This is a genomic window from Streptomyces sp. NPDC043867 (assembly GCF_056435845.1).
The window spans coordinates 133,166-189,454 of sequence record NZ_JBWKDS010000013.1; the positions used below are offsets into that span (position 1 = coordinate 133,166).

A 56,289-nucleotide genomic window follows, 5' to 3' on the forward strand; every position below is an offset into this window, starting at 1 on the left:
CGCCGCCAGGTCCGGCGCCGCGCCGTCAGGTGCCGCCAGGTCCGGCGCCGCGCCGTCAGGTGCCGCCAGGTCCGGCGCCGCGCCGTCAGGTGCCGCGAAGCCGGGCGCCCCGAAGTCAGGTGCCGCAAAGCCGCCGCGTACCGGCGACACCCCCGCGGCCTCCCCCGGCCGGCCGGCCCGCACCGACCCGGAAGCCACCATGGCGCTCCGGGTGTCGGACCTGCCGAAGCCCGTGGAGCCGCGCAGCGGGCCCCGCCGCAAACCCGGTCCGTCGAAGGCCTCGGGCGTCGTGGCGGCCGCCGTCTCCGCACGCCTCGCCCCCGTCATCGAGGGCGCCGCGCCCTACGCCCGGCGCCTGCGCCCGAAGTACCCGCGGCCGGGCCGCACCGACTGGCGGCGCTGGATACCGTCCTGGCGCCAGTGGCTGGGCGCCTTCCTGACGCTCTTCGCCGCCACCGCCTCCCTCCTGGGCGTCGCCTACGCCACCACGGAGATCCCGGACAACCTCAACACGTACGCCACCCAGCAGGACAACGTCTACTTCTGGTCGGACGGGACGCCCATGGCCCGTACCGGCTGGGTGCGACGCCAGGAGATGCCGCTCAAGGACATCCCCGAGCAGGTGCGCTGGGCCGTGCTGGCCGCGGAGAACCAGAGTTTCTACTCCGACCCCGGCATCTCCGCCAGCGGCATCACCCGCGCGCTGTGGCGCACCGTCGGCGAGGGCGACACGCAGGGCGGCTCCACCATCACCCAGCAGTACGTCAAGAACGTGTACCTCTCCCAGGACCGCTCGGTGGGCCGCAAGCTCACCGAGGCCATGATGGCCATCAAGCTCGACCAGAAGATGAGCAAGGACCAGATCCTGGAGGGCTACCTCAACACCAGCTGGTTCGGCCGGGGCACCTACGGCATCCAGCGGGCCGCGCAGGCGTACTACGGCAAGGAGGTCAGCGAACTCAACGTCAGCGAGGCCGCGTTCCTCGCCTCGCTGCTGAAGGGCGCCGGCCTCTACGACCCCTCGCTCAGCGGGGGCAACCACGCCCGGGCCGTGGAACGCTGGTCCTGGATCCTCGACGGCATGGTGAAGATCGGCAAGCTGTCGGCGTCCCAGCGGGCGAAGTACACCGAGTTCCCCGAGCCCCTCAAGCAGTCCCAGGTCTACGACACCGGCCACCAGAGCGACTACCTCGTCGAGCTGGCGACCCAGTACGCCAAGAAGTCCGCGCACATCTCCGACCAGGAGTTCGACCTGGGCGGCTACCAGATCTACACCACCTTCGACCGCAAGCGGGAGAACGCCCTGACCGCCGCCGTCGCCCGCGCGCGCAAGGCAGCCGGGAAGGACGACCCCGACAAGGCGAAGACCGCGCACTACGGGGCCGCCTCGGTCGCCGACGACGGCCGGATCCTCGCCGTCTACGGCGGCCCCGACCACCGCAAGCAGGGCTTCAACGAGTCCAACGCGACGACCGTCCCGGCCGGCTCCGCGTTCCTGCCGTTCGTCTACGCGGCCGGACTGGAACACGGTGTCCGCAAGGAGCGGGACACGACGACCACCACCGTCGTCGGTCCCGACTCCGTCTACAACGGAGACGACGACGTGCCCGTCACCACGCCCGAGGGCCCCTACTGGGACCGCAGCGGCAAGAAGGTGACCGCCCGCAACGACGACGGCAAGTCCTGGGGACAGATCCCCCTGCACAAGGCGCTCGCCTCGTCCGTCAACGCGCCGTTCATGCAGCTCGGCCTGGACACCGGCCTCGACAAGGTGCGCCTGACCGCTCAGGCCGCCGGACTGCTGTCGTCCAGCATGGGCCCGCAGGTCCCCGAGCTGTCGCTGGGCAGCTCGACCCCCAGCGCGATCCGCATGGCCAGCGCGTACGCCACGTTCGCCGCCGCGGGCACCCACACCGAGCCCTACTCGGTGCGCCGCATCACCCGCAACGGCAGTGTCGTCGCGCTGAGCACACCGAAACCGCGCCGCGCGATCAGAGCCGAGGTCGCCGGCCAGGTCACCGACGCGCTCAGGGAGTCCTTCCGCACCCAGCACCCGGACGCGGCGCCGGCCTCGGTGACGGTCGCGGGCAAGGGCGGCACCAACCAGAAGGACACGGCCGGCTGGTACGTGGGCACGCACCGCTCGGTGTCCACGGCGGTCGTCACCTACCGCATGGACCTGTCCGAAAGCCTGGAACCCCTCCCGCTGAAAGGCGTGGCCGGTACGCCCGCCACCTCCGTCCCCTACGACATCTGGTCGCGTGCCATGAGCCCGCTCAGCTGACGCGAGCGGCGACGGCACCATGCCGCTCCGCTCTCCCTCCTCGCAGAATGCGCCACCGATGAACTCCAACGCCCACCGCCGGCGCCGCCGGCGCAGCGCCGCCGACGTCCTCGGCCAACTGACGGCCCGCCCCAGGATCCTGATGGCGGCCGTCGCCCTGGTCGTCTCCTGCATCACCGTGCCTCTGGTCGTGTGGGGCATGAAGGACGAACCGGCGTCCAGCGGGTCGGCGGTCGGCAAGTCGCCCGGCGACGGAACCGCCAAGGGGAAGGAACCCCGGTGGGACGGCAGGACGAAGGTGATCGGGGACGGCTCCACCTCCTACACCGGGCCGCAGCGCGGCGGGCTCAAGGCGGAGCCGCTCAAGCCCGGTGAGAAGCCGCCCCAGTTCGTGGTCTTCTCCTGGGACGGCGCGCTGCAGGGCGACGACCAGCTCTTCTCGCACTACCGGGAGATGGCCGAGGAGTACAACGCCCACATGACGTTCTTCCTGACCGGCATCTACCTGCTGCCGAAGGACAAGAAGGCGCTCTACCACCCCCCGATGCACGACCCGGGCGACTCGGCGATCAGCTACCCGACCGACGAGCACATCCGCACCACGCTGACGGAGCTCGGCAAGGCGTGGAAGGACGGGAACGAGATCGGTTCCCACTTCAACGGCCACTTCTGCGGCGCCAAGGGCGGCGGCGACTGGAGCGTCGCGGAGTGGAAGAGCGAGATAAGCCAGTTCTACTCGTTCGTGGAGAAGTGGAAGACCAACACCGGCTACAGCGACCTGCCGGCCCTGCCCTTCGACGCGGAGAAGGAGATCGTGGGCGGTCGCGCGCCGTGCCTGGAGGGCCAGAAGAACCTGCTCAAGGCGATCAAGAGCTTCGACTGGCGCTACGACGCCAGCTCGGCGGGCGACTTCCAGATCTGGCCGGCGAAGAAGGACGGCGTCTGGGACTTCCCGCTGCAGATGCTTCCTTACGAGGGCGGCAAGTACCAGGGCCTGTCCATGGACTTCAACTTCCTCTACAACCAGTCCGACGGTGAGACCGACGGCGAACCGGCCCAGTACGACAAGTGGCGCGAGGAGACCACGCAGACCTATCTCAACGGCTTCAACCGCGTGTACTACGGCAGCCGGGCCCCGCTGTTCATCGGCAACCACTTCGAGAACTGGAACGGCGGCATCTACATGAAGTCCGTCGACGACGTGATCAAGAAGGTGTGCGTCCGCAAGGAGGTCCGCTGCGTGTCCTTCCGCGAGCTGGCCGACTGGATGGACGCGCAGAAGCCCGCCGTGCTGGAACGCCTGCGCAGCCTGGACCCGGCGCAGTCGCCCGACTGGTCGACCGTCGTCAAGTAGCGCCGGGGCGCCCCCGCCCGGACGGGGGCGCCGCTCACCGCCGCCGGGTCAGGCCCGGCCGGGCCCCGCCGCGTGGTCCGGGTGGCCCGTGGTGCGCCGGTCCTCCTTCATCTCCGCCTCGTACAGGTGGTCGCGTCCTTCGACGAGGTCGTCCCGCGCCTGCTTCTCCAGGTCCTTGAAGGGCTCGTAGTAGGTGGCGTTGTAGGCCTCCACGATCTGGAACGTCCAGTGCCCGGGGATCACGTTGCGGCCCAGGATGTCCCGCTCCACCCGGTCGCCGTACTCGCCGTGCCCCGCCTTGCGCAGCAGCGCCACCGCCCGGTCGAGCTCCAGGTCGGCCGTGCCGGTCAGCTGGTGGAACGCGTACAGGTGACCGCGGGCCCGTTCCGTCGTCTCCAGCGCCTTCGAGAGGGCGCCGAGGGCTTCCACGGTGGTGTCGTCGACCCCGTCCGGCCGCCGGTGGGCGCGGTCGGGTCCTTCTTGGTGCTGAGGATCGTTCATGGATCTCCAGATCCCCGCGCTCCGGCAGCTCATACCAGGGAACGCCCGAGATGATCCGCTTGGCGGGACCGCACGCGGTGAGCCTTCCGCCCGTGGCCCGCGGCACATCCGTGCGAAAGGGGCGCCGGAGGCATGATCGTGGTGCGCGGGGAACCCGTGAGCCGATCCCTGTCCGCCGAGAGAGAAGGTGGCCGATGAGCTTCCCGCCGACCGACCCCACCCCGCCCAACCCGACTCCGCCGCCCGGACCGACGGATCCGCAGCCCGGCCCCGCGCCCGTGCCCGCGCCCGTGCCCGCGCCGGACCCGGTTCCGCCGGCCCCTCCGCAGCCGGCCGGCCCGGACCCCGTGCCGCCGGCCCCCCACCCGGGGCCCCTCACCTAGGGCCGCCCGCGGACGGTCGCGTCGGACGCGTCCGTCCGTGCTGACGACCGGTCCGGCCCGCGTCACCCCGGCCGCTGTGCGCCGCCCCCGCGCCTGCCGGCGGGGTCGTCGCGGGCCCCCGCTCCCAGCAGGCCTGTCGCCTCGAATTCGGCCGCGGCCGCCAGCCGGGGAAGCTCGGTCCGGGAGATCCGGGTGACCAGGGGCGGCAGGACCGCCCGGGTGATCTGGGCGAACCGCAGCCAGCCGGGTACGTAGACGGCACGGGAGCGGCGTTCGACGGCCCTCACCATGCGCTCGGCGACCTGCTCGACCGGGTAGACCTTCCGGGCCGGAGCCGGCATGTGCGCCCGCAGTTCCCGCAGTACGGCGTGCCGGTCCGCGTCCCGGGTCATGTCCGTGTCGGTCCAGTTGAGGTAGGCGATCCCCACGGCGACGCGCTGGTGGGCCACCTCGGCCTGCAGGGCGTGCGCGAAGGACTCCACGCCGGCCTTCGAGGCGCAGTAGGCGCTCATCATCGGAGAGGCCCCGATGGAGGCGAGGGACGCGATCTGCAGGTAGTGGCCGCGCGTCGCGACGAGGTCAGGGAGGAACGCCCTGGCGGTGATCGCGCTGCCCGTCAGGTTCACGTCGATCACGCGCCGCCAGGTCGCCGGGTCGGACTCGGCGAACGGCCCGCCCTCGGCGACGCCGGCGTTGGCGATGACCGCGGACGGGGTGCCCAGGCGTACGCGGATCCGGGCGGCGGCGTGCTCCATGGCGGCGTCGTCGGTGACGTCGGCCTCCCACCACCCCGCCCGGCCGGGCAGCGTCTCCGCGACCGCCGAGATCGTCTCCGGCTGCCGCCCCAGCAGGGCCACGACGGCGCCCCGCTCGGACAGGACGCGTGCCATGGCGGCCCCGAGGCCGCGGGAGGCTCCGGTGACCACGACCACGCGGCCCGCCAGCGGGCCGGTACGACGCGAATCGGCATCAGGCATGGTCACCACGCTAACCGCGGGCCGCGAGGACGGCCTGCGGACTCCCGTCCCCTCCCCGGGGGTGAACGGGAGCGCGAGGGCCCGTGCCGCCGGTCCCGGCAGAAAAGGCGTAACTCCGCCGAAGATGGAAACCTGAGTGCAGCCATCTCGGACGGACAGCGCCGAGCTGCGAACACCGGTTTCCCCAGGAGGGTTGCATGGCTGTGCGGCACCAGCTCATCAAGAGGCCTCCCCACGTGGTGTGGGCCGTCCTGGCCGACCCCGACTGCTACAGCGAATGGGTGGTCGGCACGTCCGACACCCGGCCCGCCGAGGGACAGTGGCCCGAGGTCGGCGCGGCCCTGACCTTCGACGTGCGGATGGGCCCCTGGACGGTGAGCAACCAGACCGTCGTACGCCGCTGCGAACCCCCGCGGCAGCTCGAACTCGAGGCCAACTCCGGCCCCCTGGGCACGGCCAGGATCGCCCTGGACGTCCGGGAATGGGGCGACGACACCCTGCTGATCGTCGACGAGCACCCGCTGCGCGGTGCCGGAGGCACGCTGCACAACGCCGCCTTCGAGGTACTGGTCCAGCTGCGCCATCGCGCGATGCTCAACCGGCTGGCGGACCTGTGCGAGAACCGTTCCATCACCGGGCTCGCGAGCCGGTAGGACCCGGCGGGCACCACCGCGCGGCCTTCCGCCCGCGGCCGGGCCCGCCCCGGCGACACAGGAGGCAGAACATGCCGGACGCGGTGGTGATCGGCGCCGGGCCCAACGGTCTGGTGGCGGCCAACCTGCTGGCGGACGCGGGCTGGAGCGTGGAGGTCCTGGAGGAGCAGAGCGAACCGGGCGGCGCGGTCCGGCACGACCACGGGGTGCACCCGGACTACGTCAGCGACCTGTTCAGCTCCTTCTATCCGCTGGCCGCCGCGTCCCCGGTCCTGGCCGGCCTGCACCTCGAACGCGAGGGACTGCGCTGGAGCCACGCCCCGTACGTGCTGGCCCACCCCCTGACCGACGGCAGCTGCGCCCTGCTGGGCCGCAACCTCGACGACACCGCCGCCGCCCTGAGCGAGTTCAGCCCCGCGGACGGCGAGGCCTGGCGGGAGCTGCACCGGATCTGGGCACGGCTGGGGCCCGACATCGTCGAGGCCCTGTTCACCCCCTTCCCGCCCGTGCGCGCCGGAGCACGGCTGGCCGTGCGGCTGCGCGGGGCGGGCGGCCTGCGGCTGGCCCGGTCCCTGGTGCTGCCCGTACGGCGGCTGGGCGAGGAGGAGTTCGAGGGTCAGGGCGGCAGGCTCCTGCTCGCGGGAAACGCCCTGCACGCCGACCTCGCGCCCGAGGCCGCGGGCAGCGGCGGCTTCGGCTGGCTGATGTCCATGCTGGGCCAGACGTACGGCTTCCCGGTGCCGGCCGGCGGAGCGGGCGCCCTCACCCGGGCCCTGGTGCGCCGGCTGGAGAAGCGCGGCGGCGTGGTCCGCTGCGGTGAGCGCGTCAGCCAGGTGGTGGTGCGGGGCGGCAGGGCCGTCGGCGTGCGCACGGCCGCCGGGGAGGCCGTCTCCGCGAACCGCGCCGTCCTGGCCGACGTCTCCGTGCCCATGCTCTACGGCGCCCTCGTCGACGAGGCGCACCTGCCCGCGCAACTCCTCGCCGACCTGCGTCGTTTCCAGTGGGACTTCGCCACCTTCAAGGTGGACTGGGCCCTCGGCGGGCCCGTGCCGTGGACCGCGGAGCGGGCGGCGTCGGCGGGCACGGTCCATCTCGCCGACGGGGTGGACGAGTTGACCAGGTTCGCGGCGCAGATCGCCATGCATCAGGTCCCCGACCGGCCGTTCGCCATCTTCGGTCAGATGACCACGGCGGACCCGACCCGCTCGCCCCTCGGCACCGAATCCGCGTGGGCCTACACCCACGTGCCGCAGCGGATCACCGGTGACGCGGGCGACGACGGACTGACCGGCGCCTGGGACCGGCGCGAGCAGGAGGCGATGGCCGACCGGGTGGAGGCCCAGGTCGAGCGGTTCGCCCCCGGTTTCCGCGCCCTCGTGCGGGCCCGCCGCATCCTGGCGCCGCCCACGATGGAGAGCATGAACGCGAATCTGCACGGTGGCGCGATCAACGGCGGCACCACGGCGATGCACCAGCAGCTGGTCTTCCGTCCCGTGCCGGGCAGCGGGCGTCCCGAGACCCCGGTCAAGGGGCTCTTCCTCGCCTCCGCCGGCGCGCATCCCGGCGGCGGTGTCCACGGCGCCCCGGGCGCGAACGCCGCACGGGCCGCCCTGCACGGACGCCTCCCCACCGGTCTCACCCGGATCCAGCGCGTCCTCACGCGCCGCGACCGCAAGGGCGAGCGGACCGCGACCTGACCCGCGTGATGCGGCGTCAGCCCCCTTGAGGTGCGCTGGCCCGCACCCGCCCGCACGACGGCCCGCCGCCCCGGGGACCCGCCTGCCCGGGGCGCCGTGACATGCTGGAGCTTGCGGATCATGACGGCGAGCGAGGACGTACGGCAGGGTGAGGAAAGCGACACGGCCGACCTGGACAGGTACCTGGGACCGATTCGCGGCGTCCGACCCGGGGCTGCTGCGGCTCATGGCCGGCCTGCGGACCGTGGGCGCCATCGCGCTCGCACTCGCCGTGCTGGCCCTCATGGACGCCGACGTGACGCACATGGTGGCCGGGGCCATGGCGGCCATGGTCGCCACCTTCGCCATCCGGGAGAAGCAGCGGCGCGAACAGGCGATCACTCTCGCGCTGGGCCTGCCCGTGTCCCTCGCGGCGATGTCGCTGGGCGCCCTGCTGAACACCCACGTCATCGCGGGTGACCTCTTCTTCCTCGCCCTGATCTTCGGCGCGGTCTACAGCCGCCGGTTCGGCGACCGCGGGACGGCCCTGGGACTCATCGGTTTCCAGGTCTACTTCGTCTCACTGTTCGTACAGGCCGGCTCCGGCACGCTGCCCGGGCTGTGCCTCACCCTGGTGCTCGCCTTCGCGTGCAGCGCGGCCGCGCGTTTCGGCCTGGTGGCGGAGACACCCGAACGCATCCTGAAGCGGCTGCGGGAGGCCTTCCGGGCGCGCCTGGCCCAGCTGGTGTCCGCGCAGACCGAGCTGCTGGACGCGGGGCCGGACCGGATGGAGAAGGCCCTGGAGGAGGTACGGCGGCACACCGCCCGCCTCCACGAGACGGCCATGATGATCCAGGGCCGGCTGGAGGAGGGGACCAGCGACAGCGCCGCCGCCTCGCACGTGCAGCGCCGTATCGCCGACGCGGAGATCGCCGCCGAGCGGCTGGGCGTCCTGCTGCTCACCGCGCGCAGCGCCGAGCGCGCCGACACCCTCACCCTGCACCTGCCCAACGCCCCGGTGCCCGCCGCCGGGAACCGGCTGCGCGCCCAGGACGACATCACGGCCACACTGCGCCGCGACCTCGACGCGCTGCGCATGCTCGTCGCCCGGCCCGTCGCCGGCGGCCGCGGCACCGCGCTCGCGCACGTGCGCAACCGGCTGCTCGCCTACCGCGACGAGGAGAACCTGCCGCACGCCCCGGCCGCCGTCCAGGACGTCTTCCGCGGCATCGGCGAGGCGGCGCGCTCGGTGCTGGGCCTGCGGCTCGCCTTCGACGGGCCGCAGGACGAGTCCGACGACTCACCGGCCACGACCCGCTCGCGGGAGGAGCTGGACGCCGAGGACGTCGCCATCGCGGGGGCCGAGGACAACCAGCGGGAGGACGAGGACCGTACGGGGCTGCGGCGCCCCACGACCCGGGCCGCCGTCCAGGTGTCGGTGGGGTCGGCGCTGGCCATCGTCGGCGGCGAGTTCCTGTCCAGCCAGCGCTGGTACTGGGCGGTGCTGACCTGCTGGGTGGTCTTCCTGAACACGGCCTCCACCGGCGAGATCCTCGTCAAGGGCTACCGCAGGCTGCTGGGCACCGTCTTCGGTGTCGTCGCCGGTGTCCTGCTCGCGGGCGTGGTCGGCAACCACACGTGGACCGCGTTCGGGCTGGTCCTGCTGTTCATCTTCGCGATGTTCTTCACCGCGCCGCTGTCGTACGCCCTGATGTCGTTCTTCGTGACGGCGATGCTGGGCCTGCTGTACACGCTCCTCAACACCTACAGTCCCGAGGTGCTCGTCCTGCGGATCGAGGAGACCGCCCTCGGTGCCGTCTGCGGTGTCGTCGCAGCCGCGCTGGTGCTGCCGGTGCACACCGACCACCGGACCGACGAGCTGCTCGCCACGGTGCTGGAACGCCTCGGGGACGTGACGGGCGCCGCGGTAGAGCAGCTGAGCGGCGGACCCGCGCTCGACCTGCTGGACATGGCACGCGATCTGGACACGGCGCTGGAGGACCTGCGGGCCTCCACGCAGCCGCTCACGCACCCGATCACTCCGCTGCGCTCCCGGCGGCAGACCGCCCGTTACCTGGTGGCGCTGCTGGAGACGTGCGCGTACCACGCGCGGTCGCTGGCGGCGACGGCGGAGCTCCTCCCGCACAGCAGAACGGTCGCCGCCGATCCGCGGCTGAAGCGGGCCGGCCGGCGCATCGCGCAGAACATCGACGCACTGGTGGCCCATGTCGAGGACCGGCACGACGCGGGCGCGGTGGAGACCGGCGCCAGTCTCGCGTCCATGCTGGAGACCGACCGGTCGGGTGTTCCGCGGCACGACCGGGTCACCGGCCGCGTGCTGCGGCATCTGCAGCGGCTGGACGAGGGGGTGGTGGGCCTCGCCCGCCCGCTCGGGGTGCCCGTCTCCACCCCCGACCAGGCCGCGTCCCGGCGCTCCGCCGCGCTGTGAGGGCGGCCCCTCGGGAGGTGCCTCAGAGGCCCGCCCTGTTCCGCGCGTGCTCGAAGGCGGCCAGCGGATCGCCGGTGCTGTTCCAGGGCCAGGCGGTGACGGCGGTGCCGATGGCCTCGAAGACGGGGGCGGCCTGCTGCCTGCGGTCGGCGGCCATCAGCGCGTAGGCGAGGAGATTCAGGTCGGCGAGCTTCTTCGCGTGATGGAAGAACGCGGGCTGCGGCCAGGTGTGGTGGGCCCGTTGCAGCGACTCGACGGCCTGCGGGTTCGTCCAGTGGTTGCGGGCCACCAGGGCGTCCACTCCCCCACGGGCGAGGGCGGCGTTGTACTGCATGACCTGGGCGGTGAGTTCGACCGCGGCGCACGGTGCGTTCGCCGGCATCCGGGGGCGTATGGAGTCGATGAAGTCGAGCACCTGGACCCGCGAGCCCGCCTCCTCGGGGGAGAGGTGGGCCAGCATGCTCAGGTATGCCTCCCGGTGCCAGCGGTCGCGGGCGAGGATCTCGTTCCAGGCGCCGAAGACGTCCGACTGCACGTAGCGCTCCAGGCGGGCGATGCCGAGCAGCACCACCCACGGCGCGGGATCCCGGGGGTCGATCTCCGACGCCCGGAGGCACTGCTTGGCCGTGCCCGACGCGTCCGCCAGTCCTCCCGCCGCACGGCTGCGGACGAGTTCGGCCCAGGCGCCCAGGACCAGCGCGCTCGCGTTGCCCGGTTCACGCGTCGCCCACGCGGACGGCAGGTGCGAGTCGGACAGGTAGTCCGCGAGGACGGACATCCGGTGCGCCCGCCGGTCCCAGTCGTCCGGGTCCTGCTCGAAGAGGCGGGACAGCTGGGCCACGCACAGGTCCGTCGTGCCGAACGTGCCGGACCTGGTCGTCGCGCGCAGAGACTTCAGCAGCCTGCCGAGGTCCCCGTCGTCGAGTTCGGGGGCAAGGCGCGGCTTTCTGCGGCGACTTGAGAGAAAAGACATGATCGCATGCTATGAGCGGCGAGACGTGTCACAAGGTGCGCGGCACGATCGTTACCGGATACTGGCCGCAACCCCGGGTTACCGGCCCGTAGCACGAGACGGGCGGGTCCTTCGGGTGTCCCGTACGGCGGCCCGACGGGTCCGCAACCGGTCGCGCGGGGGCGGCGGCGGCTCTCGTCAGCCCGCCTGTGGCCCTCTCGCCTCCTGGCGCCCGGCAGTGTAGACATGGGCACATGGTCCGACTAAGGGGTCGATCCCGGGCTCGGTCGACCCGCCGGCTCGACGCTCCGCGCCCCGGGCGCGGGCGTGCTCGCGACACGCACACGGGATGGTCAGGGCAGGACGCGCACGGCTCGTCCGGGCCGCGCGGCCCGCACGGGCCCGGCGGACGCGGGCCCGGCGCCCGGCTGTGGTCGGCGCTGAGCGGACGCAGCGTCGCGGGCCAGGTGTTCGTGTTCCAGGTGGTCATCGTGCTGATGCTGGTCCTCTCCGCGGTGCTGGCGCTGGTGCTCCAGGTGCGGCACGACAGCACGCAGGAGGCCCGCAACCGTTCGCTGGCCGTCGCCGAGACGTTCGCCAACGCGCCGGGCACGCTTGAGGCCCTGCGCAGCCCGGACCCGACCGCGGTGCTCCAGCCGCGGGCCGAGGCGGCCCGCAAGCAGTCCAAGGTGGACTTCGTCGTCGTGCTGAACACCGACGGGATCCGCTACACACACCCCAAACCGGACCGGATCGGCAAGAAGTTCGTCGGAACTCTCGCGCCCGCGCTGGCCGGCCGGTCCTTCACCGAGGAGATCACGGGCACGATCGGTCCGCTCGTGCAGGCCGTGGTGCCGGTCAGGGCTGCCGACGGCTCGGTCGCGGGCCTGGTGTCGGCGGGCATCACCACCGCCAACGTGGGCGGCGCCGCCGACCGGCAGCTGCCGATCCTCATCGCCGCCGCGGGCGCGGCGCTCGTCCTGGCGACGGCGGGCACGGCGCTCGTGAGCAGACGGCTGCTGCGCCAGACCCACGGCCTCGGCCCGTACGAGATGACCCGGATGTACGAACACCACGACGCGGTGCTGCACGCCGTCCGGGAGGGCGTGATCATCGCCGGGGGCGAGGGGCGGCTGCTGCTCGCCAACGACGAGGCGCACCGGCTGCTCGGCCTGCCCGAGGACGCCGAGGGGCGGCACGTCTCGGAGCTCGGCCTCGACCCCGGCACCGCGGACCTGCTGGCCTCGGGGCGCGTCGCCACGGACGAGGTGCGTCTGGTCGGGGACCGGCTGCTGGCGATCAACCAGCGTCCCACCGACCTCAGGGGCGGCCCGCCCGGCAGTGTCGCGACGCTGCGCGACTCCACCGAGCTGCGTGCCCTGTCCGGCCGGGCCGACGTGGCACGGGAGCGCCTGAAGCTCCTGTACGACGCCGGGGTCGGCGTCGGCTCCAGCCTGGACGTGGCCCGCACCTGCGAGGAACTGGCCGAGGTGGCCGTGCCGCGGTTCGCGGACTTCGTCACCGTGGACCTGGCCGACGCGGTACTGAACGGCGAGGAACCGGACGTCATCGCCGAACTGCACCGCACGGCGTCCGGTGGGATCCGCAAGGACGCGCCCCTGTACCCGGTGGGCGAGCGCATCGCCTTCGTGGACACCTCGCCGCAGGCGCGCAGCCTGCGCACCGGCCAGGCCCTCGTGGAGCCCGACCTGAAGCGGGCGCCGGGCTGGCTCGCCCAGGACCTGGAGCGTTCCGCGCAGGTGGTGGAGTACGGGATCCACTCGCTGATCACCGTGCCGGTGCGGGTGGGACCGCTGGTGATGGGAGTGGTCAACTTCTGGCGGTCGGAAAAGCCGGAGGCCTTCGACGCGGAGGAGGTGGCCCTGGCGGAGGAACTGGTCGCGCGGGCCGCGGTCTCCATCGACAACGCGCGCCGCTACACCCGCGAGCACACGATGGCGGTGACGCTCCAGCGCAGCCTGCTCCCACGCAACCTGCCCGAGCAGAGCGCCCTGGAGATCGCCTACCGCTACCTTCCCGCGCAGGCGGGTGTGGGCGGGGACTGGTTCGACGTGCTGCCGCTGTCCGGCGCGCGGGTGGCGCTCGTGGTGGGGGACGTCGTCGGTCACGGGCTGCACGCCGCGGCCACCATGGGGCGGCTGCGCACCGCCGTCCACAACTTCTCCGCCCTGGACCTGCCGCCCGACGAACTCCTCGCGCTCCTCGACGAACTGGTCGGCCGCATCGACCAGGACGAGGCCGCGGAGGACAGCGCCGCGGCGATCACCGGCGCCACGTGCCTGTACGCCATCTACGACCCGGTCACGCTGCGGTGCACCGTCGCCCGGGCGGGCCATCCCCCGCCGGCGCTGGTGGGTCCCGACGGCACGGTCACGTTCCCCGAGGTGCCGGCCGGTCCCCCGCTGGGTGTGGGCGGCCTGCCGTTCGAGACGGCCGAGCTCGAACTGGAGGCGGGCAGCCGGCTGGTGCTCTACACGGACGGGCTCGTCGAGGACCGCGACCGGGACATCGACGCCGGGCTCACCCTGCTCGGCACCGCGCTGGCCCGGGCGGACCGGTCGCCGGAGGACACCTGCCGGGCCGTCCTCGACGCCCTGCTCCCGGCCCGTCCCAGCGACGACATCGCCCTGATCGTGGCCGGCACCCGGGCGCTGGGGGCCGACCGCGTCGCCGAGTGGCAGGTGCCGAGCGACCCGGCGGCCGTCGGTGAGGTGCGCGCCTCGGTCACCCGGCGGCTGGCGGAGTGGGGTCTGGAAGACATGGTCTTCACCACGGAGCTGGTCCTGAGCGAGCTGGTCACCAACGCGATCCGGTACGGCGGTGCCCCCATCCGGGTCCGGGTGCTGCGCGACCGCAGTCTGGTGTGCGAGGTCTTCGACAGCAGCAACACCTCGCCCCACCTGCGCTACGCGGCGAGCACGGACGAGGGCGGGCGCGGTCTGTTCCTGGTCGCCCAGCTCTGCGACCGCTGGGGCACCCGTTACACGCCCGCGGGGAAGGTCATCTGGGCGGAACAACCACTGCCCTGAGGTTCGTGCTCGTGCGTCACCTCGGGTCACGGACACCGAGCGCGAATTGCGGGACCAACTGCCGCCGCAGGTACGCATATTGATTTCTCGTCAGCTCAAGACGCCGTCCCTTCGGAAACTCCTCGCCACTCACGGTTCTGCTTTCAAATTTCGGTCGTTCAATCATTTCCCGGTCGCAGCCCGGGAATTCCCGGTGGGCGGAGCCCGGAAATCCCTTGCCCCCACAGGGCAGCCGCGTTCCTTTTGCGCATCTCCGCCCGAGGCGTTCAACTTGGAGATGGAGAACTACGTATCTCTCGTGAAGGAGTGGTGGTATGTCTTCCACCGAGTTTCTGACCGACGACATCACCGAAGTCCAGGGCATCGACGTAGAGGCGGCCCTCGACCCGGCCGAGGCCGACGGCCAGTTCCGTGACAGCCGTGAGTGCGCCGCACTCGCCCTGGTCTCGGGATCCGGCAGCCTTCTGCTGTCGCCTCCGACGCCGCGGCCGAAGAAGGGCTGACGGGGGAAGCTGAATGGAGCAGTCGAGCACGCCGACCCGATTGCCGGGCGCTGTGCGGGACCTTGCTTCGGACGTGGTCTCCGCCCTTGGGGGCGGGGACCCTTTCCGACTGTCCGGCAAGGTGACGGCACGCGACCCGGCCGGGGCGAGCGGCGATCCCGCGCTGGCCGCCGTACGCGTCCTGGGAGCCGACGTACTTCTGCCGGCCGTCCTGCACCGCGCCCCGGCCGACCGCGAGGACCTGGCCGTCTTCGACAGGGCCGTACAGGCCTATCCGCCTCCGGCCGGCGCCTCCCCCACCTCGGCGTGGAGCCACTGGGCGATGCGGCGGACGCTGATGCGGCTGGACGCGTCCTTCGACGGCGCCCCCGCGGACCATCTCGAACCCGACGGGACCTGGCTCGACGACGCGTCGTGGCAGTTCCTCACCCATCAACTCGCGGTGCTGGCACCGCTCGCGGTCCCCGCGGGTGACTGCGCGGTGTTCCGCGCGGCCCGGAGCCGGCCCGTCGACGTCGCCCGCGGTTTCGTCCGGGCGGTCCGCCGCCGCGACTGGCTGCAGGCGGCAGGCGCGGGGCGCTGGCTGGTCCTGCTCGACGGGGTGCCGGACACCCTGGGTCTGGAGACCGGTCTCGAATTCGTGGCCCAGATGGGTCAGGACGACCCACGGGTCGCCCTCCAGGTCACGGCGGCGCGGCTGATGCGGGCCGGAGCACCGGTGTGAGGGCGCTCGACGTCCGCGGGGTGGGCGAGGCCGCGCTGGCCTGGGTCTCCGCCAACCGCGGGGGATTCCGGCTCGACGAGGGCGCACTCGCCGCGTACGGGGACGTGAACACCAGTTGGAAACCCCTCGGGGAACTGGCCCAGGTGTGCGTCTGCGTCCGCCGGACCACCGCTCCCGGCGACCCGCTGCACGAAACCGCCTCCGACCTGCTGGAGTTCGCGTGGCGGCAGACCGGGAACGGCTCCCTCTTCGGCGAGTTGCAGCGTCTCGAACCCTTCGCGACCTATCCGCTGGAGGTCTACGCCGCGTTCGCGTCCGCCGGCCTGCGGCACCCCGGCTACGAGAGCGCCGCCGCGACGGTGGCCCGCACCCGCGGCTGGCGGGTGACGGAGCAGGAGCCGAACCGGCGGCTCAGTGTGCTCAACTCCGAGCGCCGCAGCGGGATCCCGGAGCACGCGGACCCCGCGCAGGCCCTTCGGCACACCTGGCTGGGCGGCCTGCCCGAGCCGTGGACCTTCGAACGCGCCGCCGGATACACGCTGACCCACGTGGTCTTCCACCTCACCGACTGGGGTCTGGTACCCCAGGGCGTACCCCCCTCGGTCGCCGCCTATCTGCGGCACTGGCTCCCGCCCTGGCTCGACACCTGCCTGGAGGACGAGCAGTGGGACCTGAGCTTCGAACTGCTGGCCGTGGCGGCGAGTCTGCCCCGGCTGCCCGAGCCGGCGGTGCTCCAGGACGCCTGGAGCAGACTCGCGACGGCCCAGGACGCCACCGGCGCCGTACCCGAAGTCGGTCGGGGGCGGGAGGGACGGGCTGCGGCGGAGGGCTTCCGGTACTGCTACCACTCGACGCTGATGGCGGCCTTCGCCGCCGCGCTCACCACCGGCCGCCTCGGCGGGAACGGCACCGAGGACGCGGCGCCGGGCGGTCCGCGCCCCCTTGAGCACGCGGCGCGGCAGGACCGGAGCGGACAAGGAGCGCCGGGATGACCAGTACCCGCCTGATCCACACCGTCGGAGTCGGCGCCGTCGAATGGCTGCACGCCCACCGCGAGGGGTTCCGGCTGGAGCCCGACGTCGACCCCGAGGTGGGCTTCCTCGACCGCTTCAAGCCGGTCGGTGAACTCGCCCTGATCTGCAAGGTGCTGTTCCGGGAAGGGGTGGCCGGGTCCCGGCAGGCCGAGCTGGCACGGCAGTTGCTCGACCACGCCTGGCGGAACACGCTCGACGGCGGCCGGCTGCTTCTGCACGGGCAGCGCATCGAGCCCGTCTCCCCCGTCCCGTTCGAGGTGTACCTCCCGTTCAAGGAACTCGGTTACAGCCATCCCGGGCTCGAGGAGGCGGTCCGGCTCAACCACCGGCTGCTGAGCTGCGCCGCCTTCGAGGCGCGGCCCGTACGCCGCCTCGGACTCTCCGCGTTCCAGCGCCGCTTCGGGCTGCCGCCCCGACCGCCGGAGGCGGACGTCGTGGGCGGGACCTGGCTGGGACGCACCCCCGAGCCCTGGACCGTGGAAGGGCACATCGCGTACGACATCACCCACACCGTCTTCCACCTGACCGACTGGGGCGAGAAACCCGAGGCACTGCCCGCGGACATCGCGGACTACCTCGCCCTGTGGCTGCCGGTCTGGCTGGACGACTGGCTGGACCTGCAACGCTGGGACCTGCTCGGCGAATTGCTCGTGGTCGACGCCTGTCTGCCGCGCCCCACGCTCGACGAGCGGGCTTGGGAGGGCTTCGCCGCGGCCCAGCAGCCCGACGGCGCGATGCCCGCCGTGCGCACCATGCCGCAGGGCGAGCCCGACGAGGTGTTCGACCTCGTCTACCATCCGACCCTGGTCGCCGCCTTCGCCTCGGTGCTCGCCACGTCCCGCGCACTGTCGCGGCTGGCGACGGCCCCGGCATGACCGCCCGCCCCGCGCCCTGGCCGGGCGACGTGCTCCTCGGCGCCGCCGACACGCTCCCGCCCCGCGGCGCTCCGCCGGACGGGTCCGCGGACGACGAGGCGGTGCGGTGGCGGCTCGATGCCGCCGTCGGTGCCGTGGACGCGCCCGACGTCGTCTTCGCCCTGTCCCGGCACGGGCGCCGCACCGTGCGCTGCGGAGGCACGGCACCGCTCCCGCCCGTGCACCGCGCCGACCTGCGCTACGAGATCGGCTCGGCCTCCAAGACGTTCACCGGGCTGCTCCTCGCCCGGCTGACGCAGTCGGGTGTGCTGTCCGGCGGCGAACCGGCCGCCGCCCTGCTGGATCCGGGCCGCCCGCCCTCCCGGGACCCCGTCACGCTCGCGCACCTGATCACCCACACGTCCGGGCTGCCCGCGCTGCCGGCCGACTTCTTCCTCCGGGCGCTGCCCACCTGGCGCTCCAACCCGTACGCCGGCTATCCGGCCGGGCGCGTGATCGACGCGTTTCTGCGGCACCGGCCACGGCACCGCCCCGGCACCCGCTGGCACTACTCCAACTTCGCCGTCTCGGTGCTCGGGCACGCCCTGGCGGCGGCCACCGCGACCCCGTGGGAGGACCTGCTCACGGCTCATGTGCTCGGGCCGCTGCGGCTGGGCGAGGTCGCGCTGCACGCCAAGGGCCCGGGCACGGACGCCACCGGGCACCGCAGGGACGGCGCGACCCCGACGCCGCCGCTGGCCGTCGGCGGGTTCCAGGCGGCCGGTGCGGTCCGGGCCACCCCGCACGACCTGCTCACCTTCCTCGAGGCGCATCTCGATCCTTCCGCCTCGCCCCTGGCCGGGGCGCTGCGGGCGGTACGCCGCCCCGTGCTCCGGCGCGGCCTCGGGCACCGGCACCTCCACACGGTGGCCTGGTTCCAGCACCCCACCGACCGCGGGCCGATGTACTTCCACTGCGGGGCGACACTCGGGCAGCAGGCCTTCCTCGGTTTCCACCCCGGCACCGGCACGGCACTGGCCGCCGTGTGCACGCGCCGCTTCCGCGCCCGCGACGCCTTCGTCCCCACCGCGTACGCGCTGCTGGCCGAGTAGGCGCCGCGGCTCCTCGAACGCCGGAAGGCCGAGGTGCGTCAGCCCGGCCGGCGTCCGAGGGGGTGGCGCCTCCCGCGGCTACGCCGTCACAGGCGCTGCCACAGCGCCGGGGTGAGCGCGGGCTGCCATGCGCCCTGCGCCTGGTGCGCCTGGAGGCACTGGTAGGTGACGCCGTCGTACTTCACCCGCGTCCCGGTGTCGTAGACCCGGCCCGCCGACCAGCCGTCCTGGCCCTCCTGCGCGGTGGGCGTACCGCCTTGCGCCGTACCGGTCCTGAGTGTCAGCCCGTATTCGCTGAGCAGCGGGTTGACCGGCTGGTAGAAGGTCGTCCCGCCGCTCGTGCAGTCCCCGGAGCCGCCCGAGGTGACGCCCTGGGCCTGCGCCCCGGAGACGTACGAGCCGCCGGAGTCGCCCGGTTCGGCGCACACCGTCGTCCGGGTCACGCCGTCGACGGTGCCCTGGGCGTAGGTGACGCTGGTGCCGTGTTCCTCGACCGTGCCGCAGTGCCAGCCGGTGGTGGACCCGGAGCGGCAGATCGCGGCGCCCACCAGAGCCTGCACGGAGCCGGCGATCTCGACGTTCTGCTCCCCCTCGCCCTTGACGTTGGGCGTCGCGGTCCAGTCGCTGGTGACGGCCACCCACGACATGTCGTGGCCGGGGAAGACGGAGCCCTGGAAGGTCCCCTGTGCCACCTTGTTGAACCCGGTGGTCGTGGCGCCCGCCTTCCCGCAGTGCCCGGCGCTCACGAAGCCCTGCTGTTCGGCCTTGGTGACGGAGAACCCGACGGAGCACCGGGCCTGGTCGTCGATGTAGTACGCGTCGCCGCCCCGCACGTCGTGCAGAAGCCGCGGCCGGTCCGGTGACACCCGGACGTCCACGAGGGCGCGGTCCACTCCGGCGGCCGCGACGAGCGCGTCCGCCGCCGCCCGGCTCGTCGCCTGGAGGGTCACCTGGTTGGTCCGCACGTCGACGTACCTGACCGGCGTGTCGAGGGCCTTGGCGCCGGCCGTCGCGCGGTCCAGCTTCTCCTTGGCGGCGGTGAGGTCGGCCAGTCCCCGCTTCACGACCGAGGCCTCGGCGCCGCCGGCCCTGATGGCGGCGACATCGGCGGCGTCGGTGGTCGCGACGGTGAGGTCGGCGGAGGTCGGGCCCTTCACCCAGGCTCCCGCGAAGTGCTTGCCCAGGGAGTTCTGCAGCCGCCCCGCGCGGGTGCCGGCCTCCGCCTCGTTCACCAGCCGGGTCCTGGCCTGAGCGGCCGTCAGGCCGAGATCGCGCTGCAGGGCGCGCAGCAGCGTCGTCGACGGCCGGTCGGCGCCGAGCGTCCGGGCGGCGGAGGGACCGGGCGCCGGCACGGGGTCGGCGGCCGCGGTCGCGGGCAGTCCCGCCAGTGCGAGCGTGCCGAGCACGGTCAGGGCGGCACAGCCTGCGCCGGCGTATCTGTGGACCATCGGTGTCTCCTCGGGTTCGGAGCGGAAAGGCGTCGAAACCGTAGGTTTTGCCGAAAACCACTCAGCTGATGTCTGCTTTCCGTCCGTTCCGCGCATTGGCCGACAGGAAGGGCCCGCCCGGCGGAGCCCGGACGCTCCGCCGGAGTTCCGGGGGTTCCACCCGCCCGCTCACTTCACGCCGGCTTGAGGCCGGGGTTGCCCGCCTCGGTGACGAAGGACGCGGCCGTCGTGATCGCCGCGCCCGGCGTCGTCACCGCGGAGACGGTTCTGAAGTCGGCGCGGGCGGACTCGCGGCCGAGTCCGACGCGTACGTAGCCGCGCCGGCCGTCGTAGAACTTCAGGTGCGGGTTGGCCTTCGTGTACGTCTCCCAGTTGTCCGGCCGCTCGACGCCGTCCTTGCCGCTCGCGACGGACGTGGCGACGATCTCCGTGCCCATGGTCCTGGACCCCGGATCGTCGAAGGAGTCCTTGATGTCGAAGGCGTAGCCCACGTGGACGTCACCCGTGAGCACCATCAGGTTCTTGATGCCGGCCGACCTGGCGCCGGCGAGCACCCGGTCGCGTGAGGCGCGGTAGCCGTCCCAGGCGTCCATGGACACCTTCGCCGGGTCGTTCAGATCGAGTTTGCGCTGGGAGAAGCAGACCTGTTGCGGCACCACGTTCCACAGGGCGTTCGAGGTCCGCCAGCCGTTGATCAGCCACTCCTCCTGGGCGGCTCCGGTGATGGTGCGCTCTGGGGCGTCGGACTCGGGGCCGGGGACGTGCTGGACATCGCCGTACGCCTGGTCGGAGCGGTACTGCCGGGTGTCGAGGACGTCGAACTGGGCCAGTGAGCCCCACTGGATGCGGCGGTAGAGCTGCGCGTCGGGGCCGCTCGGCAGCTGGGCGGCGCGCAGTGGCTGGTTCTCCCAGTAGGCGCGGTAGGCGGCGGCGCGGCGCAGCAGGAACTCCTCCGGTGGGTCGTTCTTCTCGTCGACGGCGCCCGCGTAGTTGTTCTCGGTCTCGTGGTCGTCCCAGGTCACGATGTAGGGATGCGCCGCGTGGGAGGCCCGCAGGTCCGGGTCGCTCTTGTAGAGGGCGTACCGCAGCCGGTAGTCCTCCAGGGTCTTGGCCTCGCGGTTGAAGACGTCGGGCAGGGTGCGGTCGGTGTACTTGCGGGCGCCTCCCTCGGAGTTCACGGCGTACTCGTACAGGTAGTCGCCGAGGTGGAAGACGAGGTCGACGTCGTCCTCGGCGAGATGGCGGTGCGCCGTGAAGTAGCCGTCGTGGTAGGCCTGGCAGGAGACCGCGGCGAAGGTGAGCTTCGCCGTGGCGGCCGCGGTGTCGGGCGCGGTGCGGGTGCGGCCGGTCTCGCTGATCCAGGTTCCGGTCCTGAACCGGTAGAAGTACTCGCGGTCGGCGGCGAGGCCGTCGACGTCGACGTGCAGGCAGTGGTTGTACTCGGGAAAGGCTGTGGCCAGGCCGGTGCGGACGAGCAGGGCGAAGCGCTCGTCGGACGCCACCTCCCACTGCACGAGGACGGACTGCTCGGCCAGTCCGCCGCCCGGCTCGTACGGGGAGGGCGCGAGCCGGGTCCACAGGAGCACCGAGCTGGGCGTCGGGTCCCCGGAGGCGACGCCGAGGGTGAAGGGGTCGTCGGTGATCCGCGCCGCGTCGAGTGCCGCGGCGCGGGCGGCGCCGGGCGTCGGCAGGTTGGTGGAGAAGGCGAGGGCCGCGGCTGCGGCGGTGACGGTGAGGAAGCGGCGGCGTCCCAAGTGCTGGGCGGCGGTCCGCAGTTCGGGGTCGTGGCGGGAGGGCGTGTGCGGCGGCAGCGGTCGGTGACGGCCTGCTCGGGTCATGTGGTCTCCTCTCACGGTGGCGTGCGCGGGGCCCTATGACTTCCGGACGTCGAACGACAGGGCGGCGAACTTCTGCATGCTAAACAGACAATGATCGCAATCCCGGCAAGCGGTGATGTTCGCGAGCGTCCCGCCCGTCACCTCCGCCCGCTCGGCGGCGCACCACAGTTGACGGGGCGTCGGACGCGGTCGGTGATCCGCGGCGCCGACGACCGTCGTGGACGAAACCGTCCGGGCCGGTCGGCCGCGGTCGGGGGCGACCCGGGGCGGGAGGCGGCGCCGGCGACGTACGGTCCCGGGCCGGGCACCACGGCACCGGGCACCGGGCACCGGGCACCGGCGGCGGCCGGCTGGCCGCCCGGCCCGGCCCGATGGGTTCACTCAGTGAAGCTTCCTTCGCGCTGAGGAGTCGTCCGGGCCCCACCCGGGTGCGTCCGGGCCCCACCCGGGTGCGCCGGGCGCGCGGACGGAGGAGCGTGGTGGGTGAGGAGGGCTTCCATGGGTGTGACCATGCCCCGGCGCGGGGAGGGCGAGGACCGCGGCTGGCTGCGCGGTGCGCCGGCCCCGTACTGGGTCCGGGCGCTGCCCGTCGTACTACTGGCGGGGGTCGGCATCGCGGAACTCGTGAGCCGCCAGCCGCTGGACATCGGCTTCCTGCTGGGCGCCATTCCCTCGCTGGCGGTGCTCTCCTACGGGCCGGCGGCGACCGCCGCGTTCGGCTGCCTCGTGGTCGGCCTGCTCAACATCCCGGCCCTGCACATCAACCACCCGGGCAACACGGACCTGTTGACCATCACGTTCATCGCGGCACTCAGTGTGTTCGTGTCCCTGGTGCGCAGCCGGCGCGACGCGCAACTGGTGACGGTGCGCAGTGTCGCCGAGGCCGTCCAGCTGGCCGTCCTGCCGCCGCTCGCCGAGCGCATCGGTCCCGTGAGCTGCGCAGGCCTGTACCGGGCGGCGCAGGACGGGACGCTGGTCGGCGGCGACTTCTTCGACGTGCGCGACGGCCCCCACGGGGTGCGGGCGGTGATGGGCGACGTCCAGGGGCACGGGCTGTCGGCGGTCGGGACGGTCGCCTCGCTGCTGGGTGCGTTCCGGGAAGCGGTACTGGACCAACGGGACCTGACGGCGGTGGCGGGCCGTCTCGACCGCCGGCTGTCGGTGGACTCGGCCTCGACCGAGCACACGGAGCTGTTCGCGACCGCGGTGCTCCTGGAGTTCTCGCGGGACGCCGACGTGGTGCGGCTCGTGTCCTGCGGGCACCCGCAGCCGCTGCTCCTGCGCGAAGGGAAGGCCGTCGAACTCGACGTGGAACCGGCGGCGCCGCTCGGGGTCGGGCTGCTCGGTGTCTCTCCCCCACGCGAGTGCCGGGTGCCGCTGAATCCCGGTGACCGGCTGCTGCTGGCGTCCGACGGGGTCACCGAGACCCGCGACGCGGCAGGCGCCTTCTATCCGCTGGCCGACCGGCTGAGCGCCTTCGCCGACGCGGCGCCCGACGCCCTCGTCGGCCTTCTGTGGGAGGACCTCGTACGGTTCGGCACCACCGTCTGCGACGACGTCGCGATCCTGGTCCTCACCCCGCACGCGGGGAACCCCCGGGACTGAACGGGTGCCTGTGCCGCGTCTTCCCGGGCATACGGACGCCATTGGGGAGGAGAGGTGTCATGTATCTGGCACGAGGAACAGGTGGCGATCCCGAGAACTGGCTCTGGGCGCTGGGCGCGCTCGTGCTGTACGTGGTGATCAGCTACGGCCTGCAGTACCGGGCGCGGGTACGCCGCGGCTCCCGGCACCCGGCCGGCGACGCGCTGCACGATCTCAAGGACCGCGAGGAACCGCAGCGGCCGTGGCAGCGTTTTCTCAGCCGCGTGATCATGCTGGCCGGGGCGGGTCTCACCGCGCTGGTCGCGCTGACGACGTCCGGCACGCTGCGCGTGGTGACCGTCGGGCTCACCGCGGTGGTGGCCGTGACCGCGTGGGCGTACTACGACCACCGCACGGAGGTCCCCGCCTCCTCGGGGCGCTGAGGCGGAGCGCGGTGACCGGGCCGGGCTCTCCCGGGCCCGGCCCCGCTACGTCTCCCGGCCCCGCTACGTCTCCCGGCCGCACGCGGCTGCCGCCCCGGGCGCGGCCCCGGCCGTCACGGACCCGGTCCGGGGTCCGGCCTCACCGGGTCGGTGAGGCCGGCGCGGGCCGCTTCGAGCTGGGCGGCGAAGGCGATGCCGAGGAAGAGGGCGACACCGGTCAGGTTGGCCCACAGCAGCAGCGCGACGAAGGCCGTCAGTGGCCCGTACAGCGCGCCGAAGGAGCCGCTCTCGGCGACGTACAGGGCGAGCAGCCAGGTCGCGGCGATCCACAGCACCAGATGGACGGCCGAACCGAACGCGAGCCAGGTGTAGCCCGGCTGGACCCGGCGGGGCGCCCAGCGGAAGATCACCGCCGAGGCCACCCACGCGAGCGCGACGCCCAGCGGCACCTGGACCGCGCCCCACCAGTCGAGACTGTCAGCGGGCCAGCCGAAGGTCTGCACCACCGACTCCCCGACGGCCTCGCCCGCCACGAGGACGAGGAACCCCAGCACCATGGGCATACCGGCGGCGAGCGCGAGCAGCAGGGACCGGCCGTACTTCCGCAGGAAGGGCCGGTCGCGCTCGATGCCGTAGATCCGGTTGGCGCCCCGCTCGACCTGTGCCATCGCCGAGGCCAGGTTGAGCACCGCGAAGCCGAGGCCCAGCCACATGGCGACCGCGCTCCAGATCCCGGAACCGGCATTGGTCCGCGTCTTCGCCAGCGCGTCCTCGACCAGGCCGCTGCTGGCGCCCGGCACGATGCGGCCGAGGGTGAGCTCGATGATCCGCCCGACGCTCTCGGTGTGCACCGTGGTGGCGACGCCGACCAGGGCGATGGTGAACGGCACCATGCCGAGGACCACCTGGAAACCCATGGAGCGCGCGCTGGTGAAGCCGTCGGCGTAGCGGAAGCGGGAGAACGCGTCCATGAGCAGGCGGCGGCCGCCGTAGTGACGCAGCGCGGTCAGCGCCTCGTCGCCGGAGAGCTCCTCCCCGATCATGTCCCGGGTCTGCGGGACGTGTACAGCGGTCCCCATGGCGCGCGTCTCCTCGTGTCGTCCGGCCGGCTGTGGCGGGCGGGCCGCCCGCCGGGAGCACGGCCCGCCCCTCCGTCTCCCCTGCGGCGCGGGATTCAGCCGCTCCGCAGGACGATCACTTGAGACAATCGGAAGAGTACTGGTGTACGACAGGGTGCCGGGGACGTCACCGGCTTCAGCGGCACCGAGGGTTTCGAGGTGTTCTCGGACCGGGTCCAGCCGCAGTCCCCGGGGCTCGGCCGGCGCCTGTGGTACGGCGGCGGCAGCCTCCGGTCGGCGCGGTGGGCAGGCGGGCACGGCATGAACCTGCTGACCAGCAGCGTCGTCAAGGCGGAGGAGTCCGAGGACTTCGCCGAGATACAGCTCTCCCACGTACGGGCCTTCCGCGCCCACCATCCCGACGGTGCGCGCGCCCGCGTCTCCCAGGGGCTCGTCGTCATCCCCACCGACAGTGCCTCGGCGGAGCAGCGCGCCAGGTACGAGAGGTACGCGGCGGGGCGGCTGCCGCGGACCGCCGCCCCGCAGGGACCGGCCCGGCTGATGTTCGCGCCCGACCTGGTCGGCAGCTCGGCCGAGATCGCCGAGCGGCGCCACGCCCACGCCGCCTTCCGGGAGATCGACGAGCTCGCGTTCGCGCTGCCGTTCACCTTCGGCCACGAGGACTACGTCCAGATCCTCACCGACATCGCCACCCGTCCCGGTCCTGCCCTCGGCTGGTGTCCGGCGGCCTGACGGCGGCGTCCCGGGCGTCGCCGCGCGGTCCGAACTGCGGCGTGGTTGTCTGCCGTTCATGCAGACATGGTCAGGACGCCCCTACCCGCTCGGTGCCTCCTACGACGGCTCCGGTACGAACTTCGCCCTGTTCTCGGAGTGCGCCGAGAAGGTCGAGCTCTGTCTGATCGACGACGACGGCAGGGAGCGGCGCGTCACCCTTCCCGAGGCCGACGGAGGCGTCTGGCACGGCTTCCTGCCGGACGTGCGTGCGGGGCAGCGCTACGGCTATCGCGTGCACGGCCCCTGGGACCCCGCGGAGGGCCTGCGCTGCAACCCGGCCAAACTCCTCCTGGACCCGTACGCCACGGCCGTGGACGGCCAGATCGACGGGCACCCCTCCCTGGCCGGGCACCGCCCTGACGATCCCGGGCGGCCGGACGAACGCGACAGCCTGGGCCACGTGCCCCTCGGTGTCGTGACCGACCACCGGTACGACTGGGAGGGCGACCGTTCACCCGACCGGCCGTACCACCAGTCGGTGATCTACGAGGCCCACGTCAAGGGCCTGACCCGGCTCCACCCCGACGTGCCCGAGGAGATCCGCGGAACCTACGCCGGTCTGGCGCACCCCTCCGTCGTCGGCCATCTCCAGCGGCTCGGGGTGACGGCGGTGGAACTGATGCCGGTGCACCAGTTCGTCCAGGACGGCTTCCTGACCGGCCAGGGTCTGTCGAACTACTGGGGCTACAGCTCCATCGGGTTCTTCGCCCCGCACAACGCCTACTCCTCGGCGGGCAGCCGGGGCGGTCAGGTCGACGAGTTCAAGTCGATGGTCAAGGCCCTGCACCGGGCCGGCATCGAGGTGATCCTCGACGTGGTCTACAACCACACCGCCGAGGGCAACGAGAACGGGCCGACCCTGTCGTTCCGCGGTATCGACAACCGCACCTACTACCGTCTCGTCGACGACGACCCGGCCCACTACTTCGACACCACCGGCACCGGCAACAGCCTGCTGATGCGCCACCCCAACGTCCTGCAACTGATCATGGACTCGCTGCGGTACTGGGTCACCGAGATGCACGTCGACGGTTTCCGCTTCGACCTCGCCGCGACGCTCGCCCGCCAGTTCCACGAGGTGGACCGGCTGTCGGCGTTCTTCGACGTGGTGCAGCAGGACCCGGTCATCAGCCGCGTCAAGCTCATCGCGGAGCCCTGGGACATCGGCGACGGCGGGTACCAGGTCGGCAACTTCCCGGCGCTGTGGAGCGAGTGGAACGGACGGTTCCGCGACACCGTGCGCAGCTTCTGGCGCGGGGACGACCACACGGTCGCCGAGCTGGCGGGCCGGCTGCTGGGCTCGTCCGACCTGTACCAGCGCGACCGCCGGCGGCCCCGCGCCGGCGTCAACTTCGTCGTGGCCCACGACGGTTTCACCCTCCGCGACCTCGTCTCCTACAGCGAGCGCCGCAACGAGGCCAACGGTGAGGGCGGGCGCGACGGCGAGAGCGACAACCGGTCCTTCAACTGCGGGGCCGAGGGCCCGACCGACGATCCAGGCGTCCTGCGGCTGCGGGCCCGCCAGCAGCGCAACCTGCTGACCACCCTGCTGCTCTCGCAGGGGGTTCCGATGCTCGCGCACGGGGACGAGTTCGGCCGCACCCAGGAGGGCAACAACAACGCCTACTGCCAGGACAACGAGGTCTCGTGGGTGGACTGGGACCTCGACGAGGAACAGCGCGGCCTGCTGGCGTACACGCGGAAGATCGTGGCGCTGCGCCGGGCGCACCCCGTGCTGCGCCGGCGCCGGTTCCTCCAGGGGCCCGCCTACGGCACGCCGCCCGAGCGCGCGGACGTGGTGTGGCTGCGTCCCGACGCGTACGCCATGACGGACGAGGACTGGCTGCGCGGCGACGCCCACGCGCTGGGTGTCTACCTGTGCGGCGACGCCATCAGTGAACGCGGCCCGGAGGGCGAGCGGTTGAGCGACGACTCGTTCCTCGTGCTCTTCAACGCCTGGCACGAGCCGGTGCAGTTCCGGCTGCCGCCCGCGGCCTTCGGCGACCTGTGGCGGACGGTGGCCGACACCGCCGATCCCGCCGGCGAGGAGGCCGACGAGACCGAGTTCAAGGCGGGGGTGCGGCTGACCCTGGACGCCCACAGCGTGCGCGTGCTGAGCCGCCCCCACCGGGACCCGGGGGCCTGACCGACGGCTCCCGCGGGCGCCGCTGCCCGGCGTCCGCGGGACAGGACCGAGCGGCGCGAAGCCGGCTGGTCCCACAGCTGTCTTCGCGCCGCTCGGCGTTCGGGGGTGCCCGTGAGGCCCGGTCGCCCGGACGTCAGCGGGTGGCGGTCACGGGTTTTCCATCCGGCGCCGGTCCTGGTCGTCCCACTTGCTGGTGTCGCGCGGCTCGGCGTACGGCTCCTCCTCCGGGGGATGCCCGCCGGCCACCGCCCGCTGGCGCGCCGTCTCCGCGTCGAACTCCAGGCCGAGCAGGATCGCCAGATTGCTGATCCACAGCCAGACCAGGAACACGATGACGCCGGCCATGGTGCCGTACGTCTTGTTGTACGAGGCGAAGTTGGACACGTAGAACGCGAAGCCGGCGGAGGCGATCAGCCAGATGACGAGGGCCAGGAAGCTGCCGGGAGTGATCCAGCGGAAGCCGCGGACCTTGGCGTTGGGCGTGGCCCAGTACAGGATCGCGATCATGACGATGACCAGGACGACGAGGACGGGCCACTTGGCGAACGACCACACCGTCAGCGCCGTGTCGCCGATACCGAGGGCGGCGCCCGCCTGACGGGCCAGGCCGCCGCTGAAGACCACGATCAGGGAGCTGATCACGGCCAGGACCATGAGCACCACGGTCACACCGACGCGCACCGGCAGGACCTTCCACACCGGACGCCCCTCGGGCATGTCGTAGACGGCGTTGGCGGTCCGGATGAACGCCGCCACGTAGCCCGACGCCGACCAGACCGCCAGGACCAGACCCAGGACGGCCATGAACGAGCCGGTGCCGCCGTTGCCCTGGAGCTGGTGGACGGCGTTCGTGATGATGTCCCGGGCGGACCCCGGAGTCAGCTGCTTGAGGTTGTCCATCAGCTTGTCGGTGGTCGATTTGCCGGCCACACCGAGCAGGGACACCAGGACGAGCAGGGCCGGGAAGAGCGACAGCACGCCGTAGTAGGTCAGGGCGGCCGCACGGTCGGTCAGCTCGTCGTCCTTGAACTCGCGCAGCGTGCCGCGCATCGCCGCCTTCCACGACTGCTTCGGCAGCTTCGTGGGACCGTCCGGCGCCCTGCGCTCCACGCTCGGGTCGGGCCCGTACCGCTCGTCGCCCCCGGTGCCCGCCGCGGACGGTGTGCCGGGCTCCCCGCGCGAACCGTCGCCATGCTCTCGCGACTCGTCGGGACGAGCCTCGCGCTCTTCGTGATGAAAACCAGGTATCCGCGCCATGTGCACCGAGTAACCGCGCCTGCCGCACTCACACGCGCCGCTACCCGGTGACTTCCCGGACGTGGGGCACGACGCGGGTCAGCCGCAGGACACCCCACAGGATCAGCGCGCCTCCGATCACCTCGGGCACGAGCCACCAGCCGGTGCGGACGCTCTCCCCGAACAGGGTGATACCGAGGACCAGGCTCACCACCGCGTCCCCGACGGTCAGCGCGGGCTGCGACGCCGCCAGCGAGCCGGCCTGCAGCGCGTTCTCCAGCAGCAGGACGGCGCTGACGCCGGTCAGCGCGAATCCGTAGGTCTGCCACTCGCCGAGGAACGCGCGGAAGCCGTGGTCGGCGAGCGTGCCCGTCGCCGACTTCAGCAGTGCCGCGGTCAGGGCGTTGCCGACGGCCGACGCGGAGCCGAGTAGGGCGGCGCGGAACAGCGGCGGGCGTCCGGGGCGGGCCAGCACGACCGCCGCCGCCATCGCGCCCAGACACAGCACCAGGGCCGGGATCCACCGCGCCATGCTCGCCTGGTGGCGGGCCCCGCTGGGAGCGGCCGCGCCGAGGAGCAGGGCGAGGCCGCCGACGACTCCGGCGACGCCCCACCAGCCCGGACCGGGCAGCCGCCGGTGCAGCAGCGGGACCGCGATCAGCAGGGCGAACGGAAGCTCCAGGATGAACAGCGGCTGCACCAGGGCGAGCGGCCCGTTCACCAGGGCCAGGGCCTGGAACAGCGCGGCCCCGGCCACTCCGGCGATCCCGATCAGCCAGGCCGGGCGCCGGGCCAGCTCCAGGATCAGCCGCAGACCGCCGCCGCGCGCGACCGTGGACGCCGCCTTGCGCTGGAAGGCGGTGCCCGCGGCGTTGCTGGCGGCTCCCAGGACGGCGAACAGCGCGGCCAGCTCGATCACTTGTCCACCACGTCCCTTCCGTGGGACCGGCGCGGGCCGCTCTGTCCGACCCGCCCCGCCGGTCTCCGCCGCCGGTGGCCTCAGCCGCCGGGATCCGCCAGCAGGGGGCCCAGCGGGCCGAGATCGAGGTTGAGGTCGCTGCGCTCCAGTCCGTGCTGGGCACACAGATCGTCCATGCGGGCGTCGAGCAGCATGAGGGCCGTGCCGAGGCGGTCCTCCTGTTCCGCGCTCAGCGTGCCCTCCTCGAAGCGGCGCACGGCCTGGCGCTCCATGAGCTGCCGGACGAGTTCCACCACGGTCAGCACCAGGGCGGCCAGGTCGTTCGCGACCCGTTCGGGGTCGAGGTCCAGCGCGCCGGTCCGGGGCGGCGCCGTCACAGCGGCCCGCTGTCCGACCACGGGGCGGGCACCCTGTCGTTCACCGACGACAACAGGGCGTGCAGCGAGATCCGTACCAGCGGCACGTCGGCGATCGCGAGGACCAGGTCGCCGCTGACCACGACGCCGGTGGCGAGCACCCGGTCCAGCAGGTCGACGAGGGGCACCCCGACCGGGGCGTACGGTTCGGCGCCGTCCCAGGGAACCGGCGTGTGCACGGCCTCGCGCAGGTGCGGGGCGGTCATGCGCCCACCCCGCCTTCCGAACCGTCCGGGCCCTCGTCCAGCTGGGCGAAGGAGTAGGGGATCCAGGGCCCGGACTCGTCGATCTCCAGACCGCGGTACCGCTCGTCGGCGCGCAGCCCGACCAGGGCCCGCGCGAAGGCGGCCCGCTGTCCGTCGTCGACGAGGTAGGCGGCGTTCAGGAGCTGCGGGGTGCTCCGGCCGGTGAGCTGCTCGCTCTGGGTCCTGTGCCGTGTCGCGGCGACGACGTGCCGGCGCAGCTCCAGGTCGAGGGCGTGGGCGCGGGCGAGCGCGTCCTCGCGCCGGACCCGCTGGGCCCGCTGCCGGGCGCTGGCCCGGGTCAGGTAGGCCCGGCCGCCCGTGGCGGCGTTCTCCGCTCCCGCCTCCGGCGCCGGGAAGGGATCGGCGTCGTGCTCCGCCGCGTGCACCTTGACCGCCCACTCGGTACGGCCCCGCAGCCGGTCGAGCAGCGTGCGCACCGCCGCTTCCCGGCAGGCGACCGCCTCGGCGGCGTTGTGGTCGCTGAGATACAGGGTCGCCAGCGGCAGCGGCACCACAGGACCGTGACCGGCTGCCGCCTGTACGCCGCGGTGGTGGGCTCGCGCGCAGCGTTCCAGCTGGTAGCGGTCGTTGAACCGTTCCGTCAGGGCCTCCTTGCCGAAGTCCTCGGCGGGGACGTCCTGGACGACCAGGGCAAGCGACCCGGCCCGCAGGACGCGCAACGGTCCTCCGCCGTCCTGCCCGGCGACCCCGGCCAGCACGTCGTCGGGCGGCGGCGTGCGGGTCACGGCGAAGAGGTAGGTGACGGCGGGCCCGGCCGGATCCTGTGCCGCGAAAGCCCGCGGATTCCGGCCGGTGGCGGGGGGCTCGGGCTCGCGTTGTCCGGCGACGGCCGCCCGGGGTTCGGGAGCCGGTCGCACGGGGGCCTGCGGCACGTCCTGGGGCCGGCTCATCGGGTGCGCTCCTCTTCGGCGTCGCCGCTCGTCAGGGCGTCCAGCCGCGCCCGCAGCTGCGCGTTCTCCTCGGCGAGCGCGTCACGCCGGGCATGGGAGGACAGCGCCGGATCGGTCTCCCACCAGTCGATGCCCGCCTTCTTGGCGGTGTCCACGGAGGCGATGAACAGCCGCAGACGGATGGTGAGCAGTTCGATGTCCAGCAGTTCGATCTTGATGTCGCCCGCGATGACGATGCCCTTGTCGAGCACGCGTTCGAGGAGGTCGGCGAGGTTGCCCGTCACGGGCCCGGCGGACTGCAGGGCCGGGCCCGTGTTCCAGCTGCTGACGTCGGTCACAGTGCTCCCAGGTGATCAGCGACGCGCACGGGACCGGCGGCGGGGCTGGTCCTCTTCGTCCTCGTCGTCCTCTTCCTCGTCCTCTTCGCCCTGGTCGGCGTCCTCCTCCTCGTCGTAGGGCTCCTCGTCCTCGTCGTACTCGGCGTCCTCGTCGTAGCCTTCGGCGTCCTCGTCGGCCTGGTCGGCGCCTTCGGCGTCCTCGCCGTCCTCGGCCTCTTCGTCGGCGTCCTCGGCGTCCTCGTCCTCGTACGCGTCCTCGGCGCCGTCCTCGTCGTCGGCACCCTCTTCGCCTTCGGCACCCTCTTCGCCTTCGGCGTCCTCGTCCTCGTCGGCGCCCTCCTGCTCGCGGCGCTCCTCCTCCTCCATGGCGTCCTCGTGCGACGTGACGACCTCGCCCTCGCGGATCTCGCCACGCCAGCCCTCCAGCTCCTCGTCGCCGTGCAGGGTCACATGGCGGGCGAAGTGCTTGAGGTCCAGCCGGATACGGCGGCCCACGGCACGCCAGATGTTGCCGGTCTTCTCGAAGAACCCGGCCGGGTAGTACTCGATGACCAGGACGATCCGGGTGAGGGTGGGGCCCAGCTCGTGGAAGGTCACCGCGCCGCGGGTGCTGCCCTTGGCGCCGTCGGAGGTCCAGACGATCCGGTCGTCGGCGACCTGTTCCTGGACGGTCGCCTTCCAGCCGCGACTGGACGGACCGATCTTGGCCTTCCAGTTCGACTCGGTGTCGCCGGACTTGCTGACGCTGCGGACACCCTTGGTGAAGCTGCTGAAGTCCTCGAACTGCGTCCAGTGGTCGTAGGCGGTGCGCACCGGGACGCCGACGTCGATGCTCTCGACGATGTTCGTCGCCTTGATGCTGCTGCCCTTCTTCGAGCCGCTGCCGCCCTTCTTGCCCGTGACCTTCTCGACGATGTTGTCCTTGACGCCCTTGGCCTTCTCCGTCACCAGGGCCTTCACCGGCGAGTCGCCGCCCATGACGCGCTTGGCGACCCCGCCCAGCAGACCGGGGCCCGATCCCTCGGCGGTGTCCGAGAGGTGCTCGGTCAGACCACCCAGCTTGTCCTGGGCCTTGTCCGCGAGTTTGCCGCCCATCGCCCCGAGATAGCCGGTCAGGGCATCCTTCAGATCGTCGACGGGTGACTTCTCCTGCGTGTTAGCCATTTCCGCTCACCTCCCCCGCCGCGCGCCGGAGCCCCGGCCGCCGCCGGCGGATCTGCTTGTCTGACGCGACTGGTTGTTTCCGGACGAGCGCGCGGTCTTCTTCGCCGCACCGCCCCGTCCGCTGGTCTTCTTCGCCGGTGCCGTCTTCTTGGCGGCGGACTTCTTCGCGGGAGCCTTCTTGGCGGGTGCCTGCTTCGCCACCGACTTCTTGGCGGGCGCCTTCTTGGCCGCGCTCCTGGCTGGAGCGGCCTTCTTGGCGGGCGCGGACTTCTTCGCGGGAGCCTTCTTGGCGGGCGCCTGCTTCGCCGCCGACTTCTTGGCGGGCGCCTTCTTGGCCGCCGCCTTCTTCGCCGGGGGCGAGCCCGAGGGACGGGATCCGCTCGGACGCCTCTCCCCGGCCTTCTTGGCCGGGGGCTTCTCGGCGGCCTTCTTGCCCGCCGGCTTCTTCGCCGGGGCCGAGCCGGTGGACTTGCCGGCCTGCTGTCCGGCCGGGGCCTTGCGGGCAGCGGCCTTCTTGGCCGGTGCCTTCTTGGCCGGTGCCTCCTTGGCGGGAGTCCTGCCGGCCACCCTCTTGCGTGGTGGCGGCGCCTGACGGTTCGCGGACCTCTTCTCGCTCCGCGACCTCCTGCGCTCGTCACGCCCGGGCCGGGGCCGCTCCGAGCCGCGCTTCCTCTCGGGCTCCTCGTCCTCGTCCGGCTCCGCGTCCTCGTCCGGACCCTCTTCTTCCTCTTCTTCCTCTTCTTCCTCTTCTTCCTCTTCTTCTTCGTCCGGCTCCGCCTCGTCGTCCGGACCCTCTTCCTCTTCCGCCAGCTCCGCGCCCTCGTCGGGGCCCTCTTCCTCTTCCTCTTCTTCCTCCTCCTCTTCCTCCAGCTCCGCGTCCTCGTCGGGCTCCTCGTCCTCGTCTTCCTCCGGCCCCCTCCCCTCGCCCCTCCGGGCGCCCTCGTCCTCTTCTTCCTCCTCTTCCTCGTCCTCTTCCTCTTCTTCGTTCTTGTCCGTGTCCTCGTATCCGTCGTCGTCGTACTCGTCGGATTCGTCGTACTCGTCGTACTCGTCGTCGTCATCCCGGCCCTTGCCGGCGGAGTCGGCGAGTGCGTCCGTACGATCGCGGAGCATGTCGCTGAGGGTCGACAGACGGCGGTTGGCGGCGGCGGAGACCGCTGAGCGTCCGACGCTCAGCAACTCGCCGCGAACCTGCTCGCTGAGGTCCTGGAACTGCGGTGTCTCCTGGAGTTTGGCCAGTCCCTGGGAGAGCAGCTGGCCCGGCGAGAGGCTGAAGCGCCGTCCCGCGAGATAGGTGCCGATGGCGAAGGCGACCTTGGCCTTCCTGGTGCGTCCCAGGACGTACCCGCCGGCTACGGCGGCCGCCACGGCCGCTTTGGTGCTGTCGTTCATGCGTGCCTTCCCAGTGAAGAGGCCACGGTCGGGGGTGCGCAGCCCAGATAGCGGACGGGTTGGTCGAGGAGATCGAGAAGACGCTCCTCCTCCTGCTCGAAGGTCGCCTCGTCGATGACGCCCTCGTCCAGGTCGCGATTGAGCGCGGCCAGGCGTGACTGGACCGCGCGTGGGTCGTGGGCCTGCCGTTCGGCCTCCTGGAGGAGGTGGTCGGCGACCCACAGGGTGGCGCGCACCGGGGCCAGCGGGAGCAGCAGCACGCCGCTCACGAGACCCACGGCGTCACGCCCCGGCCGCGGCGGGCGCGGTCTCGACGAAGCTGTAGCAGGGCAGGGGGCCGGTCACACTCAGCGCCAGCCGGTCCCCGAACCGGTGCGCCGCTTCCGCGACGGCTTCCCGGAACCGTTTCTCGTCGGCGGCGCGCAGCAGGAACGACGTGCTCAGCACATGGGTGTCGTCGAGCGCGCCCTGGACGGTCCGTTCGGCGAACGGTGCCAGCCGGGCGAGGGTTTCGCGCGCGGCGCGCTCCGCCTCCTGGCGCACGGCGCGGGCGATGGCCTCACCGAGGCGCACGTTGGCGTCGTAGTCCGGCCTGCGCCGGGTCCGGCGGGCGAGGTTGCGCAGTCCTTCGTCCTGGTGGACGAGGCGGGCGAAGTAGCCCGGGACGGTCGCGCCCTTGAGGTTCATCTCGACGCGCCCCCTGACGGCGTCGAGCTGCGCCGACAGATGGGCCTGCCCGTCCCGCAGCTGAGCGCGCACAGCGTCGGCGTCACGGGTGAGGACGGCGAACTGCATGGGGATGACGGGGCCCTGGGCCGACAGTTCGTCGAGGACGGCCTGATGGGCCATCAAGTCGCGTCGCCGTGCCCGGAGTCGACCGGGGGCCGCCGAGACGGCGGCAGACAGGCCGGACTCGGTCAGCAACCGCACCGGGGCACCGCCCACACCGAGGGCGCGCGGCGCCCGGACGGAGGCGGGAGCGATGCCGTAGACGTACTGGGCGTCGAGGGCCGTGGAGGTCGTCGCGGTCACGGTCAGCCTTCCTCGTCCGTGCGCCGGCGGGAGCGGGAGCGGGGACGTTCGTCGTCGTCCCGGTCACGGCTGCCGGTCCTGCGGCGTTCGCCGGCGGGGCGGCGACGCGGACGCTCCTGCCGTTGCTCGCGCTCCTCGCCCTCGTCCTCGGCGGCTTCGTTGTCGTCCTCTTCCTCACCGGGGTTCAGGGCGTCCTTCACCCGGTCGGTGAGCGAGCGGGCCGTCTTCTTCGCGCCCGCCTTGCCGACGGCGCTGGCGACCGGGCCTCCGAACAGCTCGGGGACGGTCTTGCTGCGCGCGTCGTACTCGAGGTCGAGGCGGTTGCACGCCTCGGCGAAGCGCAGATAGGTGTCGACGCTGGCCACGACGATCCGGGCGTCGATCTTGAGGATCTCGATGCCGACCAGGGAGACGCGGACGAAGACGTCGATGACCATGCCGCGGTCGAGGATGAGCTCCAGTACGTCGTAGAGGGTCCCGGCGCGCGGAGCGCACACGACCTCGTCGCTGTAGGTGGTCATGCGGCGGTCCTTCCGGATTGCGGGGCGAGGTGGCCGTTCACTGGTCCTGGGCACCACGCCGGTAGCGGGCGACGCGTCGGTACTGCAGCAGTTCTCCCGACGGGTCCAGCTCGACCTCGTAGGTGGCGAGCAGGCTGGTGGTGTCGGGGATCCGCTCCACCTCCAGCACGTCGACGTTGACGAGCCAGCCGTCGTCCGCGCTGCGGGACACCGCGGAGACGCCTTCGAGGCGGTGACGGATGAGTGCGGTCAGCGCGTCCGCGGCGCGGTGTGCGGCGTCCTGCGCGCCGCGCACCTTGCGTCCGCGTGACTCGCGCGTCGTGGATGAGGACGTGCTGCGCCGCCGCTCGCCGGTTTCTGCCATGCCTCCACTCTTGGCTCAGAACCGGCGCGGGCGCGTGCTCAGATAGACCATCCGTGCGGGCGCGGGCACGGTGAGTGGTCAGGCCGACGGGCCGGCCTGCCTCGGCGGGGACTCCTGGCAGCCGTCCATCCGGGCCCGCAGGACGACCATGTCCCCCGGCTGTGGCAGTGGCGTGCTGCCGGACGACTGGCCCCTGTCGAGATGTGCCTCAACCCGGGCGCCGCATCTGTCGGCGCCCGGGTGGGCATGGCGGACGGCATCGTGTCACCGGGCCGGCACCCGGTCGGCCACGGTTGCCTGGCGGACGAGCCCTGTGCCCCCGTCAGCGGCAGGCTGCTCCGGCCGCTGACGCTGCCTCAAAAGGACGTACGGCTCGGCGGCGCGGGGCATCACTGCCCCGGGCGCGGATCGGCGGCTTCGGCCACGCCGACGCGGATCCAGGGACACCGGACGGCGGTCAGCGGCCCCTTTCGGCACCGCCGTTGACCTGGACGATCTGTGCGGTGACCTGGGAGGCCGACGGGGAGCAGAGCCACTGGACCGTGCCGGCGACGTCCTCGGGGACACCCGCACGGCCGGTGTGGGTCTGGCTCACGAGCAGGTCGTGCCGGGCGCCGGCGTGACCCTCGGTGCCGAAGAACTCGGTCTGTGCGATGTAGCCGGGCGCCACCGCGTTCACGGTCACGCCCTGCGGCCCCAGGGCGGCGGCCAGGTCGTAGACGTACGGGTGCAGCGCCGCCTTGGCGCCCGCGTACGAGCCGGCGCCCGAGCCCCGGTACGCGGCGATCGAGCTGATCATCACGATCCTGCCGCCGGGAGAGGCGATCACCGGGCGGAGGGCCTCGGTGAGCAGGACGGCGGTCAGGACGTTGGCGCGGAAGTTCTCCGTCCAGTGCCAGGATGCTCCGGCCGTGCCCTCGTCCGCTCCCTCGGGGGCACCGATCAGGACGTTGCCGCCGGCCGAGTTGACCAGGACGTCCACCGTCCCGTGGGCGGCGCGCAGTTCGTCCCGTACGCGATCGGCCTCCTCGGGGAGCGTGAGGTCGGCGGGCAGCGCGCGTACCTGGCCGCCCTGTGCCGTGTGGCGTTCGGTGAGTTCCTTCGCCGTGCGGTTCAGCACGTCCTCCCGCCGTCCGATCGCGACGACCTGGGCGCCCTCGGCGGCGAAGGCCGCGCACACGGCACGGCCGATGCCGGTGCCGCCGCCGCTCACTACCACGGTGCGTGTCATGGAAAGCCTCCGAGTCGGGTCTGCCGGGGTCTGTCAGGTCAGGGCACGACGGGCGCCGGAGCGGACACCCCATCGGTGGACGAGCAGGGCTGCGCCGCCCACCGCGACGGAGTCCCAGGGCGCGGGCACCTGCCCGGAACCGCCGGTGGAACCCACGGCCGCCGCGACGAAGAGCAGCAGCAGATAGCCCAGGAACCAGGCACCGGACCGGAGTTCCGCTGTCAGCCGGGCACGGTCCTGACGGTACCTGACGGCGAACAGGATGACGGCGGCCGGCATCAGGGGGATCGCCGCGCGCAGGTGGTGCCAGCCCGCCCAGTGGATCAGCTCCGTGGAGACGACGAACCCGGCGGGCGCGATCCAGCCCATGCCCCGCATCCGCCAGGTGAGCGCCTCGTGGTCCGTCGCGCGGAAGGTGCTCACGGCGACGGAGCAGGCCGCGTAGGTCAGCAGGGAGAGCACCCCGACCACACCGATGATCTCCTGCCAGCCGCGGAAGGGGACGAGGAAGACCGTGGCGAGGACGAAGTTGGCGAGCAGGGTCCGCCGGGGGACGCCGGACGCGGGGTGCACGGAGGCGAAGAAGGAGGGCAGGACGCCGTTGCGTGCGGCTGCGTACGTCTCGCGGCTGCCCGAGGCGACGAAGATGCCGGCGGCGCCGGTCGGCGAGAGGACGGCGTCCGCGTAGATCAGGGTGGCGAGCCAGCCGATGTTGAGGGCCAGCGCGAGCTGGCCGAAGGGCGAGTCGAAGTTGAGCCCGTGCCAGCCGCCCGCCAGCCAGTCGGCCGGGACCGTGACCAGGAAGACCAGTTGGAGGACGGTGTAGAGCACGATCGCCAGGACGATGGCCGTGACGACGGCACGCGGCAGGTCGCGGCGCGGGTCGCGGGCCTCGGCGGACAGCTCGATGGGGGCCGCGAAGCCGTTGAAGGTGTAAATGATGCCCGCGCCGGCCACGGCCGAGAGCGCTGCCGACCAGCCGTACGGGGCGACACCGCCGCCCGCCTCGATACTGTCCGCGTCGAACCCCGCGGCCACCAGGACGGCGATGGTGACCACCGGGACACCGAACTTGAAGACGGTGAGGGCCGTGGTGATCCGGGCGAACAGGCGGACGCCGAACCAGTTGAGGAGCGCGAGCACTGCCAGGAGCGCGACGGCCGCGGCGATGCCCCGCGCCGTGAGCCGTCCGTCCCGGTACAGGCCGGGGACGTAGTGGCCGGCGTACTGCGCGATGGCCGACGCCTCGGCGGCCAGGGCGCTGGCGACGGAGAGCAGGACGGCCCAGCCTATGGCCGTCCCCACCAGGGGCCCGTTGGCCTCCAGGGGCCAGCGGACCATGCCGCCGGCCCGGGGGCGGGTCGCGCCGAGCTGTACGAGGACCAGGCCGACGAGCATCATCGCGGCGCCCGCGAGAGGCCAGGACAGCAGCGCGGCGGGGCCCGCCGTCTGCGCGGCGTAGTAGGCGCTGAAGAGCCAGCCCGACCCGATCATGCCGCCGAAGGCGATGGCGGTCAGGCTCCATCGGCCCAGCTCACGCCGGAGCCCCTCCTCGGGCGGAGTGGCCTGCGGTGCGTGCTTGTCCAGTACGGGGGGCAGGGGCGGTGCGGACATGTGTGGTCTCCGGGTCGGGTGGTCGCGGTCGCGTTTCTGGGCAGGCGCGAGCCGGCCGCGGTGCAGGCCGGGCCCGGGCGCACGGACGGGGTGCGCCGGCGCATGAGGGCCTGGGCGTATGCGCCGGGCGGGCCACGGGCGCGTACGGGCTCGGGTGTGCTGGGCTGTCGGGGCGGGCGGGGTGCGGTCAGCGCGGGGAGCTGGACGCGGGGGTGGGTTCCTCGTCGTGCGGGGCCGGGCCGGGCACGGCCGTACGGCGGGCGAGGAGCACGAGCAGGGAGGCGAGCACGATCGCCCCGACCGCGAACGGGAGCGCGGGGTCGACCTGGTAGAGACTGGTCGCCGCGAGCGGGCCGAGCACCAGGGTGAGAGCGTTGACGGAGGCGCTGAGTCCGGCCGCGCTGCCCTGTTCGTTGGCCTCGACGCCGAGGCTCATCGCCGAGTTGTAGCCGGGGATGGCGAGACTGTGGCCGAGCCCGGACAGGGTGACGGCGGCCAGGAAGACCGGCAGCGAGTCGGCCACGCAGATGACGACGAAGGCACCCGCGGTCAGCGGCACGCCCACGCGGAGGAGGCGCTGCGGCCGCCACGCCAGCTTGGGGATGATCACGCCCTGGACGACGAGCATGGGCAGGCCGCCGGCCAGGAGCACCATGCCGGAGAGCTCCACCGTCCGCGCCGTGGTGAGGTCGAGCCGGTCCATCAGCAGGAATCCGATGCTGGACTGGAGCAGGCTGGTGGAGAGGTAGATGCCCGCGCCGGACACCAGGAACCTGCGGATGCGCGGGTCCAGCGGGCTGAGTCGCCCCGGTGCCGCCTTGCGGCCGGTGTGCCGTTCCTCGGCGGGCAGCCAGACCCAGACCACGACGCCGACGAGGCCGATCAGCGCGGGCGCGGTGTAGAGGGCGGGGAGCATTCCGAGGTCGCCCAGGAGGCCGCCGAGCCCCGGTCCCAGGACGAGCGCGAGGCCGATGGCGGCGCCGACACGGGCGATTCCCTTGACCCGTTCCTCCTCCTCGACGGTGGTGTCGGCGACGTACGCCTGCGCCGCGACGGGCAGGGCCGCGAGGGAGCCGCCGAAGAGGATGCCGCGGGCCAGCAGCAGCAGGACGAAGACGGTTGTGGCGCCCAGGACGCCGCGCAGGCCCAGATGGGCGAAGACGGCGAAGGCCGCGAGACCGAGGGACGCGCCGAACAGGGCCACGACCATGAGGGGCTTGCGGCCCCACGCGTCGGCGCGGCGGCCCCACAGGGGGCTGACGAGCGCGACCACGGCGGCGGACGCGCTCATCACCATGCCGTACTGGAACTCGCTGATGGACAGCTCCCGCGCGAGCGGCGGCAGGATCGGAGTCAGGATCTGCTGGCCCGCGTACCCGCCGAAGACAGCGAGGTGGAGGAGGCCGACGCCCCCGGCCTTCTGACGTGTGGTGGCCATGGTCACTCCTTCGAAGCGCCGGGTACGGGTGGGACGTCGACGCCTCGGGGGCGCAGTCGGAGGTCGCCGAGTGTGTCGGACACGTCCCGGGCCGCCGCGATGAGCGCGCCCTCCCGGTGCGGGCCCGCCACGAGCTGCATGGCCACGGGCGCGTCGGACGCGGGGTCGACACCGGTGGGAAAGGTGATCGCGGGGAGTCCGGCGAAGCTGGCGACGGGGGTGAAGCCGATCTCCCGGTCGTAGCGGGGATCGCCCGGTACGGGGATCGTGGAGGCGGCGGGGGGCACCGTTCCGCGCGGTCGGGGCAGCGCCGGGTCGAGCGGCAGCAGCCAGGCGTCGATGCCCCGGTCGGCGAAGTGGGCCGGCAGTGAGGCACGCAGCCGCGTCATCCGGTCCCGGATGGCGGCGTACTCCTCGTCCCCGACGTCGGCGCCGGCGCGCAGCGCGGCGAACGTCGAGTCGAGGAGGTCGTCCTCGATGTGGGCGCGCCAGTGCTGGAACCCGTCCCAGGCGTCGCGGGCGCACAGTTGCCAGGCGTCGGCGCGGCAGTCCCAGAGCTCGCCGAGGTCCGCCTCGACCACGTCGTGCCCCGCGGTGCGCAGGAGTTCGGCGGTGTGGACGACGGCCCGGGTGATCTCCGGGTCGAGCACGCCTGGGCGGCTCAGCTCGCGTGGGACGCCGACGCGCAGCCGGCCGCCGGTGGGCACGGGCCCGCCGAGCCCCATGTGCGGCCAGGCGAAGGCCAGGTCGTCGGCGGTGCGCGCGACCCAGCCGGGCGCGTCCATGGCGGGCGAGAGCGGAAAGACCCCGGGCAGGTTGCGCGGGTGGTGGGTGACGCGCAGTCCGACGACGCCGCAGCGCCCGGCGGGCCAGCGCACGGAGCCCAGAACGTCCGTGCCGAGTGAGACGTCGCAGATGTTCGCGGCCACGGCGACCGCGGAGCCGGTGCTGGACCCGGCGGGGTCGATGTGCGGGAAGTACGGGTTCACGCATCCCGAGCCGACGCCGATGTTCAGTTCGGTGGTGACCACCTTGGCGACGACCTCGGCGTTGGTGACGTCCCGCAGGACGGCGGCCGTGGTGCGCGGGTGGTGCCGGTAGTGGCGCAACCCGAGCCGGGTGGCGAACCCCTGTACGTCCACGGTGTCTTTGACACCGAGCCGCAGGCCGCCGGTCGGTACGCGCAGTTCGGCGCAGGCCCGGTAGTGGCCGTCGGCACGGGCCGCCCAGTGCGCGGCGCGGGCGCGGAACTCCTCGGCGCCGATCTCCCCCGCGGCCAGGAGGCGGTGGCGCTCGGACAGGGGCAGGGCGAGGATCTCGGGCAGGGCGTCGCCGGCGGTCGTGGTGCCCAGGAAGTCGCTGATCGCCCGGGGGGTGGTCGCGGACGCGGGTGCGGCAGCCGTCCGGGGAGCGGGGACGGCCGGGCCGGTGTCGGGTCGGATGCTCATGACAGTTCGTAGAGCCCCTCGCCGTCGAGGAACCGCAGGGTTCCGTAGTCGCGGAGGACGACCTCGGCGACCTCGTGCCGCAGGTTGACGATCATGGGGTAGGTCAGGTCGTCGACCGTGGGCCGGATCTGGCCGCCGGGTTCCACGAGGGGACGGATCTCGTGGAGGCTCTCCAGTTTGCCGATGGTGTCCATGTGCCGGATCCGCTTCAGCGTCCCGGACTTGGGCGAGATCATGGCGACGGAGGCGAAGTGCTGTTCGACGACGTAGTCGCTCAGGCGGCGCTGGTGGAAGCGCTCCGGCGCCACGTAGGCGTCGACCGTCCAGTCGATCTGCGAGGAGCCGGTGCCGAGGCTCGCGTAGTACGGGATGTCACCGCCCGCGATCCGGGCCCCGGCCTCCACCAGGCAGGGACCGTCCGGGGTGAGTTTGACCTCCAGATGGCCGGGGCCGTGCCGGATGCCGAGGGCGTCGAGGACCTCCTCGGCGTAGCGGCCGAGCACCGTGCCCTCGGGCGAGCGGCGGGCCAGCAGGTGCACGGAGTCGCAGAGGTCGAGGACGCCGTTGGCGGTGATGCGGGTGGTCTTCCAGATGTCGGTGACGTGGTGGTGTCCGTCGCGGCTCACGGTGTTGACGACGTATTCGCCGCCCACCAGATATTCCTGGGCGACGACGCCTTCGTTGTCGACGGAGAAGAAGTTCTCGGCGCGGGCCAGCGCCCGGTAGGCGTCGACCGACTGGTCCGGAGTGTCGCAGAAGTGGATGCCGTCACCGCCCGTCGAGCGGATCGGTTTGACCACGACGCGCCGGCCCAGCTTGGCGTGCCAGTCCCGCAGTTCCGCCTCGTCGGTGACCAGGATCTGCTCGGAACCGTGGACGCCGGCCTTCTTGACGGTCTCCACCATCGTGTACTTGTCGCGGCGCGCGGGGCTCAGGGCCGTGCCGTTGGTGGGCAGGGACATGGCCTCGCTGAGAACGTCGGCGAACTCGACGCCGAACTCGCCGCCGGGCACCACCGCGACGGGTTCGTACGCGGACACGGCACGCACGGTCTCGGCCAGGTCGCCCCGGTGCACGATGTTGGCGGCGTAGTTGTCGAGGCTGAAGGTCGACCGGTACACCTTCGGCACCTCGGGTGTGCTCTGCACGCGGACGCAGGCGTAGCCGGCCTTGACGAACTCCGGGGCGAGGCGTCGGGTGGGGTGGTAGGCGTCGACGATGACGACGTGGCCCTTGACGGACATGGGGGCTCTCCAGGGTGCGGGGGTCAGTGTACGGGGGTCAGCGCGAGGGGCTCGGCGCTCACGCGGAAGGCGGCGGCCGTCGTGGTCAGCGCGTGCTCGACGGCGGCGGAGCCAGCAGCCCGGAACCGGAAGCGTCCGCCGACGTGCTCGTAGTAGGCGTCGGCCGCGGGAAGCACCTCGCCGGGCTTGAGGAGCACTTCGGCGTAGGGCCCAGGTTCCCGGCCCGTCATGGGCGTGACCTCGGTGACACGGCACGGCCGGGCCTCGGGCGCCGGGACGAGCAGCCAGCCGCCGACCTGTTCCGCGGGCGCCGGACCCACGGGGTGCACCGGCAGGCCGAGTTGGAGACGGAAGGCGGCTTCCATCAGGTCGTACCCGTGCAGTTCCCGCCAGATGAAGGGGATCTCGGCGCCGCCGATGCGTGCCCCGACCTCCAGGAAGCGGCACGTGCCGTTCCGGGCGTCGACGAACACCTCGAGGTGGAAGGGGGTGGGCCGGTCCGTGAGCGCGGCAAGGGCCGCGCGCGCGTGCTCGCCGACGGGGGCCAGGACCGCCGGGTCGTCTTCCTCGACGGACCCGAGGAAGGTGCCTTCGCGAAAGCCCAGGCAGGTGTTGACGTAGCGGGAAGCGCGCCAGCACATCAGCTCCGCGCCGTCGAAGATCCCGTCGACGTGGTAGATCGCGTCGGGCAGGAACTCCTGGACGAGCATCGGCTCGGCCCAGTCGTATCCGTCGAGCTCGTCGGGTTCGCGGACCAGGAGCACACCCGCGCTGGAGCTGCCGACACGGGGCTTGAGCACCACGGGCCAGCCGTGCGTGGCGGCGAAGGCGGCGACCTCGGCGGCGCCGGTCACGGCCGCGCTCGCGGGAGCCGGGACACCGGCGGCTGCCACGGCCTCGACCATCAGGTGCTTGTCGCGGAATCGCAGCAGGTCCTCGGGGCGGTCACCGGGGCAGTCCCATTCGACGCGCAGCGCGGCGCCGATGAGCAGGTCGTCCTCCTTGAGGGCGACGATCCGGTCGGGTCGGCCGTGGCGTGCGGCCAGGAGGCGTACGGCGGCGCGGACTTCGTCGAGGTCGTCGGTCCTGGCCACGGTGACGATGTCGGCGGCCGCGGCGGGTATCGCCGGGAGCGCCACCTCGGTCGCGACATAGGTGACCGTGTGGTCGCCGTGGTCGAGGTAGTGGCCGTATTCGGCGTAGCGCTCCTGCCATCGCGTGACGATCACGACGTGCGGGCGGGGAGTGTCAAGGGTGGTCACGGGGTGTCCTTTCGCGCGAGCAGGTCGGCCGTCGCCATGAGCAGGCCGCGAGCCTGGGCGGGGGCGAGGCGCGGGTCGCAGGTGGACCGGAAGCGGGGCAGCCCGTCGGTGGCGAGGCGGGCCGGGTCGTCGACGCACTCGGTCACGTCGTCGGGTGTCATCTCGACGTGCAGGCCGCCGGGGGGTACGCCGTGGGCGCGCAGCACGGCGAAGAAGTCGGTGACCTCGCGCAGCACGTCGGTCAGTACGCGGGTCTTGCGGCCCGAGGAGTGGCGGACGGTGTTGCCGTGCATCGGGTCGCACAGCCAGACCACGCGGCCGGTGAAGTCGGCCGCGGCCTCGACGAGGGCGGGCAGGCGGCGGGCGGTCTCGGCGGCTCCGAGCCGGGTGATGAGCGACAGGCGCCCGGCGCCGTGGCCCCGGGTGAGCCGTTCGCACAGTTCGTGTACGTCGTCCGGGGACGCGCCGGGGCCCAGTTTGACGCCGACGGGGTTGTTCACCGTTTCGGCGAACCCTACGTGCCAGCCGTCGAGTTGACGGGTGCGCTCGCCGATCCAGAGCATGTGCGCGGAGGAGCTGTAGTGACCTCCGGCCTCGGTGTCCTCCCTGACGAGGGGGCTCTCCAGGTCGACGAGCAGTGCCTCGTGGCTGGTGTACACGGAGCCGGCGGCGGCGTCCTCGGCCAGGTGGCCTTGGAGCAGGAGGGTGTCGAGGCACGCGGCGGCGTGGTCGTAGGCGGCGCGCAACCGTGCCGGGTCGGGGCGGCGCGCGGCGGGGTCCGCCGCCGGCCGGTTGACCGCGTCGCCCCGGTAGACGGGCAGCACGGTGCCGTCGGCGAGGGTTTCGACGGCTTGGGAGCGGGGCTTGGCGTACTGTCCGGCGAACCGGCCGATCCGTACGACCGGCAGGCCCGCGCGGGTGGTCAGCAGCTCCGCCAGAGCGGACAGTTGGGCGGCCTTGGCGGTGATCCTCGCGGGCGCGGAGTCGAGGAAGGGTTCGGCGCAGTCGCCGCCCTGGAGGACGAAACGGCTGCCCTGCGCGGCGCGGGCCAGCTCGGCACGCAGCCGGTGCACGGCGCTCGCGTCCACGAGGGGCGGCAGCGCGGCGAGGTCCGCGCGGACGTTCTCGACGAGGCCGTCGCAGGTCCATGGGGGTTGCTGGGCGGCGGGCAGGCGGATCCGGTGGGGTGCTGTCGTCATGTGCGCGGTCCCTGGGGAGTCGTGAAGTGGCGTTCGAGCCGTCGGGCGGTGGCGGCGACCTCGCCGGCCAGGGGCCGGTCGCGGTCCAGGGGGGTCCAGTCGGAGGCGAGGTGCCGCCAGACGCCGTGCGCGGGAGCGGTCCCGCTCAGGCGGGCCAGCTGGTTGAGGGCGAGGGCGAGGGAGGCGACGATCCACCAGGCGCGGTCCAGGGCGGTGGACACCGCGTTGGCGCTGTTGAGAGCCAGCGGCACGTGGTCCTGGTTGCCGAGGTTGGTGGGGACCGGGGTGAACGAGGCGGGATAGCCGTGCTGGCGGATCGCGCCCAGGTGCGAACCGGCGGCGATCTGGACACTGGCGAACCCGCTCTGGCGCCCGGGGGCGGGTGTCAGCATGGGTGGGAGGCCGCCGTTGTGCTGCGGGTCGAGGGCGAGGTGAAGCTGGCGTTCGGCCAGGTAGGCGAGCTGGTGCAGGCACAGCATGTGCTGCTCGCTCGCCAGGGCCACGGGTGCGGCGTGGAAGTTGCCGCCGTGCAGAACGTCGTCGTCGACGAAGACGGGGTTGTCGGTGGTGCCCTCTCCTTCGGTAATCAACACCTGGCCCTGGAAGCCGAGTTGGTCGAGTACGGCGCCCACGACCTGCGGGGCGCAGCGCAGTGAGTACGGTTCCTGGAGGCGGCGCGCTGCGTCCTCGGTGCGGACGACGGCGCTGCGGGCCTCACGGATCAGGGCGGCGGCCTGTCGCTGCCCCCGGTGCCCCCGGACGGCGGAGAGGCGGTCGTCGTAGGGCTCGGGGCTGCTGCCGAGGAGTCCCGCCAGGTGGCCGGTTCCGGCGGCCACGGCGTGGGCCAGGGCCTGGAGCCGTACGTGGTTGTGCAGGGCGCGGGCGAGAGACGCGCTGGTGCCGTTGGCGAAGGCGAGGGCGGAGCGGGCGTCCCAGTGGACCGGGGCGGCGCCCAGCGCGCGCAGCGCCTGGGCCGCGGGCTCCTGCCGCCAGCTGCCGTCCGGGGCGCGCCGCCAGGCGTCGCCTTTCCCTGCCGCCGCTTGTGCCGCGTGGGCCAGTGGGACGAGGTCGCCGCTGGCGCTGAGGCTGCCGTCCTGGGGCACGACCGGGGTGAAGCCCTGGTTCCACTGGGCGGCGAGGGCGTCCCAGACGTCGACGGCGACGGCGGAGCGGCCCAGGGACATGCTGCGCAGCCTGAGCCAGACCATGGTCCGGGTGACCTCGGGCGTCAGGGCCGGGCCCTGACCGGTGGTGAGGTGATCGAGCAGCCCGGCTCCCTGGACGTGCGGGTCGTGGTCGGCGTCGTAGGAGACCAGTGGACCGAAGCCCTTGGTCAGGCCGTAGACGGGGCGGCGGGCGGCGATCTCGGCCAGTGACGCGCGGCTCGCGGCGAGGCGGGCGCGGTCTTCGGGCCCCAGGGCGAGGACCCGGTCCGGTCCGGCGGCCCGGAGAAAGTCCGGGACCGCGGTGTCGGGTGCGGTGGGGGCCCCGGCGAGGGACGGAAGGGCGGGTGATGCCGTCATGCCACCCTCGTCGTTGTCGGGGAAGTCGTGGTGGGAGGGGTGGTGAGCCTGTTCAGCAGGGGTTTCCCGGTGGCGGAGCGGGCGATCCGGTCGACGCGGTGGACGGCGCCGGGAAGGGGGCAGCCCGGGAGCGCGGCGCTGAGGGCGGTACGGATGGCCTGCGCGTCGATACGGGCGGGTCCCGCGGTGTGGAACAGGTCGTAGCGCTCACCGCGCACGGGGTCGCCGGTGGTCGTGCACACCACCTCGGTGCCGGGGAAGGCGGAGGCGACCGCGTCCTCGACGGCGCCGAGGTCGCAGCGGACCCCGTTGACTTTGATCATCCGGGAGGCACGTCCGCGCCACTGGAAGGAGCGGGGTCCGACCGGGGTCACCGTGTCGTCCATGGTCCACGCGGTGAGGGGGCGGTCGCAGCCGTCGCGCCGGGCGAGCCGGGGGCCGCGCACGGTGAGCCGGTCGTCGTCCTCCACGTCGGCGACGACGTCGTCCAGGAGCTGCCAGGGTGTCTTGGCCCCGGGGTGGTCCGCCAGGCGGCGCAGGGCGACCGCGCCGGTCTCGGTGGAGCCGAAGACCTCGACGGCCGTGAACGGTGTGCCCCGCCGGTCCCGCACCAGGTGGCGGGCGGCGTCGGTGACGGGTCCGGTGCCGTGGAGGGCGACCGCTCCCGGGTGGTCGGCGGTGGACGGCACCAGGGAGCGCAGGACCAGCCAGCTGGACGGCAGGCAGACGAAGAGGGTACGCAGTCCGGGGCGCGGGGCCGGCACGCTCACGGGGTCGTCCCAGGCCCGCACGACGGGGACGCCGAGGAGGCCGGGCAGGACGACGCCGAAGAGGCGCCCGAAGAGGTGGCGTGGCGGGGCGAAGCAGACGACCTGCTCCACTGTGCCGAGCGCCGTCCGGGCCACCAGCAGGGCCTCGTCGCGCAGTTGTCCGGGGGTGCGCCACCAGCGCACCGGGTCGCCGCTGTGACCGGAGGTCTCGAAGGGGACCTCGGCCACCGCGCGGTCGGTGGCGGCGGGGGCGGAGACGGGAGTCACGAGGAGGCTTCCAGGGCCGTGCGGTCCTCGATCAGGTCGCGTACGAAGGCGGCGATGCGTCCCACCGTGGCGAAGACGTGCCGGACGTCGTGGGCGACGAAGTCGACCTCCACGTCGAATGCGGCCTCGACACGCGAGACGCACTCCAGGGCGGTGAGGCTGTCGTAGCGGTCGCCGAGGGCCCGGGCCAGGTCGGCGTCGTCCGTGACGGCCGCGAGGGCGTCCCCCAGGACGGGCCTGAGGGCGGCCCGTACCTGCGTGGTGAGTTCGTCGAGGGCGGGGACGGTCGTGGTCATGAGGGGGTCCTGCCTTTCAGGAGCGGCGGCGCTGGTCAATCCGTGGATCGGAGAGCCATGAGGTCCGGGCACGGCGGGCGCGCGGGAGGCCTCTCGACGGCTCAGGGAACTCGCGGGGTCGCCGCGAGCCGGAGGCGTCCTGCGTCGGCCAGGTGGACGAGCGAGGGGTCGGTGGGACGGAACTCGATGTAGAGGAAGGGAGTCCGCTCGGTCATGCCGAGCGCCGCCGCGATCTCCTCCGCCAGGTCGGAGCGGAAGGTCGCGTCGCGGTCCGGGCCCACGCACACGGTCACGCGTGCGTGGTGCAGGCCGTTCTCGACGGCGGGCAGCGCCTCGGCGGACATCCCACCGCTGAACAGCGAGTGGGGTTCGGCGGTGGTGAAGTGCACGACGACGTGACCGGCGGGCACACCACGGGCGGTCAAGTGCCGGGTGAGCCGGATGGCCACGGCCCGCCGCGCGGGCACTGTCAGTTCGGGGGCGAGGATGTCAATGGTGGGCATGGGTGCCTTCGGTGGGCCTCGGGGACGCGTTGGCCGGGGTGACGGGGACAGGCATCAGGACAGGACCAGGTCGGGCAGGGACCCGGTGGGGCCCTGCCCGGCCCGGTGCCGCAGCAGCGTGCCCAGGCAGTCGGCCAGGGGGCCGCCCGTGGCGGGGGCCAGCGGCGTCCAGGCCGTGCCGTCGGCGGTGTGGACGCGGTCGACGAAGCGGCGTAGGTGTTCGGGGTCGAGCGCGACACCGAACAGGTCTGCGGTCGCCACCGCTTCGTACGTGGACAGCAGGTCGGGCATGCGCGAACCGGTGTCCGCCCAGCCGCCGCCGCGCACCCGGTGGGCGTCCAGGACGGCACGGACGGGAGCGTCGTCCAGGTGCCCGAGCGCGTGGCGGACACGCAGGGCGCGCAGGCGCGCGCGTGCCCCTTCGCCCGGGCCACGGGCGGCGAAGGCCTCCAGGGCGTCGGCGTCGAGTACGACGCTCACGTCGGCGCCCAGCAGCCGGACGACGGCGACGGCGGCGGCCGTCGACAGGGAATCGGAGCCCCTGCCCTCCCAGAACCCGAAGCCGCCGTCGGGGTTCTGCAGGGAGCGGAGCCAGCCGAGGACGCCGGCGCGCTGCCCGGCGTGGCGTTCGGGGTCGGCGAAGACCCCGGCGGTGAGGCCCCACAGGGTGCAGCGGATCTCACTGCCCCGCCCGGGCATGTACATCAGGCCCGCCTCGTTGGGCAGCAGGCACCCTTCGAGCCAGGCCCGGTGGGCGGGTACGGCGGGGTCGTCCGGGTGCGCGAGGACGGCGGCGGCGGTGGTCAGCGCGTCGGCGGCGAGGGCCGGTTCGCGGTAGGTGTAGCCGCCGCCGGGGCAGGCGAGTTCCGCGATGCGGCGCACCACGTCGTCGGCGATGCCGGTGACGTCGGCGCCGACACCGACGAGCGCACCGACGGCGCAGAAGGACGCCCACACGTCCTCGACCGCGTAGCCCTCCCACCGCACGAACGCCCGCCCGGGGCCGCGCAGGGCATGTACCCACGGCTCGATGTCGTACGTGGGCATCGCGCCGAGGAGACGCAGGGCGGCGACCGACCGGTAGGTGGCCCACATGCACGGGGTCCTGGCGTCGGGAGAGAACCGGAAGCCGCCCTCGGGGGCCTGTTGGGCCTGGATCCAGGCGACCAGGCGCGCTACGTCCCACGGGGGGCGTACGGGCTCCTGGGCGTTCAGCGCGGCCCAGGCGGCGGCGCCGTAGTGGCAGGCACGCACGTCGGCGGTGGTGTGGCCGGGGCTCCAGGAGAGTCCGCCGTCCGCGGTCTGGAGGCCATGGAGCCAGGCCAGCAGGCGCTCCCGGTCGGGAACGGTGGAGCGGGCGGGACCCAGGGCGGTGCGGGTGGAGAAGTGGGTGGCCCAGACCTCGGCGTCCTGGCCGGGCGTCATGGCGTACGCGTCGCCGGTCCAGGTGGTGGCGAGCCATGCGGCGGTCGCGTCCGGTTCCGGGACGGGGTGGCCGAGATCGGTGAGCGCCTGGGTGCAGTAGAAGGTGGCCCAGGCGTCGGAGGGCATGCCGACGGACCACGCGTAGCCGCCGTCGGCGTTGCGGCGGCCGCTCAGGTAGCGGGCGGTGGCGTCCGGAGCGGTGGCGTCGGCGGTCCGGCCGAGCCAGGCGAGGGTGCGCGTCGCGGCGTACGTGCACCACAGGTCGGGATCGCCCAGGACGGCACCGCCGGGAGCAGGGGACGCGGCGCGGGTGGACTCGGGGGACACACCGGTGGCGGCGGGGGCGGTCATCGGGCGCTCTCCACGACGCGTACGTTGGTGCGCTTCCAGCTCTTCTGCGATCCCCCGCTCTTGGTGGTGGAGGGCAGCGCGTTGAGGAAGGCGACACCGTCCCAGGCGAAGCCCAACCGGTGCCGGCAGGCCTCCTGCACGGAGTCGGCGTCGGCGGCTTCGGAAGTGCGGTCGGAGCCGGGCACGCGTTCCAGGAGGAGCCGGGCCTGCGTGCCCGCCTCGTCGACCTCGACGAGATAGCCGGTGGCCGACGTCAGCCCGTAGACGATCTCCTCCACGTCCCGGATCGCCAGGTCCGCGCCCCGTATGCGCAGGCCGTCGCTGGACCGGCCGCGGACGACGATCGTGCTGCCGGGGGTGGCGCAGTCGCACCGGTCGCTGCTGATCTCCACCTCGTCGCCGGTGTCGAGGCGCAGCAGCGGGCGGGCGTGCAGGTTGAGGGGGGTGACGACCAGCCGCCCCGCGCCGTCGGCCGGCAGGGGCGTCGTGCGTTCGCCGTCCGTCAGCTCGAAGTAGTGGGCGTGGGTGAGCAGGTGGAGGTTCCCGGCAGGGCAGGTCGCGGCGAGGGTGCCGGTCTCGGTGCTGCCGTAGCTCACGTCGTGCGCGGCGGCGTCCCACCAGGTGCCGAGCCGGGTGCGCAGAGCCGGGGTGCTGACCTCGCCGAGAAGCATCAGTTTGGATATGGAGTCGCGGAGTCCGGGCAGCGTGCCGCGCTGGACGAGCAGGCGGGTGAGCTGCATCAGCACACCTGGGGCCGCGAAGACGGCGGTGGGCCGCAGGGTGGACCACAGGTCGCTCAGGCGGTCCCAGTCGGAGATGCCGGTGGCGAACGGGTACATCCGGGTGTGCGGAAGTCCGAGGTACTCACAGACGCCGACGATGAGGTCGGCGACCGGCACGATGTCGGAGGGCAGCAGGATCGCGACCCGGTCGTCGGCGTTCAGGACGGAGCGCCACGCCTCGGCGACGGAGACCGTGTTCCACACGATGTCCTCCAGGTGGCGCGGGGTGGGGGTGACCCGGCCGGAGGTGCCCGTCGTCTCGTAGTACTTGGCCGCCTCGGCCAGCTCTCCCACCGCGAAGCTCCAGGGGTCCTGCTTCAGCCGGTCCTTCGGGGTGACCGGCAGCCGCTCGAAGCTGTCCCAGGAGAAGGCACCGATGTCCCGGAAGGCCTGGGACTTGGCGGCTCGCGCCCATGCCGCGGACAGCTTGCGGGTGTGGAAGTCGGCGGTGGGCGGGTGCCGTCGTGCCCACCGGGCCTCCTCCTGTGCCTGTCGCAGCAGCCTCAGTCCCGCTTCATCTCGGATCAACATGCTTTCTTCCCAACTCGCTGTGGCATGTGGGCAACTCGATGACGCGCGCTCCGAAGAATTCAGCCACACCCCCTGTCACGCGTCCAATAACCATCTCGAATCAACGCGCGATAAGCAGCACTGATCACGTGAGTTGGAAATCTGCTTGGACAGCGGATGGCGCCGCCGGGCCTACTTGCTGACATGACGAAGAACAATGCGGCGCTCTCCGTTCCCGCCCTGCTGGAACGCATGGCGGAGATTCCGTCCCTCAGTGACCGGTACGACGACGCGCGGGCCCTAGCCGATCCGGCACTGCGAGATCTGCCGATCCTCACGAAGGACGATTTCCGGGGCGCTCTTCCCGATGTCCTGCGTGTCGCACGGTCGCGGCGGCACGGTTCGATCGTCCTGGGGAGCGGCGGGACCACCTCGACCCCGAAGCTGAGCTTCATCGCCAGCGGCCAGCTGATCGAGGCGATCGCAGCCGAGTGGAGTCCGCTGGACCACCAGGACGTCCTCGTGAACTACGACACCCCCGGCCGGCTGTCCTCGTCGCACAACTTCTTCAACGCGGTGGCCCACCGGGCCGGCGCCGTGACGATCCCGCTGGGCGCGGTCGACGAGGCACAGCTCGGCGAGTGGCTCGACTTCGTTGGTCTGCTCGACGCGACCGCCCTGAACGCGACGCAGAGCCAGATAGGCAACCTGCTGGAGTTCTACGAGCGTACGAACCGCAGGCCCCCGGCCTTCAAGAAGCTGCTGTGGACGGGCGAACCGTTCGGCGAGCGCGCGCTGGAGACCGTCCGCCGGGTCCTTCCGGACGCGGAGCTGCACGGTGTGTACGGGTCGACGGAGACCTGGGTGATCGGGCACAACGGGCCCGCCTGCGCCCTGGACACGTTCCACCTCATGCCCTACCAGCACGTCGAGCTGGAGGACGGGGCCATCCTCGTCACCAACCTGCACCCGGAGTGCGTCAACCCGGTGGTGCGCTACCGGCTCGGCGACCTGGGCGAGTTCGTTCACTGCGCGTGCGGCCGGGCGGACACCGCGCTGCGGGTCGTGGGCCGTGACGACCCGCAGATGAAGTTCCTGAGCATCCTGGTCACCCCGCAGGAGATCGTCGAGGCGACCCGGCTGCACCCGGCGGTCGGCGACGTGCAGATCGCGCTGTTCGATCACGGCTCCCCCGCGGAGCGGATGGAGCTGCGGATCAAGACCGCCCAGGGCGCCGACCCGGCCGAGGTCGAGTCGGAGGTGCGCCGCACGGTCCTCACCCGGGTCTACCGGCTCGGCTACGAGGTGGAGACCGAAGCGCCCCACGCGTTCGCGGTCCGGGCGGTCGAGCGCTTCACCGTCAACGAGCGGTCGAACAAGACGCCGCTGGTCGTCAAGGACCAACCGCTGCCCTGACCCCGCCGGGGGCGTCGTCCGGACCGCCCCCGCACCGAGGACATCCGTTCCGGGACCCGCCGACCCGACTCGAGAGAAGAGTTTCCATGACCGAGCGCACTGCCCGCACCGCTGTTCCGCGTCGTTATCTCATGTGCCGGCCCACACACTTCGAGGTGACCTATTCCATCAATCCGTGGATGAATCCCGAGAAGCCGGTCGACCGCGAATTGGCCGTCCTTCAGTGGGAGCGCCTCCGTGAGATCTATCTGGAACTCGGGCACACCGTCGAATTGATCGAGCCGGTGCCCGGCCTGCCGGACATGGTGTTCGCCGCGAATGGCGCCACCGTCGTGGACGGGCGCGTGCTCGGCGCCAAGTTCCGCAACGAGCAGCGCGTCGCCGAGGGACCCGCGTATTCCCGGTGGTTCCGCGAGAACGGATTCCCCGAGGTGCGGGACCCGGAGTTCATCAACGAGGGTGAGGGCGACTACCTCGTCACCGGGAACTGGGTGCTGGCCGGTTGCGGGTTCCGTACCGATCCCGCCTCGCACCAGGAGGCCCAGGACTTCTTCGGCCGCCCGGTGATCGGTCTGCGCCTGGTCGATCCGCGTTTCTACCACCTGGACACCGCGCTCGCGGTCCTGGGCGACGACGAGATCATGTACTGCCCGGAGTCGTTCTCACCGGGCAGCCGGGCGGTGCTGCGCCGCCTGTTCCCGGACGCCGTCCTGGTCTCGGCCCAGGACGCCGGCGTGTTCGGCCTCAACGCCGTCTCGGACGGGTACAACGTCGTCCTGCCCCAGGCGGCGACAGGTCTCGCGGAACAGCTCACCGCGCGCGGTTACAACCCGATCGGCATCGACCTCTCGGAGCTCCTCAAGGCCGGCGGAAGTGCCAAGTGCTGCACCCTGGAGATCCGCAGTGCCAGTTCGGAGGCCTCGGAGCGCGCGGCGACGCCCGCGCGCACGGCCTGCGTGGTGTGACGCGGGCGCTTCGCCACCTCGGCGGGAGCCTGCTGCTCCCGCCGGGCGGGGCGCGGCCGCTGGTCCGTCGCGGAGGCCATGAACGACAGGAAGGCCCGCAGGGCGGACTTGGTGTTGTCCTTGCGCCACACGAGGGCCAGCGGCACGGTGGGCGCGCCCTCCAACGGGCGGAGTGCCACGCCGGGTACGTCCAGCAGGGCGACGGCATCCCGGGTGACCAGGGTCATGCCGTGCCCCTGCGCGACCGCCATCAGCATGTGGACCTCGTCGGGCTCCTCCCGGACGATGCGCGGGGTCCGGCCCACGGGATAGACGGCCTGGATGATCGACTCCCATAACCCGCCCGACTCGCGGGGGAAGTAGACGAGGGGGTCCGCGGCGACGTCCTCGAACCGGATGGCGGGTTGACCGGCCAACGGATGAGCGGCGGGGAGGGCGACGAGGATCTCCTCGTGGCCCACGCCGAGGAGCCCCAGGTCCTGCCCCAGGTCCACCGGCGGCCGCACGAAGCCCACGTCCACGCGGCGGGTGCGCACGCGTTCCACGTTGAAGGAGCTGAAGCCGGCCGAGGTCCGCAGGTTGATGTGCGGGCGGGCCGCGCGGAACGCTGCGGTCAACTCGTGGGCCTGGCCGAGGCTCGCGGAGGCCGTGTGGGCCAGAGTCAGGGTCGCGTGGTGCCGGTCGACCATGTCGTTGGCGAAGCCCTTGACCTCCTCGGCGTGCGCCACCAGACGCTTCGCCCTGGGCAGGAGCTCCTCGCCGATCGCGGTCAGCGAGACCAGTTGGCGCGACCGGTGGAAAAGGGGAGCGCCGATCTCGCGCTCCATCACCTTGATCGCCTGAGAGAGGCCGGGCTGCGAGATGTGGAGTCTCTTCGCCGCTCTGCCGAAGTGGAGTTCGTCGGCCACAGCGATGAAGTACGTGAATGCTCGAATGTCCACGGGTGCAACCTCCATGCGCGCCCGACGGCGCCCGTAGCGGTGAGGAGGGGGCCGTCCCGTCCGCCTGCCCACCGGTGGGGCGGGCCTGCCACGGCTGGTGGATCGGCGTCCCGGTGCGCCGGGAAAGTCCCGGATGCGCCGCTGACGCCTGCTCCTCCCCTTTGCGGAGCGTTCCGGACCCGTCGTCCCCCAAGATCTCCAACTGGTTCACCTTGAAAATAAGCAAGCCAGTCAAGCCTTGTCAAGGATTGACTACACTCGGCAAGGGCTCCTAGCCTCGGCATGCGGCCCCGCGCCACCGAAGAAGGACGAGCGTCCGGACCGACCCGCAGGGCCGGAGCCCCGGACGCACCCGACCCAGGAGAGAAGAACTGCCATGCGCCTCGCCCACAGCCTCGCCACCCTGGCCACGCTCACGGCGGCCACGCTGCTCACCATCGCCTCGGCACACGCGGAAGCGGCCCCCGACCGCCCGGCAGTCGCCATCACGCCCCAGGAGATCGAGTGGCCGGCGCCGGGCCGGGCGACCCCGCTGGACATCGAGTGGCCGGCGCCCGGCCGGGCCATCTCATCGGAGATCGAGTGGCCGGCGGCGGGCCCGGCGACCCCGCTGGACATCGAGTGGCCGGCTCCGACACCGTAAGGATCCATCCCCACCGACCGGGGACCGGTTGATGCGCATCGACCGGGCGGCACCTTCATTCTTGACAGCCCGAGTAAAGGATCGATAATGTGTTGACAAATCGAG

General features: G+C 72.7%; 49 protein-coding genes and 2 pseudogenes. 18 read left to right on the plus strand and 33 right to left on the minus strand.

The annotated features are described in order from the left end of the window. A partial coding sequence (locus AC069T_RS15635; protein ID WP_478783253.1) for a hypothetical protein occupies positions 1-201 on the minus strand: 201 nt, incomplete at its 3' end. Here AC069T_RS15635 and AC069T_RS15640 point away from each other — a divergent pair. Beyond that, entirely contained in the window at positions 200-2,284 is a 2,085-nt protein-coding gene (locus AC069T_RS15640) for a transglycosylase domain-containing protein (RefSeq protein ID WP_478783254.1), read from the plus strand. The genes AC069T_RS15635 and AC069T_RS15640 overlap by 2 nt on opposite strands. A gap of 58 nt (positions 2,285-2,342) precedes the next feature. Then, complete coding sequence (locus AC069T_RS15645; protein WP_478783255.1) at positions 2,343-3,638, plus strand: polysaccharide deacetylase family protein; 1,296 nt, start codon at positions 2,343-2,345, stop codon at positions 3,636-3,638. A gap of 48 nt (positions 3,639-3,686) precedes the next feature. Here AC069T_RS15645 and AC069T_RS15650 read toward each other — a convergent pair whose 3' ends face one another. Beyond that, positions 3,687-4,139: a hypothetical protein gene (locus tag AC069T_RS15650; protein WP_478783256.1), complete on the minus strand. Its 453-nt coding sequence runs from the start codon at positions 4,137-4,139 to the stop codon at positions 3,687-3,689. A 445-nt stretch (positions 4,140-4,584) separates the two neighbouring features. Next, positions 4,585-5,499, minus strand: coding sequence for an SDR family oxidoreductase (locus AC069T_RS15655; protein ID WP_478783257.1), 915 nt, complete (start codon positions 5,497-5,499; stop codon positions 4,585-4,587). Between the two features lie 197 nt (positions 5,500-5,696). Between AC069T_RS15655 and AC069T_RS15660 the strand changes: the two genes are divergently transcribed. From AC069T_RS15660 to AC069T_RS15670, 3 genes are all read left to right on the plus strand, one after another. Then, positions 5,697-6,152 (plus strand): SRPBCC family protein, encoded by a 456-nt coding sequence (locus AC069T_RS15660; protein WP_478783258.1) that lies wholly within the window; start codon positions 5,697-5,699, stop codon positions 6,150-6,152. A 71-nt stretch (positions 6,153-6,223) separates the two neighbouring features. Beyond that, entirely contained in the window at positions 6,224-7,849 is a 1,626-nt protein-coding gene (locus tag AC069T_RS15665) for a phytoene desaturase family protein (RefSeq protein WP_478783259.1), read from the plus strand. Positions 7,850-7,997: 148 nt separating this feature from the next. Next, positions 7,998-10,277 carry an FUSC family protein gene (locus tag AC069T_RS15670; protein WP_478783260.1) on the plus strand — a complete coding sequence of 760 codons (2,280 nt, stop codon included), beginning with the start codon at positions 7,998-8,000 and terminating at the stop codon, positions 10,275-10,277. A gap of 22 nt (positions 10,278-10,299) precedes the next feature. Here AC069T_RS15670 and AC069T_RS15675 read toward each other — a convergent pair whose 3' ends face one another. Next, positions 10,300-11,250 (minus strand): hypothetical protein, encoded by a 951-nt coding sequence (locus AC069T_RS15675; RefSeq protein ID WP_476752779.1) that lies wholly within the window; start codon positions 11,248-11,250, stop codon positions 10,300-10,302. Positions 11,251-11,483: 233 nt separating this feature from the next. On the opposite strand from AC069T_RS15675, the gene AC069T_RS15680 reads away from it, so the two are divergent. From AC069T_RS15680 to AC069T_RS15705, 6 genes are all read left to right on the plus strand, one after another. Continuing rightward, positions 11,484-14,279 (plus strand): SpoIIE family protein phosphatase, encoded by a 2,796-nt coding sequence (locus AC069T_RS15680; protein ID WP_478783261.1) that lies wholly within the window; start codon positions 11,484-11,486, stop codon positions 14,277-14,279. A 314-nt stretch (positions 14,280-14,593) separates the two neighbouring features. Continuing rightward, positions 14,594-14,782 (plus strand): hypothetical protein, encoded by a 189-nt coding sequence (locus AC069T_RS15685; RefSeq protein WP_476752777.1) that lies wholly within the window; start codon positions 14,594-14,596, stop codon positions 14,780-14,782. A 13-nt stretch (positions 14,783-14,795) separates the two neighbouring features. Then, positions 14,796-15,506, plus strand: a complete 711-nt coding sequence (locus AC069T_RS15690) for a hypothetical protein (RefSeq protein WP_478783262.1) — start codon at positions 14,796-14,798, stop codon at positions 15,504-15,506. After that, positions 15,503-16,498: a DUF6895 family protein gene (locus tag AC069T_RS15695; RefSeq protein ID WP_478783263.1), complete on the plus strand. Its 996-nt coding sequence runs from the start codon at positions 15,503-15,505 to the stop codon at positions 16,496-16,498. The genes AC069T_RS15690 and AC069T_RS15695 overlap by 4 nt, the downstream gene beginning before the upstream one ends. Beyond that, positions 16,495-17,415 carry a DUF6895 family protein gene (locus AC069T_RS15700; protein ID WP_478783264.1) on the plus strand — a complete coding sequence of 307 codons (921 nt, stop codon included), beginning with the start codon at positions 16,495-16,497 and terminating at the stop codon, positions 17,413-17,415. The genes AC069T_RS15695 and AC069T_RS15700 overlap by 4 nt, the downstream gene beginning before the upstream one ends. Next, positions 17,412-18,506, plus strand: a complete 1,095-nt coding sequence (locus AC069T_RS15705; RefSeq protein ID WP_478783265.1) for a serine hydrolase domain-containing protein — start codon at positions 17,412-17,414, stop codon at positions 18,504-18,506. The genes AC069T_RS15700 and AC069T_RS15705 overlap by 4 nt, the downstream gene beginning before the upstream one ends. A gap of 86 nt (positions 18,507-18,592) precedes the next feature. On the opposite strand, the gene AC069T_RS15710 is transcribed toward AC069T_RS15705, so the two are convergent. Both AC069T_RS15710 and AC069T_RS15715 read right to left on the minus strand, forming a co-directional pair. After that, positions 18,593-19,954, minus strand: a complete 1,362-nt coding sequence (locus AC069T_RS15710; protein WP_478783266.1) for a carbohydrate-binding protein — start codon at positions 19,952-19,954, stop codon at positions 18,593-18,595. A gap of 173 nt (positions 19,955-20,127) precedes the next feature. Continuing rightward, the gene (locus AC069T_RS15715) at positions 20,128-21,792 is read right to left on the minus strand and encodes an alkaline phosphatase D family protein (RefSeq protein WP_478783267.1); all 1,665 of its coding nucleotides are present in this window, start codon (positions 21,790-21,792) and stop codon (positions 20,128-20,130) included. A gap of 498 nt (positions 21,793-22,290) precedes the next feature. On the opposite strand from AC069T_RS15715, the gene AC069T_RS15720 reads away from it, so the two are divergent. Next, complete coding sequence (locus AC069T_RS15720) at positions 22,291-23,397, plus strand: PP2C family protein-serine/threonine phosphatase (protein WP_478783268.1); 1,107 nt, start codon at positions 22,291-22,293, stop codon at positions 23,395-23,397. Positions 23,398-23,456: 59 nt separating this feature from the next. Next, on the plus strand, positions 23,457-23,819 hold the full coding sequence (locus AC069T_RS15725) for a hypothetical protein (protein ID WP_478783269.1): 363 nt from the start codon (positions 23,457-23,459) through the stop codon (positions 23,817-23,819). Between the two features lie 113 nt (positions 23,820-23,932). Here AC069T_RS15725 and AC069T_RS15730 read toward each other — a convergent pair whose 3' ends face one another. Next, positions 23,933-24,898 (minus strand): YihY/virulence factor BrkB family protein, encoded by a 966-nt coding sequence (locus tag AC069T_RS15730; RefSeq protein ID WP_478783270.1) that lies wholly within the window; start codon positions 24,896-24,898, stop codon positions 23,933-23,935. Positions 24,899-25,066: 168 nt separating this feature from the next. Here AC069T_RS15730 and AC069T_RS15735 point away from each other — a divergent pair. Together AC069T_RS15735 and glgX are read left to right on the plus strand one after the other, a co-directional pair. Then, positions 25,067-25,630 (plus strand): annotated as a pseudogene (locus AC069T_RS15735) (LLM class flavin-dependent oxidoreductase); the annotation flags it as partial. A gap of 58 nt (positions 25,631-25,688) precedes the next feature. Beyond that, positions 25,689-27,818: a glycogen debranching protein GlgX gene (gene glgX, locus AC069T_RS15740; RefSeq protein WP_478783271.1), complete on the plus strand. Its 2,130-nt coding sequence runs from the start codon at positions 25,689-25,691 to the stop codon at positions 27,816-27,818. 147 nt (positions 27,819-27,965) lie between these two features. On the opposite strand, the gene AC069T_RS15745 is transcribed toward glgX, so the two are convergent. The 25 genes from AC069T_RS15745 to AC069T_RS15865 all read right to left on the minus strand — a co-directional run bounded on the left by AC069T_RS15745 (position 27,966) and on the right by AC069T_RS15865 (position 52,240). Then, complete coding sequence (locus AC069T_RS15745) at positions 27,966-29,075, minus strand: YihY/virulence factor BrkB family protein (protein WP_478783272.1); 1,110 nt, start codon at positions 29,073-29,075, stop codon at positions 27,966-27,968. 40 nt (positions 29,076-29,115) lie between these two features. Continuing rightward, a complete protein-coding gene (locus tag AC069T_RS15750) occupies positions 29,116-29,973 on the minus strand; it encodes a DMT family transporter (protein ID WP_478783273.1) in 858 nt (285 codons plus the stop codon). Positions 29,974-30,053: 80 nt separating this feature from the next. Beyond that, positions 30,054-30,371, minus strand: coding sequence for a gas vesicle protein K (locus tag AC069T_RS15755; RefSeq protein WP_478783274.1), 318 nt, complete (start codon positions 30,369-30,371; stop codon positions 30,054-30,056). Further along, positions 30,347-30,595, minus strand: a complete 249-nt coding sequence (locus tag AC069T_RS15760) for a gas vesicle protein (RefSeq protein WP_478783275.1) — start codon at positions 30,593-30,595, stop codon at positions 30,347-30,349. Before AC069T_RS15760 ends, AC069T_RS15755 begins: the two co-directional genes overlap by 25 nt. Beyond that, positions 30,592-31,545, minus strand: a complete 954-nt coding sequence (locus tag AC069T_RS15765) for a GvpL/GvpF family gas vesicle protein (protein WP_478783276.1) — start codon at positions 31,543-31,545, stop codon at positions 30,592-30,594. Before AC069T_RS15765 ends, AC069T_RS15760 begins: the two co-directional genes overlap by 4 nt. Next, the gene (locus tag AC069T_RS15770) at positions 31,542-31,883 is read right to left on the minus strand and encodes a gas vesicle protein (protein ID WP_478783277.1); all 342 of its coding nucleotides are present in this window, start codon (positions 31,881-31,883) and stop codon (positions 31,542-31,544) included. Before AC069T_RS15770 ends, AC069T_RS15765 begins: the two co-directional genes overlap by 4 nt. Before the next feature lie 15 nt (positions 31,884-31,898). Beyond that, on the minus strand, positions 31,899-33,047 hold the full coding sequence (locus tag AC069T_RS15775; RefSeq protein WP_478783278.1) for an SRPBCC family protein: 1,149 nt from the start codon (positions 33,045-33,047) through the stop codon (positions 31,899-31,901). Between the two features lie 6 nt (positions 33,048-33,053). Continuing rightward, the gene (locus AC069T_RS15780) at positions 33,054-34,439 is read right to left on the minus strand and encodes a histone protein (RefSeq protein ID WP_478783279.1); all 1,386 of its coding nucleotides are present in this window, start codon (positions 34,437-34,439) and stop codon (positions 33,054-33,056) included. Next, on the minus strand, positions 34,436-34,717 hold the full coding sequence (locus AC069T_RS15785) for a gas vesicle protein GvpG (protein WP_476752757.1): 282 nt from the start codon (positions 34,715-34,717) through the stop codon (positions 34,436-34,438). The genes AC069T_RS15780 and AC069T_RS15785 overlap by 4 nt, the downstream gene beginning before the upstream one ends. A 4-nt stretch (positions 34,718-34,721) precedes the next feature. After that, entirely contained in the window at positions 34,722-35,471 is a 750-nt protein-coding gene (locus tag AC069T_RS15790; RefSeq protein ID WP_478783280.1) for a GvpL/GvpF family gas vesicle protein, read from the minus strand. 2 nt (positions 35,472-35,473) lie between these two features. Further along, positions 35,474-35,992, minus strand: coding sequence for a gas vesicle structural protein GvpA (locus AC069T_RS15795; protein ID WP_478783281.1), 519 nt, complete (start codon positions 35,990-35,992; stop codon positions 35,474-35,476). A 37-nt stretch (positions 35,993-36,029) separates the two neighbouring features. Beyond that, positions 36,030-36,356 carry a gas vesicle protein GvpO gene (locus tag AC069T_RS15800; protein WP_478783282.1) on the minus strand — a complete coding sequence of 109 codons (327 nt, stop codon included), beginning with the start codon at positions 36,354-36,356 and terminating at the stop codon, positions 36,030-36,032. A 457-nt stretch (positions 36,357-36,813) separates the two neighbouring features. Then, entirely contained in the window at positions 36,814-37,587 is a 774-nt protein-coding gene (locus tag AC069T_RS15805; protein ID WP_478783283.1) for an SDR family NAD(P)-dependent oxidoreductase, read from the minus strand. Positions 37,588-37,620: 33 nt separating this feature from the next. Further along, complete coding sequence (locus AC069T_RS15810) at positions 37,621-39,201, minus strand: APC family permease (RefSeq protein WP_478783284.1); 1,581 nt, start codon at positions 39,199-39,201, stop codon at positions 37,621-37,623. A 187-nt stretch (positions 39,202-39,388) separates the two neighbouring features. Beyond that, entirely contained in the window at positions 39,389-40,639 is a 1,251-nt protein-coding gene (locus tag AC069T_RS15815; RefSeq protein WP_478783285.1) for an MFS transporter, read from the minus strand. Positions 40,640-40,641: 2 nt separating this feature from the next. Further along, positions 40,642-42,087, minus strand: a complete 1,446-nt coding sequence (locus tag AC069T_RS15820) for an amidase (RefSeq protein ID WP_478783286.1) — start codon at positions 42,085-42,087, stop codon at positions 40,642-40,644. Next, positions 42,084-43,331, minus strand: coding sequence for an ATP-grasp domain-containing protein (locus AC069T_RS15825; RefSeq protein ID WP_478783287.1), 1,248 nt, complete (start codon positions 43,329-43,331; stop codon positions 42,084-42,086). Before AC069T_RS15825 ends, AC069T_RS15820 begins: the two co-directional genes overlap by 4 nt. 23 nt (positions 43,332-43,354) lie before the next feature. Continuing rightward, positions 43,355-44,593, minus strand: a complete 1,239-nt coding sequence (locus AC069T_RS15830) for an ATP-grasp domain-containing protein (protein ID WP_478783288.1) — start codon at positions 44,591-44,593, stop codon at positions 43,355-43,357. Beyond that, positions 44,590-45,792, minus strand: coding sequence for a 3-deoxy-7-phosphoheptulonate synthase (locus AC069T_RS15835; protein ID WP_478783289.1), 1,203 nt, complete (start codon positions 45,790-45,792; stop codon positions 44,590-44,592). Before AC069T_RS15835 ends, AC069T_RS15830 begins: the two co-directional genes overlap by 4 nt. Further along, positions 45,789-47,315 (minus strand): aromatic amino acid lyase, encoded by a 1,527-nt coding sequence (locus AC069T_RS15840; RefSeq protein ID WP_478783290.1) that lies wholly within the window; start codon positions 47,313-47,315, stop codon positions 45,789-45,791. Before AC069T_RS15840 ends, AC069T_RS15835 begins: the two co-directional genes overlap by 4 nt. Further along, positions 47,312-48,352 carry a class I adenylate-forming enzyme family protein gene (locus AC069T_RS15845; RefSeq protein WP_478783291.1) on the minus strand — a complete coding sequence of 347 codons (1,041 nt, stop codon included), beginning with the start codon at positions 48,350-48,352 and terminating at the stop codon, positions 47,312-47,314. The genes AC069T_RS15840 and AC069T_RS15845 overlap by 4 nt, the downstream gene beginning before the upstream one ends. Further along, positions 48,349-48,648, minus strand: a complete 300-nt coding sequence (locus AC069T_RS15850; RefSeq protein ID WP_478783292.1) for an acyl carrier protein — start codon at positions 48,646-48,648, stop codon at positions 48,349-48,351. The genes AC069T_RS15845 and AC069T_RS15850 overlap by 4 nt, the downstream gene beginning before the upstream one ends. 101 nt (positions 48,649-48,749) lie before the next feature. After that, positions 48,750-49,151 (minus strand): hypothetical protein, encoded by a 402-nt coding sequence (locus AC069T_RS15855; protein WP_478783293.1) that lies wholly within the window; start codon positions 49,149-49,151, stop codon positions 48,750-48,752. A gap of 54 nt (positions 49,152-49,205) precedes the next feature. Next, on the minus strand, positions 49,206-50,927 hold the full coding sequence (locus AC069T_RS15860) for a prenyltransferase/squalene oxidase repeat-containing protein (RefSeq protein WP_478783294.1): 1,722 nt from the start codon (positions 50,925-50,927) through the stop codon (positions 49,206-49,208). Further along, positions 50,924-52,240 (minus strand): phenylacetate--CoA ligase family protein, encoded by a 1,317-nt coding sequence (locus tag AC069T_RS15865; RefSeq protein WP_478783295.1) that lies wholly within the window; start codon positions 52,238-52,240, stop codon positions 50,924-50,926. Before AC069T_RS15865 ends, AC069T_RS15860 begins: the two co-directional genes overlap by 4 nt. A 183-nt stretch (positions 52,241-52,423) precedes the next feature. Between AC069T_RS15865 and AC069T_RS15870 the strand changes: the two genes are divergently transcribed. Further along, positions 52,424-53,635 carry an AMP-binding protein gene (locus tag AC069T_RS15870; protein ID WP_478783296.1) on the plus strand — a complete coding sequence of 404 codons (1,212 nt, stop codon included), beginning with the start codon at positions 52,424-52,426 and terminating at the stop codon, positions 53,633-53,635. Positions 53,636-53,721: 86 nt separating this feature from the next. Next, positions 53,722-54,600: a dimethylargininase gene (gene ddaH / locus AC069T_RS15875; protein WP_478783297.1), complete on the plus strand. Its 879-nt coding sequence runs from the start codon at positions 53,722-53,724 to the stop codon at positions 54,598-54,600. 83 nt (positions 54,601-54,683) lie between these two features. Here ddaH and AC069T_RS15880 read toward each other — a convergent pair. Next, a pseudogene (locus AC069T_RS15880) lies at positions 54,684-55,556 on the minus strand (LysR substrate-binding domain-containing protein); the annotation flags it as partial. A gap of 361 nt (positions 55,557-55,917) precedes the next feature. Between AC069T_RS15880 and AC069T_RS15885 the strand changes: the two are divergent. Further along, on the plus strand, positions 55,918-56,184 hold the full coding sequence (locus AC069T_RS15885; protein ID WP_478783298.1) for a hypothetical protein: 267 nt from the start codon (positions 55,918-55,920) through the stop codon (positions 56,182-56,184). Positions 56,185-56,289 lie beyond the last annotated feature (105 nt).

What these genes read in the sequence shown, in the direction of transcription:
- AC069T_RS15640 (WP_478783254.1), top strand. Translation starts at nt 200, where the DNA reads ATGGCGCTCCGGGTGTCGGACCTGCCGAAGCCCGTGGAGCCGCGCAGC.
- AC069T_RS15645 (WP_478783255.1), top strand. Translation starts at nt 2,343, where the DNA reads ATGAACTCCAACGCCCACCGCCGGCGCCGCCGGCGCAGCGCCGCCGAC.
- AC069T_RS15650 (WP_478783256.1), bottom strand. Translation starts at nt 4,139, where the DNA reads ATGAACGATCCTCAGCACCAAGAAGGACCCGACCGCGCCCACCGGCGG.
- AC069T_RS15655 (WP_478783257.1), bottom strand. Translation starts at nt 5,499, where the DNA reads ATGCCTGATGCCGATTCGCGTCGTACCGGCCCGCTGGCGGGCCGCGTG.
- AC069T_RS15660 (WP_478783258.1), top strand. Translation starts at nt 5,697, where the DNA reads ATGGCTGTGCGGCACCAGCTCATCAAGAGGCCTCCCCACGTGGTGTGG.
- AC069T_RS15665 (WP_478783259.1), top strand. Translation starts at nt 6,224, where the DNA reads ATGCCGGACGCGGTGGTGATCGGCGCCGGGCCCAACGGTCTGGTGGCG.
- AC069T_RS15675 (WP_476752779.1), bottom strand. Translation starts at nt 11,250, where the DNA reads ATGTCTTTTCTCTCAAGTCGCCGCAGAAAGCCGCGCCTTGCCCCCGAA.
- AC069T_RS15680 (WP_478783261.1), top strand. Translation starts at nt 11,484, where the DNA reads ATGGTCCGACTAAGGGGTCGATCCCGGGCTCGGTCGACCCGCCGGCTC.
- AC069T_RS15685 (WP_476752777.1), top strand. Translation starts at nt 14,594, where the DNA reads ATGTCTTCCACCGAGTTTCTGACCGACGACATCACCGAAGTCCAGGGC.
- AC069T_RS15690 (WP_478783262.1), top strand. Translation starts at nt 14,796, where the DNA reads ATGGAGCAGTCGAGCACGCCGACCCGATTGCCGGGCGCTGTGCGGGAC.
- AC069T_RS15700 (WP_478783264.1), top strand. Translation starts at nt 16,495, where the DNA reads ATGACCAGTACCCGCCTGATCCACACCGTCGGAGTCGGCGCCGTCGAA.
- AC069T_RS15705 (WP_478783265.1), top strand. Translation starts at nt 17,412, where the DNA reads ATGACCGCCCGCCCCGCGCCCTGGCCGGGCGACGTGCTCCTCGGCGCC.
- AC069T_RS15710 (WP_478783266.1), bottom strand. Translation starts at nt 19,954, where the DNA reads ATGGTCCACAGATACGCCGGCGCAGGCTGTGCCGCCCTGACCGTGCTC.
- AC069T_RS15715 (WP_478783267.1), bottom strand. Translation starts at nt 21,792, where the DNA reads ATGACCCGAGCAGGCCGTCACCGACCGCTGCCGCCGCACACGCCCTCC.
- AC069T_RS15720 (WP_478783268.1), top strand. Translation starts at nt 22,291, where the DNA reads ATGGGTGTGACCATGCCCCGGCGCGGGGAGGGCGAGGACCGCGGCTGG.
- AC069T_RS15725 (WP_478783269.1), top strand. Translation starts at nt 23,457, where the DNA reads ATGTATCTGGCACGAGGAACAGGTGGCGATCCCGAGAACTGGCTCTGG.
- AC069T_RS15730 (WP_478783270.1), bottom strand. Translation starts at nt 24,898, where the DNA reads ATGGGGACCGCTGTACACGTCCCGCAGACCCGGGACATGATCGGGGAG.
- glgX (WP_478783271.1), top strand. Translation starts at nt 25,689, where the DNA reads ATGCAGACATGGTCAGGACGCCCCTACCCGCTCGGTGCCTCCTACGAC.
- AC069T_RS15745 (WP_478783272.1), bottom strand. Translation starts at nt 29,075, where the DNA reads ATGGCGCGGATACCTGGTTTTCATCACGAAGAGCGCGAGGCTCGTCCC.
- AC069T_RS15760 (WP_478783275.1), bottom strand. Translation starts at nt 30,595, where the DNA reads ATGACCGCCCCGCACCTGCGCGAGGCCGTGCACACGCCGGTTCCCTGG.
- AC069T_RS15765 (WP_478783276.1), bottom strand. Translation starts at nt 31,545, where the DNA reads ATGAGCCGGCCCCAGGACGTGCCGCAGGCCCCCGTGCGACCGGCTCCC.
- AC069T_RS15775 (WP_478783278.1), bottom strand. Translation starts at nt 33,047, where the DNA reads ATGGCTAACACGCAGGAGAAGTCACCCGTCGACGATCTGAAGGATGCC.
- AC069T_RS15780 (WP_478783279.1), bottom strand. Translation starts at nt 34,439, where the DNA reads ATGAACGACAGCACCAAAGCGGCCGTGGCGGCCGCCGTAGCCGGCGGG.
- AC069T_RS15795 (WP_478783281.1), bottom strand. Translation starts at nt 35,992, where the DNA reads ATGACCACCTACAGCGACGAGGTCGTGTGCGCTCCGCGCGCCGGGACC.
- AC069T_RS15800 (WP_478783282.1), bottom strand. Translation starts at nt 36,356, where the DNA reads ATGGCAGAAACCGGCGAGCGGCGGCGCAGCACGTCCTCATCCACGACG.
- AC069T_RS15805 (WP_478783283.1), bottom strand. Translation starts at nt 37,587, where the DNA reads ATGACACGCACCGTGGTAGTGAGCGGCGGCGGCACCGGCATCGGCCGT.
- AC069T_RS15810 (WP_478783284.1), bottom strand. Translation starts at nt 39,201, where the DNA reads ATGTCCGCACCGCCCCTGCCCCCCGTACTGGACAAGCACGCACCGCAG.
- AC069T_RS15815 (WP_478783285.1), bottom strand. Translation starts at nt 40,639, where the DNA reads ATGGCCACCACACGTCAGAAGGCCGGGGGCGTCGGCCTCCTCCACCTC.
- AC069T_RS15820 (WP_478783286.1), bottom strand. Translation starts at nt 42,087, where the DNA reads ATGAGCATCCGACCCGACACCGGCCCGGCCGTCCCCGCTCCCCGGACG.
- AC069T_RS15825 (WP_478783287.1), bottom strand. Translation starts at nt 43,331, where the DNA reads ATGTCCGTCAAGGGCCACGTCGTCATCGTCGACGCCTACCACCCCACC.
- AC069T_RS15835 (WP_478783289.1), bottom strand. Translation starts at nt 45,792, where the DNA reads ATGACGACAGCACCCCACCGGATCCGCCTGCCCGCCGCCCAGCAACCC.
- AC069T_RS15840 (WP_478783290.1), bottom strand. Translation starts at nt 47,315, where the DNA reads ATGACGGCATCACCCGCCCTTCCGTCCCTCGCCGGGGCCCCCACCGCA.
- AC069T_RS15850 (WP_478783292.1), bottom strand. Translation starts at nt 48,648, where the DNA reads ATGACCACGACCGTCCCCGCCCTCGACGAACTCACCACGCAGGTACGG.
- AC069T_RS15855 (WP_478783293.1), bottom strand. Translation starts at nt 49,151, where the DNA reads ATGCCCACCATTGACATCCTCGCCCCCGAACTGACAGTGCCCGCGCGG.
- AC069T_RS15860 (WP_478783294.1), bottom strand. Translation starts at nt 50,927, where the DNA reads ATGACCGCCCCCGCCGCCACCGGTGTGTCCCCCGAGTCCACCCGCGCC.
- AC069T_RS15865 (WP_478783295.1), bottom strand. Translation starts at nt 52,240, where the DNA reads ATGTTGATCCGAGATGAAGCGGGACTGAGGCTGCTGCGACAGGCACAG.
- AC069T_RS15870 (WP_478783296.1), top strand. Translation starts at nt 52,424, where the DNA reads ATGACGAAGAACAATGCGGCGCTCTCCGTTCCCGCCCTGCTGGAACGC.
- ddaH (WP_478783297.1), top strand. Translation starts at nt 53,722, where the DNA reads ATGACCGAGCGCACTGCCCGCACCGCTGTTCCGCGTCGTTATCTCATG.
- AC069T_RS15885 (WP_478783298.1), top strand. Translation starts at nt 55,918, where the DNA reads ATGCGCCTCGCCCACAGCCTCGCCACCCTGGCCACGCTCACGGCGGCC.